Consider the following 57,671-nt stretch of genomic DNA (forward strand, 5'->3'; position numbering starts at 1 on the left):
CCAAGGGTTCGGCTGTTCGCCGATTAAAGTGGTACGTGAGCTGGGTTTAAAACGTCGTGAGACAGTTTGGTCCCTATCTTTCGTGGGCGTAGGATATTTGAGAGGATCTGTCCCTAGTACGAGAGGACCGGGATGGACGAACCAATGGTGTTCCAGTTGTTGCGCCAGCGGCATTGCTGGGTAGCTAAGTTCGGAATGGATAACCGCTGAAAGCATCTAAGCGGGAAACCAACCTCAAGATTAGATATCCCTTAAATATGGAAACATATTTAACTAAAGACTCCTTGAAGACTACAAGGTTGATAGGCCAGGTGTGTAAGTGTGGTAACATATTGAGCTTACTGGTACTAATAGGTCGTGAGGCTTGGCCATAAAATAATTTTTATAATTAGAATAAATATTTGATCTTTTTTAGATAAAGTGCAGATAACCAAGTTGTAATATAATTTAATGATTTACAATTTTTCGGTGGTTATAGCGAAGATGATACACCCGTTCCCATCCCGAACACGGAAGTTAAGCTCTTCAGCGCCGATGGTACTGCTCGGGAAACTGGGTGGGAGAGTAGGACACCGCCGAAAATTTATTTTTAACCCGGAATCTTTTTAAAGATTCCGGGTTTTTTATTTTATTTTCTGGCTTCAAAACATGGATTGTGCTAAATTCAAGATATGGATAATATAATAGAAATATATAAAAGTGATATATATCAAAGACTCAAATGGCTCATGTTATTTAGAGTCCTTTTTATTTCGCTTCTTCTTGGGTCAACTATAATTCTTCAGTTTAATTCGACACATTCCCTGCTTGATATGTCTCTTTTTGTGCTTTATGCCCTTATATCAGGAGTTTTGATACTTTCAATAATTTATAATGTTTTGCTTAATCGTGTGAAAAAAATTAAACGTTTTGCTTCAATACAGATAGCTATTGATACTTTCATTATAAGCTGCATAATCTTTGTTACAGGGGGTTTTTCAAGTATCTTTTCATTTTTATATCTTTTGGTTATAATATACTCATCTATGCTTCTTTTTAAAAAAGGAAGTATGATTATTGCTGGGCTTTGCGCTATTCAGTATGGCATAATCGTTAATCTGGAATATTTAGCTATAATAAATCCGTTTCCATTTGAAGACAGTCTTGTAGCTGCAAATTATCCGTGGAGTCAGATACAATATAAGGTATTAATTATAACAATAGCGTGTTTTGCCGTTGCTTTTTTGAGTAATTTTCTTGCGGAACAGGTAAGAAAAACTAAAAATGAATTAATCGCAATGAAAGAGCGTATCAAGCGTTTTGAAAAGATGGCCGCAATGGGAGAGATGGCTGCCAGAATGGCTCACGAGATAAAAAATCCAATTGCTTCAATATCCGGTTCTATTCAGCTTTTAAGAGAAGATATGTACGACAATCCGCAAAATGATAAGCTTATGCAGATAATACATAGGGAGGCAGATCGGTTGGGCTCCCTTGTTAATAATTATTTGTTGTTTGCACGACCGCCTGCTGGAAAGATAGAAAAAATCGAATTGGGAAAAACCATAATAGAAACTATTGAGCTTTTTGAAAAAGATATTAAATGTTCAGGAAAAATTTTATTGATAAAAGATATTGCACCAAATATCTGGGTAGAAATGTATCCTGTGCATATATATCAAATTCTATGGAATCTACTTTTGAATGCTTCTGAGGCTATTGAAAACACAGGTAATATTAAAGTGAAATTATATTCTTTAAAGAATAAATATGCGATAGCTGAAGTAGCTGATGATGGTTATGGTATACCGGGTGATAATATCAAATCAATTTTTGACCCCTTTTTTACTACCAAACAAAAGGGTACAGGCCTTGGATTATCTATAGTTTACAACATCTTAAAACCTTATGACAGCTGGCTTGATGTTGAAAGTAAAGTTAATAAAGGATCCGTTTTTACATTCAAAATAAAGCAAATTGATCCACCCTAATTTGATAACTTAATCTTGACACTATTACTTAAATAGGTTACCAAATTTATTTCTAATAATTATTATCTTTGCCCCCGTTTGATAATAGAAAAGTATATTAATATCTTTAATGTTATAGTAGGCTTTCAAAGATTTAATAGTATATAATGAACCATTTATATTAAAGATTAGATCCCAAAATTATATAGAAAGTTAATTTAGCTATGGATGTGGAAAAAACGAGTGAGTTGCTTGAGAGAAGAAGAAACAAATTATCTGAATTAAGAAGCAATAATATAAATCTTTTTCCAAATGATTATGTTGTTTTGCATTCTATCGAAGATATTAGAGATGTAATAAGTGGTTTTGATGAATCAAAAAATGAAGATGAGGCTGTATTTTCAGTTGCCGGTCGTATTATGGCTATGAATAATTTCGGCAAATCTTCATTTATAAGATTTAAGGACAGAACAGGCCAATTCCAGGCATATATACGAAAAGATAAAATCGGGGATGATTCGTATCAACTTTTTAAACAGCTTGATATTGGTGATTTTGTAGGAATAAAAGGTTCAATATTTAAAACAAAAACAGGTGAATGGACTATAGTTGCTTTCGAATTGAGACTTGTATGTAAGGCTATTAGACCTCTTCCTGAAAAATTTCATGGGCTTAAAGATACTGAAAAGCGATATCGCCAACGATATCTTGACTTGATAATAAATCCTGATGCCAGGGATATATTTGTAAAACGAAGCAGAGTAATCCAGGAAATACGAAATTTTTTTTTGGAAAGAGGTTATATTGAAGTAGAAACGCCGATGATGCAGCCTATCCCAGGTGGTGCTGAAGCGGCTCCCTTTAAAACGCACCATAATGCTCTTGGGATGGATCTGTTTTTACGAATAGCTCCGGAGTTATATTTAAAACGGTTAGTAGTGGGTGGATTTGAAAGAGTATTTGAAATTAACAGAAATTTCAGGAACGAGGGGGTATCAACCCAGCATAATCCGGAGTTTACCATGTTAGAGTTTTACGAAGCCTATGCTACCTATCAGGATCTCATGAATCTGACCGAGAACTTGTTTTCCAGATTATCATTGGAAATAACCGGTTCAACATCAATTATTTATCAGGGAAATACTATTGATTTTAGCGGGAAGTGGCGAAGAATAAGTCTTCTAAATGCATTGGACGAATTTGGTGGAGTAAGCCCATCTATAATTCAAGATAAAGAAAAACTCCTCGAATTTGCACATTCTAGTGGTGTAAAGATTACAAAAACAGAACGGATAGGCAAAATAATAACAAAAATATTTGATGCGCTTGTACAACATAAGCTGATTCAGCCAACTTTTATAACCGAATATCCTGTTGAGGTTTCACCTCTATCCAGAAGGAGTGAAAAAGATCCGACGATGACAGACCGTTTTGAGCTTTTCATAGCAGGTAATGAAATAGCAAATGGTTTTTCGGAACTAAATGATCCTGAAGATCAACATAGCCGATTTATGCAGCAGATATCAAACAGGCAGGATGGCGATGACGAAGCACACCATATGGATGAAGATTATATAGAAGCATTAGAGTATGGAATGCCTCCTACTGCAGGTGAGGGTATTGGTATTGACAGGCTTACAATGCTCTTTACTGATGCTGCTTCAATCAGGGAAGTAATCCTTTTTCCACATATGAAGCCTGCTGGGCAAAAGCCTAATTGATGATATATCAAATATCTTATTTCCTTGTTATTCAAATATGGCATTATTTTTAAAATTGAATTTTCCGTATAAAGATCTAATGTCTGTGTTAATTCCCAAGCATATAAAAGTAAAGAAGATATATTATGTCTTTTGAATTATTTATTGGTGGGCGATATCTAAGAGCCAGACAAAAACAATCCTTCATATCACTTATAACCATTTTATCGATTGTAGGTGTTATGGTTGGAGTAATGGCTCTTATAGTTGTTATTGCTGTTATGGCAGGTTTTGAAACTGATCTTAAATCCCGCATACTTGGAGTTGAATCGCATGTTGTTGTAATGCGGCGCGGAGGAGAATTTTCCGATTATCCGGCAGTTCTTGAGCACATAAAAAAAATTAATGGTGTTAAAGCCGCAGCCCCTTTCATTTATACACAGGTTATGCTTAAATCTTCTTCAGGAGTTTCCGGCGCTGTTTTAAAAGGCGTTGATCCAAGTGCTGAGGGCCGGATAGTAAAAAACCTTGATACTCTTTTATTGCGAAATGGCCTGCCGGATGATAAAAACAGCGGATATTTTAATGCTGCCCCCGGTATAATATTGGGAAAGGAACTTGCAAATAAGTTAAGAGTATTTAAAGGTGATAAACTATATCTTATATCTCCTGCAGGTATGATATCTCCTGTAGGATATTTGCCCACAATGAAACAATATGTAGTTAAGGGCATTTTTGAATCCGGGATACATGATTATGACGGATCACTAGCATATATTAATATTAAAGATGCTCAAAAAATATTGAGGATGAACGATTCAATAACAGGTATTGAGTTGAATGTAACAGATATTTATGATGCCAGAAATATAGCTAAAAAAATTATCGATGAACTTGGATTTCCATACTGGGCAAGAGACTGGATGCAAATGAATAAAAATCTTTTTTCAGCTTTAAAGCTGGAAAAAGCAGTCATGTTTATTATTTTAATACTTATTGTTCTTGTTGCAGCACTGAATATAGCAAGTTCTCTTATTATGATGGTAATGGAGAAGACAAAAGATATTGCTATTCTTAAAGCTATGGGCGCAACTGATATGAGTATCAGAAAAATATTTGTTTTCAAAGGAATGTTAATAGGTATGGTCGGAACCATCCTGGGTGTCTGTTCCGGTTATACTCTTTGTAAACTTTTGGAAAAATATAAGTTTATTGATCTGCCAGGGGATGTATATTACATAACTACTCTTCCTGTACGGCTTGTTGCTTCTGATATAATAACCATTGCAGCAGCAGCATTGGTTATCTGCTTTTTGGCAACCTTATATCCGGCCCACCAGGCATCCAAACTGAATCCTGTTGAGGCTATACGCCATGGATAATACGCCGGATTACAACCAAATTATCTCTATTGAATCCCCTCAGATTTTTTTAAGAGTAAGGGGGCTTTCTAAAAATTTTAACAGCAGCGGTGTTCATCTTGAAATTTTAAAAGATGTCGATTTTGATTTGTGTAAAGGCGAGACTATGGCAATTGTTGGTGCATCAGGTATTGGCAAGTCTACTCTATTGCATATACTAGGGACACTGGATTATCCTGATAGTGGTACCATCTCTTTTGTTGATGAAGATATTTTAAGTTGTGGTTCGGATAGATTGGCAAAATTTCGAAACGAATCAATCGGGTTTGTATTTCAGTTTCACCATCTACTGCCAGAGTTTTCTGCTATAGAAAATACGATGATACCAGGTCTTATAAAAGGTGTAAGTAAAAAACAAGCAAGAGAAGCAGCGGAAGAAATTTTGATAAGAGTTGGGCTTAAAGATAGAATAAATGGCAAGGTCAGTGTACTTTCCGGTGGAGAGCAGCAGCGGGTTGCTATAGCAAGGGCGCTTGTATTAAAACCACTTATTCTTCTTGCGGATGAACCTACAGGCAATCTTGATAAAAGAAACAGTGAGCAGGTTCATGAGTTGCTTATGGAACTTAACAAAGAGCTTGACATGTCAATGATAGTAGTGACGCATAACATGGAGTTAGCGTCATTTATGGCTATGTGTGTTACAATAATTGATGGGCGTCTTGTAGAAGCGAGTTAAGGAAGTATAATGAAAAAATATTTATGCCTGATTGCCGTTGCATTGTTGTTGGTGTTTCCGTTTAGAACTTACTCTTTTGAAACAGCGAATGTTTTGGTTTTGCCTTTTGAAGTAAATGCCAAGAATGAACTTTCATATCTGAAAACCCAAATCCCTCAGATCATAAAGAACCATTTGAAAGAAGATGGTGCTGTTATTATAGAACCTGATCCTGATATAATCTTATCTATCACACAGCAAGCTGAAAACACAGAACAAATAAGAACAATCGGTATTGATGCAGATGCTAAATATGTTGTTTGGGGAAGTATAACTTTAGTGGACCAGCATTTTGAAATTAATGCAAAAATGATCGAATCTGTGAAAGATGAGCCCCTAAAGAGTTTTTTCTATGAGGGAGAGGGAATAGAAAATCTTTCCGGCAGCTTGAAAAATCTTTCACGCGATCTGGGGATGAAAATATTTAAACGTGAAAAAGTTGTAAAAATACTTGTGGAGGGTAATAGGCGAATTGAAGCTGATGCAATTAAAAGGATAATTAAAACAAAAGAAGGAGATATATATCATCCTCAGACCTTGTCTGAAGATTTAAAGACCGTATATGCTATGGGATATTTTGATGATGTGAGAATTGAAGATGAAGACGCACCCGAAGGTAAGTTGGTTAAACTGAAAGTTAAAGAAAAACCGACTTTAAAAACAATAATTTTTAAAGGCAATCAAACAATCCAAAACGACAAGATCAAGGAAATTTTAGATATCAAGACCGGTTCGATTCTGAATTTTGTAGCGATTCAGAAAAATATCGAAAGAATTGAAAGTCTTTATAAAAGTAGAAATTATCACAATGTAAAAGTAGAATATAAGACTTATGATCATGATAATAACCAGGCTGACCTTGAGTTTATAATTTCGGAAGGATCAAAAGCATATATTAAAAATATCATATTGGAAGGCAATAAAGTATATTCGGACAAAGAGCTTAAAAAGCTTATGTCTTTATCAGAGAAAAACATGTTTTCATGGATCACTTCGGCAGGAGATCTAAACAGGGAAGATTTGATTCAGGATACAGTAAAGCTTTCAGCATTTTATCATAACAATGGTTTTGTTCAGGCCAAAATAGGGGAGCCTCAGGTAAATATTAAAGAATCGGGAATTGATATTAAAATAAAAATCGATGAAGGTCCCCAGTTTAAAGTTGGAAAAATAAAAATTAAAGGTGACTTAATTTTACCTGAAGAAAAGCTTATTGAAAATATAAAAATTAATAAGGAAAAATATTATAACAGACAGGTTTTGCAAAGTGATATCCTTGTTTTGACGGATTTGTATACAAATGAAGGTTATGCTTATGCGGAGGTTGTTCCTGATATAGATCCTGATAAAGACAAGCTACAGGTAAATATTAACTATATAATCAACAAAGGAAAGCAGATTTATTTTGAAGAGATTACAATAGAGGGAAATACAAAAACAAGGGATAAGGTTATAAGAAGAGAGTTGAAAGTATATGAACAGGAATTGTACAGCGGAGCCAAACTTAAAAAAAGCATGCGTAACCTGAAGCGGCTGGATTTCTTTAAAGACGTAAAAATAAATAACCTAAAAGGAAGCACGGATGATAAAATGCTGCTTAAGGTTGATGTTGAGGAAAAACCGACCGGGTCATTTACCTTCGGTGCAGGTTACGGCACTACGGAAAAAGTATTTTTTATGGGCTCCATTTCCCAGAAAAACCTGTTTGGGAAAGGTCAGGTGCTATCATTAAATGCACAGCTGGGAGCTGTTTCAACTAAATTCATCTTAAGTTTTACTGAGCCATGGTTATTTGATACACCTCTTTCAGCCGGCTTTAATTTATACGACTGGAATTATGGGTATGATACATATGATAAAAAAAGCAAGGGGGCAGGTATAACACTGGGGTATCCGGTTTACGAGTTTGCCAGAGTATATTTTTCATATGCATTTGATGAATCCAATATAACAAGCATTGATTATGATGCACCGGATGCTATTAAAGATATGGAAGGCAAAAATATTTCAAGCAGTGTGACAGCAGCTTTAAGGTATGATTCGCGTGATAAAGTTTTTAACCCCTCCGAGGGAGCGAACCATAGTGTTTCTATTCAATATGCAGGACTTGGCGGAGATATTGGATTTACTAAAATCAATCTTGAAACAGGCTGGTTTTATCCTTTGTTTAAAGGAACTGTAGGCTCGATACATGCAGCGACCGGATATGTAACCCAAAATTCGAGCAAAAAATTACCTATATATGAGCGTTTCAATCTTGGCGGAATAAATTCACTGCGAGGATTCGAATGGGAAGATTTAAGTCCTAAAAGAATAAATTCGCAAGGTTATTTGACTGAAATTGGCGGCAATAAATTTGTTCAGTTTAACCTTGAATTTGTTTTTCCTCTTATCAAGGGTGCCGGTGTTATGGGTGTTTTATTTTTTGATGCCGGGGATGTGTATGACAATAGTGAAGACTATCTCGGCAGCTCAAGGGAAAGTGTCGGTGGCGGTATCAGGTGGTACTCACCAATGGGGCCGATGCGTGTGGAATATGGCTATATTCTTGATCCGAAAAAAGATGCAGGTGAAGGTGGAAAGGTTGAATTTACGGTGGGTTCAGTATTTTAACTGTATTTGTCAAAAGTAAATATTTATAATTTAATAGGGGGTATAATGCGTTTATTTAACAAAACTGTTTTGGTGGGTGCAGCACTTTTTTTTATGCTCGGAATTTATGCCTATGCAGCAGATGCTGCTAAAATTGGAGTTGTAGATTTCAGGAAAATCCTTGAGGAATCAAATACAGGGATATCCGGCCGGGCGGAAATTAAAAAACAGGGAGAAATGATGGAGGTAGACCTTAAAAAAAAAGGAGCTGAACTCGAAGAACTTAAAAAGCAGTATGAAAAAAATGCAATGGTTACAAAGAAAGACGTAACGGAAGAAAAGCAGCTTGAATTAAAAGCAAAATATGAAAAATTTATGATTCTCCAGAAACAATATAATGCTGATATTCAAAACTTACAAAAAAGTTTTTTTGTAAGTTTGAAAAATGAGGTTGATCTTGTTGTAGATGCAATATGCAAAAAAGAAAAATATCAAATTATTATTGAAAAAAATGCAGTATTTTATTCGCCGCCGTCTATTGATATTACAGATAAAGTTATACAGCAATTAAACGCAAAATCGGCTTTACAACCAGGAAAATAATAAGAAAACCGGACATTCTGGTATAGAATATCTGTAGGGGCGTATAGCAATACGCCCCTACTATTTACGCGTTAATCATGTATTTAGATTTTATATAAGGCTTGCCATGATGAAAATATCACTTGCCGAACTTGCTGAAATGATTGAAGGTAAAGTTGTTGGTGACGCAAAGAAAATAATATATAAAGCGGCTCCTTTTGAAGATGCAAAAGAAAATGATATAACTTTTGCAGGAGCTGCCAGGTTTTTAAATGTTATAAAGGAAAGTAGTGCCGGAGCAGTTATTGTACCGCATGGATATATAGAACCTTCGAAAAACCTAATACAGGTTGCGCAGCCGCATATTGCATTTATAAAAGTATTAAATATATTTTACCCCCCTTCCATGCCGGAATATGGGATCAGTTCATCTGCCCATGTTGGAGAAGGTTTTAAATGCGGCAATGATGTTTCAATAGCTCCGAATGCGGTGATTGGTAATAATGTGGTTTTAGGTGACCGGGTCTCAATTTATCCCTGTACTTATATTGGCGATGGTGTTGTTATCGGAGATGATGTTAAAATTTATTCCAATGTATCTGTTCTCGAACGGAATAAAATTGGAAACAGAGTAATAATTCATGCAGGTTCTGTTATCGGAAGTGACGGATTTGGCTATTCCTCGGACGGCAAAATACATTATAAAATTCCTCATACGGGTATTGTGCAGATAGATGATGATGTTGAGATTGGGGCAGGCAATACTATAGATCGAGCTACTTTTGGCAAAACATGGATATGCCGCGGGGTAAAAACGGATAATCTGGTCCATATTGCACATAATGTTACAATTGGAGAAGATACTTTACTTATAGCTCAAGCAGTTATTGGCGGAAGTACATCAATAGGAAAGCATTCAATCATAGCCGGTCAGGCGGTGATTTCCGATCATCTGGTTATAGGGGATAATGTAACTGTTGCTCCTAAGTCCGGTGTTATTAAATCCGTTAAAAACGGAGAAATTGTGACGGGCGCGCCTGCAATGCCTCATAAATTATGGCGAAAAGTACAAACTGTTATTCCCAGACTTCCGGAGATGAGAAATAAGCTTATTGATATTGAAAAGCGATTGAATAAAATAGAAAAAAAAGAAGATGAATAAGTAAGCAGGAAATCAAGTGCTGTAAATTATGGAGAAGCAAATGGAGAAAATTCTTGATGTGACGGAAATAATGAAAATATTGCCTCACAGATACCCGTTTATTTTGATTGACAGAGTCGTTGAGCTTGTTGCCGGAGAGAAGATAGTTGCTTTGAAAAATGTTACGATTAATGAACATTTTTTCTCCGGGCATTTCCCGGGAATGCCCATTATGCCAGGAGTCCTTATAATAGAAGCAATGGCGCAAGCCGGTGGAGTTTTATTTGTTGCCTCTAAGCCCGAAAAAAAATATGGGGAGCCTATTTATTTTATGGGAATGGACAAAGTCAGATTCAGAAAACCGGTTGTTCCGGGTGATCAAATTATTTTTGATATAAAGATTTTAAATATGAGAACTAAAGTTGCAAAAATAGCCGGTGTAGCAAAAGTAGATGGTAAGTGTGTAGCTGAAGCCGAGTTGATGGCCGCTTTTGGAGGAAAAATATGATTCATGAAACTGCTATTGTCAATCCGGGCGCTGAAATAGATTCAAATGTTAATATAGGCCCGTATTCAATTATTGGAGATAATGTATTTATAGGTTCCGGTACAGTGATAGGCCCACATGTTGTAATAGAGCCTTTTGTGGAGATTGGCCGTAACTGTCAAATATATCAGTATGCAGCAATTGGAGCTGTGCCGCAATCACTGAAATTTAAAGATGAAAAAACATATGTGAAAATAGGTCAGGGCTCGATAATCAGAGAGTTTGTTACAATTCATAGAGGGACCGAATTCGGTGGCGGCATTACGGAAGTAGGAGAAGAAAACTTTTTAATGGCTTACACCCATATAGCGCATGACTGTAAGACAGGACGCAGGGTTATAATGGCAAATAACGCAACTCTTGCAGGGCATATAACCATTGGAGATAATGCTACAATTGGCGGTCTATCTGCGATACATCAATTTGTTAGAGTTGGAGAATACGCTTTTATCAGCGGATTATCGGCAGTAGTGAAGGATGTACCTCCATATGTTATTGCCGCTGGTCAGAGAGTTGAATTACATGGTTTAAACACTGTTGGCTTAAAACGTCATGGGTTTTCACCCAAAACAATATCTTTGTTGAAAAAAACGTATAGAATAATTTTTCGAATCGGTCTTACGGTTAATCAGGCTGTTGAAAGAGTCAAAGCTGAAGTTGAGCAGGTCCCTGAGGTTGTTAATTTCATAAATTTTGTAATGGCTTCCCAGCGGGGAGTTTCAAGATAATATAATTATCAGAGCCACTTTCAAAACGTTTCAGTTTGGTCAAGCTCAAGGCGGGGGAAAATTTCAACCACAGGAATACATTTAGTATTTCGAGGATTGAAATTTGAGCCCAACGCAGAGATCGGCCAAAATGGGACGTTTTGAAACTGGCTCATCAGGATTGATCGTGGATAGATTGATTGAAAAAAAAATTGGACTTATTGCGGGGAGCGGCCAGTTTCCCATAATTTTTTCAAAAATAGCCAGGGCAAAAGGCTTTTTAGTATATGCAGCAGCTTTTATAAATGAGGCGGATGAAGTACTTAAAGAACATGTTGAAAAAATCGAGTGGTTGCATCTTGGCCAGGTGAAGCGACTGATCAATTTCTTTAAAAAGAATGAAGTAAAAGAAGCAGTAATGCTTGGTGCAATAAAAAAAACAAGAATGTTTTCCGATGTAAGGCCGGATATTAAGGCTATAGCATTTATGGCCCGAATGAAAAGCACGCATGATGACGGGTTGTTAAGCGCTTTTGCCGGGATGCTTGAAAAAGAAGGCATCATCATTAAATCGTCCACATTTTTACTTCCTGATCTTCTGGCGCAGGAAGGTTGTTGGACAAAGCGAAAGCCGACAAAAACCGAAAAAGCAGATATTGAAATAGGATTTCATATCGCAAAAGAAATAGGTCGTCTTGATATCGGCCAATGTGTTATTGTTTGCGGAGGGTCGGTTCTTGCTGTTGAGGCTATTGACGGCACGGATGCCACAATAAAAAGAGGCGGAAAACTTGGAAATGGTGATGCTGTTATTGTAAAAGTATGCAAACCGGGTCAAGATACAAGATTTGATATGCCTGCTGTTGGTGTTCAGACTATAAAAACAATGCATGAATCAGGTGTTAAATCTCTTGCCATGGAAGCACAAAAAGCTGTTGTGTTTGATAGACAAGAAATGATCATGCTTGCCGACAAGTATGGGATAAGTATAGTAGCCGTTTTGGTATAAGAAATTATCCTTGATTTTGTGTATGGAAGGTTAAATGAAAAAAGTGCGGGTAGGTGTTGTAGGCACCGGTTATCTTGGAAAATTTCATACGGAAAAATATTTTCAGATGAGCGATGTCGAGCTTGTGGGAGTAGTTGATATTGATGAACGGCAGGCCGAAAAAATTGCTAATGGCGTAAGTGCAAAAGCTTATAAAAATTATCGTGATCTAATCGGTAAAGTGGATGCTGTGAGTATTGTAGTTCCCACGCATGCGCATTTTTCAATAAGCAAAGATTTTTTGGAAAATGATGTTGATGTACTTATTGAAAAACCCATCACAACAACTATAAAAGAAGCAGATGAGCTGATAAGTATTTCTGAAAACAAAGGACTTATTATACAGGTTGGACATTTGGAGCGTTTTAATCCGGCCGTTCTTGCGCTCAAGGATATAGTCAACAACCCCAGATTTATTGAATCACATCGTCTTAGTACTTTCAAGGGCCGTGGAACCGATGTAAGTGTTGTGCTTGATCTTATGATTCATGATATAGATATTATAACAAGCCTTGTAAAATCGGAAATAAAAAATCTTCATGCCGCCGGAACACCCATTATAACAAATCAGGTTGACATTGCAAACACCAGGATAGAATTTGAAAACGGGTGTGTAGCAAATGTTACAGCAAGCAGAATTTCTGCCAAGGACGAACGGAAAACAAGATTATTTCAGCGTGATGCATATATATCGGTTGATTTTGCAAACCATGAAATAAATATCGTTCGTAAAAACAATGATGAAGTAAACAGCATTATTCCGGGAATGGAGATAAAAAATCTTTGTTTTACAAAAGGCGATGCATTAAAAGACGAGCTGGCAGCTTTTGTTAAGTCTGTGAGCAGTAGACAGGAGCCTGAGGTTACAGGACAGATCGGACGCAATGCCTTAAAGGTTGCGCTAAGTATAATGGAGCAAATCGATCATTTAAAAAATCAATTAATAGATCAATAATTCTATGAGTCAATCCTTTTACGAGAAAAGTGTTATGATAATTGCAGGAGAAGCATCCGGTGATATTCACGGTTCCCGACTCGTAAAAGCAATGAAGGAAAACAATCCGGGGTTGTTTTTTTTTGGTATCGGAGGGAATTTACTAAAAGAAAATGGGGTGAAAATTATCAGGGATGCCTCAACCCTGTCTGTAGTTGGAATAACCGAAGTTATATCCAAGATATTTTCTCTTATTAAAGCCATAGCCGATGCCAAAAAAGCTCTTAAAGAATTAAAACCCGATCTTCTCATATTAATTGATTTCCCGGATTTTAATCTTAAAATTGCTGCTGCTGCGAAAAAACTTGGCATACCTGTTTTGTATTATATCAGCCCACAGGTTTGGGCATGGAGACAGGGCCGGGTGAAGAAATTGAAGAAGCTTGTAAATCATCTGGCTGTAATACTTCCTTTCGAGAAAGACTTTTTCAGAAAACACGCTATTCCGGTAACATATGTAGGCCACCCATTGCTAGATGGAGAAGTATTTACTTCTGAATACAATGACAATACAGATATTAAATCAATAGGCCTTCTGCCAGGATCACGTGACAAGGAGATTGCAAAACACTTGCCAGTAATGCTTGAGGCTGCTTCATTGATTAAGCAAAGAATGGAAAATATTGAAATAACCGTTTCTCTTGCTTCCACGGTTGAAAGGCAATATGTTGAAAAAATAATAAAGGAGCAAGGGTTTTTTGACAAAAATATTATTGTACAAGGAACCGAAAAAATTTTTAAAAACTGCTCACTTATTATTGCAGCTTCCGGAACAGTCACACTTGAGGCAGCTCTTGCAGCTGTTCCCATGATAATAATTTACAAGGTTTCTCCTGTTAGCTATCTGTTTGGAAAAGCGCTTATTAAGGTTTCAAATATTTGTCTTGTTAATCTTATTGCAGAAAAAGAGCTGGTTCCTGAATTGATACAAAATGATGCAACTGCCGAAAACATTGCGAAAGAAGCATTAAACATGCTTAATAATCCTGATGAACTTAAAAAAATGAGAAACGAACTTATCGGCATCAGAGATATACTTGGAGGCGCCGGAGCTTCAGGGCGAGTGGCTGATATAGCTTTAGCAATGCTGCAATTATCAAAACAAGGGTCAATATAAATGAGCAATAAAAAAATATTTAAAATAAATATCAAATCAAGACATATTGAAATATTAAAACTTGTGAAAGAAAGCTGGTTTACGCTTTTACTGGCATCACTCTGTCTTTTAGTAGTGGCAGGCAGTACTGCAGCTTCGGCATATTTAATAAAGCCGGCATTGGATGATGTCTTTATCAATAAAGATTTACGTATGCTTAAACTAATTCCTATTGCAGTTATTTTAGTATATTTTGCACGTGGTCTTGGTATGTACGGGCAGGAATATCTTATGAGCAGGGTAGGCAAGGGCATCATTATGCGTTTGCGTAACCGGTTGTATGATCATATACAGGATCTTTCTCTTGCTTTTTTCCATAAAGAAACAACCGGAACATTAATGTCCCGCGTTTTAAATGATGTGGCTACGATAAGATCTATGGTTTCTTCTCTTGTTACAACTTCGTTTAAGGATTGTTTTACAATTGCAGGTCTTGTTTTTGTAATATTTTACCAGATCTGGGATCTTGCATTATTTGCTTTTATCATATTGCCGCTCGCATTTTATCCTGTCGTATATATAGGTAAAAAAGTCAGAAAGGTCAGCTCGAAACGCTATATATCAATAGCGGATATCAGCTCTTTCCTTCATGAAACATTTTCCGGAAATAAAATAGTAAAAGCATTCGGAATGGAAAATTATGAAAAAAAACGTTTCGCTGATAAAACGCTTAAACTGTTTAAACTGGAAATGAAAGAAACAAGAGCAGAAGCGCTTTCTTCTCCCATAATGGAGTTTCTTGGAGGAATGGGAATAGCTTTTGTTATATGGTATGGCGGATCAAGGGTTATTTCCGGAGTGTATACAACAGGTACTTTTGTTTCTTTTCTTGCAGCTGTTGTTATGTTGTATGATCCGGTAAAAAAAATAAGCAAGCTTAACAATCAATTGCAACAGGGTTTGGCTGCTGCAGACAGAATATTTGATATCATTGAAATAGAAACTGAAATCAAAGAAATTGACAATCCGGTTAAACTGGAGCGTAAACCCCATAATGTAGTATTTGATAATGTATCTTTCAAATATGATGACCTGTTGGTATTAAAAAATATCAATCTGAATGTTAAGCCCGGAGAAATAATTGCGCTTGTAGGTATGAGCGGGGGGGGCAAAACCTCTCTGGTAAACCTTATCCCAAGATTTTACGATGTTGCCGAAGGATCAATATCTATAAATGGTATTGATATCCGAAAAATTTCAATGCCATCTCTTCGTGACCAGATCGCGATAGTAACACAGGAGCCGATACTTTTTAATGACACCGTTAGAAACAATATTGCCTATGGCAGCTGGGATGCATCCGATACGGAAATAGAATCGGCCTCTAAAGCCGCATATGCATATGATTTTATCCAGGGTTTCCCCAAACAATTTGATACTTCGCTTGGTGAACTTGGTTCACGACTTTCAGGCGGCGAGAAACAGAGAATGTGCATAGCAAGGGCTTTAATAAAAGATGCGCCCATTTTAATTTTAGATGAAGCAACTTCTTCGCTTGATACAGAATCTGAAAGATTGGTTCAAAAAGCGCTTGAAAATCTGATGAAAGGCCGAACCACATTTATTATTGCGCACAGGTTGTCTACAATAGGATATGCAAACAGAATCGTTGTGATCATTGGCGGTCGTATTGTGGAGGAAGGCAAACACGAAGAACTCATGGCTAAAGAAGGTGAGTATTACAAACTATATCAGACGCAGTTCGGTGTCGGCGAAACAGCATGAAGATTAATTCTATTGTAAGCAGATATCTATTTAAAGAAATGGTATCGCCTTTTGCTATCAATACGTTATTTTTTACTTTCCTGTTTTTGATGGCAAAAATACTGTTCATAACCAATCTTGTTGTAAATTATAACATGAGTCTGCCTAAAATCGGGCTTATGCTTATTTATATTATCCCTAATTTTCTAATCTTTGTAATTCCGATGTCTGTTATGATGGCAGTTCTTCTGACTTTTTTACGGTTTTCAAGTGATAATGAAATAATTGCTTTAAAAACAGGTGGAATAAGTATTTACGGCTTGCTTCCCCCGGTGCTTACCTTTTGTCTTATTGGTTGTATATTAACTGCGTTGATTACTTTTTATGCAATGCCCTGGGGAAGATTATCAATCGAAAAACTTACAATGGAAATCGCACAGACAAATTTTGAAATAGGACTTAAAGAGAGAACTTTTAACGATAATTTTAAAAATGTTATGCTTTATGTTAATAGAATTGATCTGAAAAATAATGAGCTGATAGATATTTTTATAGAAGATGGCCGTTCTGAAGATATGGGAAGCACAATTATTGCTCCAAGAGGAGTTATGCTTTTTGAAAAAGAGACATTATCTTTCAGAATAAGACTTTTCGATGGATTTATAAATCAGGTTGGTCCAAAAAATAAATCGGTCAATTCCATTGGTTTTAACACATATGATATTAATCTTGATCTAAAGAACGCTTTTTCAGAAATAGAGAAAAAAGGTCAAAGAAAAGACGAAAAAAAGATGTATTTTAATGAACTATTAGATTACATTGATAATTTCAAAAATAAAAACTCAAAAGATTATGATGCACTTTTTGAACTTCATAAGAAATTTTCTATCCCTTTTGCATGTTTTGTTTTGGGGATTCTTTCAGTAGCACTTGGCACTCAGTTAAAGTCGGCAACACGATCATTTGGCCTTGGGCTTGGCATTATTTTTTTCTTGCTTTATTATCTTATTCTTTCGCTTGGGTATGCATTAGGAGAAAGCAGATTCTATCCCCCCCTTATAGGGATGTGGGTTCCAAATATATTTATAGGCAGTATAGGCATATACCTTTTTATAAGAACAGCAAAAGAACGGCCTGTCAATTTTTTTGCTGTTGTTGATTTATTAGAAAGAATAAAATTACACTTTATTAAAGAAAGATGAGCTAAAGAGAAGATCAATTTATGTCCATAATAGATAGATATTTAACAAAGGAGACTATTAAATACTTTTGTATCATTATAGCTGCAATTATAGGGATATATATTGTAGTGGATTTTTTTGATGAAACAGATATCTTTTTTGAATCCGGTCTTTCCCTTCCAAAGGCATTTTTTTGTTTTATTTCGAAAATGCCGGTTGCACAATTTATTCCTCTTAGTTTTTTACTGGCTATTCTTGTAACATTTGGCCTGATGAGTAAAAATAACGAAGTCGTGGCACTAAAAAGTGGTGGAATCAGTATATATTATCTTTTAAGATCTATACTTTTATTAGGTGTGATTTCCTTTTTTATTACTATTTTCCTGTCAGAGGTGGTTGTTCCCATAACGCAAAATAAGGTGGAAAAAATATGGGCTCAGGCAAACCGGAAAAAACACGCTGTGACCCTGAAAGAAAAAGACATATGGATAAAGGGGTATCACTTAATATCGCACATAGAATATTTTGATTCATCAACAAAGACTATCCATGGCATTACTCTCTATTTCTTTGATGATAATTTTAGGATGGTGAGAAGAATTGACTGTGAAAAGGGAGTTTTTTTATATAAAGGAAACTGGACATTATATGGTATTATTGAGCAGAAGCTTGATAAGAATAACAGCAAAATATCATTTCATAAACAACTTGTTGAACATCTCGATATTTCACCGGAAGACATAGGAATAGTAGCTGTTAAATCAGAAGCCATGAGTGCTGCCGAGCTTTTTAAATATGTAAAAAAAATCGAGTCCGAAGGGTATGATGCAACAGGTTACCGGACAGATTTTTATGCAAAACTTTCTTTTCCCTTTATTTGTATAATCATGTGTTTTGTGGGTACGGGAATAGCTTTCAGGCTACAGGTTAAAGAAAGCCTGCCTGTAAATATTGTATATGGAATATGCGCAGCTTTTGCTTATTGGGTTTTTTTTGGTTTCTGTATTTCACTTGGCGAGGGAGGCTTCCTTAATCCCTTGGTTGCCGCCCTGATTCCGAATCTTGTATTTTTAGCGTTTGGTGTGTTTACGCTTCTTAATGCCGAGTAAAATATTCGAATTCCAGAGTTTTTCCCATGAATATGTTTAAAAAGAAAATTGAAGAAATTATGTATTCCGAAGGGAAACCCCGGTTTTTCTCCATAGAACCTTTGCTGTATATTTTCTCAGTTATATACGGTCTCCTGATCAAAGTAAGAATTGCTTTATACAAAAAAAGTATATTTAAGCAAAAAAAACTTTCCTGCAAGATTATCTCTGTTGGCAATATAACAGTTGGCGGAACAGGAAAAACGCCTATGACAATATATCTTGCCCAAATGCTGGCCGGTCTCGGATATAAAGTTGCAGTTGTTAGCAGAGGATACAGGGGGAAATATGAAAAAAAAGGGGGAATTGTAAGCAACGGTACAAAAGTGTTTATTGGGCCTGAACTATCCGGTGATGAACCTTTTATGATAGCAGCGAAACTGGAAAATATCCCTGTTTTAGTAGGCCAAAACAGATATGAATCAGGTTTAATAGCCATAAAAGATTTTAATGTTGATATTATTTTATTAGATGACGGGTTTCAGCATATTAAACTTTTTCGTGATATTAATATTCTTCTTTTAGACCACAGGCGACCTTTCGGTAATTTTCATCTTGTTCCAAGAGGAATTTTGAGAGAACCGGTTAAATCAGTTAAAAGAGCCGATACATTTATTCTTACAGGAGAATCTTCAGATAATACCAAAACATTAGATTTGCTTGAAAGTATTTCAAAAAGCTGTGTTGTTTTTGAAACATACAATTCTTCTTATTATTTTAATGCAGGCAAAGAAAGTAAAGACGATTGTATAACTCTTTTTAGAAATAAAGTATCAAATGATTATTATTGGCTGGCTGGGAAAAAAGTTGTGGCTTTTTCCGGAATAGCTGGAAATGAGCGCTTTAAAAAAACTATTAAAGATTTTAAATGTGAAATTCTGGATTTCTTTGGATTTGAAGATCATTACTACTATAGTGATTATGATATTAATAGAATTGCGCAATCGGCAAAATATCTAAGTGCAGAACTTGTTATGACAACTGAAAAAGATTTTGCCAGAATGGAAGGCAGGTTTAATTTTCCTGTTGATCTGATTGTTGTCGGAGTAGCAGTTAATTTTAAGGATGCCAATTCTTTTAAGTCGTTTATAATAAATAAGCTGGAAAAAACATAAACAAAACAAAAGCGCTGAACAACTCAACTCCGCTATAAACTGACGTGACTATAGATCTTCTATTGGCAAACACATATCGATTTACTTTAGATCTCCGGCGCCATTTCCCACCCATATGATTATGCAGTTTTTTGGATATGTAAGAGGTTCTTCCTTCAGCATTACGGAGCCGGGAATCATTTTAATCAATTCGGCCGACTTGTAAGAATTAAACTCCTTATGTGTGATTTTGTTATAAGTTATATAACCTCTTTTTGCCCTTAGAATCACTTTGTTCAAGTAGATATCTTGACCAAAGTGAAACGTTTTGAAAGTGGCTCAGTAGTAAATTTAGTTATGAACTGCGGTGAAAGAATATAAGAAAAATCAGTCTCAATCTCATTTAATAACAATAAATTTAAAATACTAAGTCAGTATTCACTATCCAGGATGTGACCCCTGTTTCCTGTCATAAAATAAAAACAATGAAACCCTGGAATCTTCTCGCTCGCTGATTTCAGTGCCAAGAGAAATAAACATTTTATAGAAACTTATCTTGAATTCTATCCGATATTGCGAAAGGCTGCCGTCATGTTTTTTCGTATGTTTTTATGAAATCGTCTCGTGATAGGCTATCTTGTGTGCAGATTGTCCTTAAAGTAGAAGCCTTTATTTTAGTATGATTTGGCATAGTCAAAGGGGTTTTACTGCCGTCCGGATTTTCTCGTACCATAGAAATATGTTCCCTTTCGCGAACTATACGAAAACCCAATATCTCCAAAGTTCTTACAACATTTCGTTTTGGTGCGTCTGTGGGAAATTTAGACATTAACGTTAAATCCCGGCTTCGGCAACAAATGCCTCAAGAATAGGCGGCTCAATATCAAGGTCTTTGTCTCCAAAGGTTTCGATATGGAAACGGATTGCAGACTTTACGTCTGACAAAGCTTCTTCATAGGTATCCCCTTGTCCAACTACAATCCCCTTGATTCCCAAGGGATAGGCAACATATCCATCAGAATGCTTTTCGACAACCACTTTATATTGTTTCATTATTACCCCCTTTTCGACTTTTTGAAAAGCATACCATAAAATACCATTTAAGAAAAGCTGGCATTTAATTAAATGCCTTATATTCGCCTTCCTCTTCCCCATCCACTCACAGGGCCATAAGGTACTCGACTCATAATTAATTATGTAATTCGATCTCTTTTTAATGAACTCTTAGTAAGTTACAAAGGGATATCTGCTATTAGTTTACATGAAAAAAACTTTGGTATATAAAAATATCTCCAATTGAGAACAGAAAAGAAGCCATTTTAATAAACTTTTTTCCCTTGAAAACAATAATTCACCTACCAAACAAATACTACCGGATTCTTTGAAAAATGTTTATTACGGATGGAAAGAGAGTAACGGTGAAACTGTGCCACCCGGCTTTTTGGGTCGGCACCAGTGACTGGATCTGCCGTCATTGTCAATCTATTAATTGCTCGACACTAATTCCCATTGCTTCTGATAGTTTTGACAATGTGGTTTTTCTTGGGCTGGCATTACCACTTTCTATCCTTGCTAAGGCTGATTGCTTCATTCCTGCTTTGGTGGCCAATTCTGCCTGGGTAAGTTTAAAATATTCCCGCCATGCCTTGATTAAACCTTCACCTCGAACATTGGCCTTTACAACCTCATTTGGAAACCAGACATCGGATTCATCAGGCTCGACCTGTTTATGAATTAGAGCCTGGTATTCACTCCAAGGAATAACTGCAAAAGCGGGTTTGCCGTTTTGTGAAATGATTTGAGGATCAGTACGTACGCTCATCTCGTTTTTTAACCTCTTGTATTTCTATAATTTTAACGATGTTGGCATAATTAAAGAGCACTCGATATCGGCCCACTCTCAGGCGATAATCATAACGGTGATCCTTCAGTTCAGAAATATCAAGCTGTTTGCATTTTGGAAAATTCGCCAACTGATCCACGCTGTTATGGATTGCCTCCCGGTAATGAATGGGAATCTTTTTCATTTGTTTGCGCGCTTGGTTATGCTAAATGATCTCATTCATGAAAAATATATAACATATTATATCATAAAGTCAATGTATAAAATAACATATAATAACAATAGCCGGGGCAAGTTTAGTACCCTTGTAGTAATGGGACGCTGTTAGTATTTAACTATAAATCAGAAAGTTAGAATGGCAATGAGAGCTATATGAACTTAAAAACGTAAAAGCGTCCCATTACTTTCTCTCTATTATCAACAAAACTCAACAACCTAATGTCCCTATGTTCCTCTGTACTCAAAATTAATCCTCAGTCGATCTCCGTTAATATACTATTATAAATGAAACTTAATAATCTAATAACGTCCCTGTTTTCACGTCATTTAAAAAAGAGACCATCTTTTTTAATAGGGGTGTGTTTTTTCTCTTGACGAACCCTTTAATGGGTGACCCCTATCTTCCTTATTCCATAATTTCTTCTACTGGCAATATCTGCTTGCCATGTCTAATTGTGAGAATAGATATTTGGTTCTTTTCAATACGATAAATGATGCGGTAATTTCCGTAAATTAGCTCTCTGAATTGATCGTTTGAAATTTCAGGCACAATCCTACCTAGCGCAGGGGAAGATTTTAGCTGCGCAACTTTTGAAAATATTGTATCAACCCATTTTTCTGCTGCTGAAGGCTTGTCCTGAGCGATGTATGCTGCGATTTCAGTGACCCTATCTATAGCCAGCGGTGACCAGATTATCTTCATTTTTGGATTCGCCTCAAGACATTTTCTTTTGCATCATCATGATTTATTCCGTGTCCGGTCTCAATTTGGTTTAAGGCTATTTGAACATCTGTAAGAAGGTCAAGTCTCTCCTGTATTGCCTCATACTCTTGGGCATCTATAAGTACGGCAACACCTTTTCCGTGTTGGGTGATGATCAATGGTCTTTTTGTGTCGTGGACTTGCTTGATGAAATTCGCAATACCTGTTCTTACCTCAGATAACGGTTTGATATCCTGGTCAATTTTTAGTCGTTGCATATTGCACCTCCATTATATTCAAGATTTAGTACAATATAGCGTACTTTATTTGTACTGGCAAGATTTTGTTGAGGGGGAATAAAATCACCCGGAGCGTAGCAATTGGGTGCATTGCTTTTGTGTATGCCCGGCATGGGCGTTTCAGTGAGGAAAGGTCTGAAGGAAGCCGGATTGCAAAGCTATGAGCCGACGAACAGAAACAGCAAGGCCCAGTCTCCGGGTGAGTTAGCACAACATAACGAAGCCCATGGGTGATAACGTCTATGCTTTTATGCGTTCCCATTATTAGTTAGCTCAAATCGATTTTCTCTTGCGATTTTTTCACCCCTTCTCGAAGAACGACTAATCGCAGGCTGGCTCATGTTTAATATACCTGCAATTTCAACTGTGCTCATCCCAAGTTTTCGATGTGCCCAAAAGCACAGCAGGGACCTGGCTCGAACTGTTTGGGGGGATTTGTCGCATGCAGTGACCTCTTCAGGCTTTATCCCCAGAAGTTTAGCCACGCGCTCTTTTACAACATCAAAATCAATGCCCCTGGCTTTTAATTCATATTTCTGTTTAAAAGATTCTTCAGATGATTTGAGAACATTTTCAACAAAATCGCTATTGCCCAAAATACGCTCATCACCTTTAAGGCGAATTCCAGCTTTGCGAGATTCTTTGAGAGCGGTCCACCCGCCCGAACTCCTTAATAGTCCGCCTCCTGTCAAATCAGGGCGGTTCCCCAAAGAAATGCCCTTGCCAACAAAATCCCGGTACATCTTCCGGGCTTCTCTTTTTTTCTCAGAGAAAAAACCGTAAATATAATTGATATTCTGCCATGTTTCCTTCGGAGATCTCATTAATACATGATGACCGCACCATAGATATTTGTCCAGCTCACCAAGGCTTGAGACAAGTCCCGCCCTTAGAGGGTTCAAGTGAATATACCGCACCAGCTCTTTTAAATACACGTCTTCTTGACACAAGATAGATTTATAACGGTTTTGAAATAGCTGGCCATGCCGACGATACTTTTTATTAAACCAACCGGCATATCCGGTTAGCAATCGGCTCATGAATACTGAAATAGGAACCAACCCGGTTCTTAGTAACAGATGCACATGATTAGTCATTAAAGCCCATGCAAAACAATCCGTTCTTGTCTCAGGGATCAGCTCAGAAAGCCGGTTCAAAAAATTTGTCCGGTCAAAATCAGACCTGAAAATTTTTCGTCGTTCGATTCCCCGAATGATTACGTGATGCAATGCACCAGTACAGTCTATTCTTGCTTTCCTTGGCATACGGGGTAACTATCATAGGTTTTGCTATATGTAAAGCATAAAAGCATAGACGTCCCCATTACTACCACCCGGGAACCCAAACCGGTAGTGTTCTATCCATGTTTTACTCAAACCGAGTCTATTTGAGAAAAAAGGCGCGGGTTCTCGATCGGGTGTGAAACGAAAGATTATAAGCAAATGATTTAGATCAAAGACTTCTATTTTCATATAAAAGTAAACGGTAAAGGTCAAATATAGACCTGACCCCTATTCTCAAATCATTTTATACAGTTATATCCAAATAGTGTGTGTCTGTAAAAATATCAGAGATTGTATGAAAAATTGCAGGAGACCTTGAAAAAAAGCAGTTTGATGGTGAAAAGTAATCCTGTTTTTATACTTCTTGACTAAAAGTTCTTGACTAAAAGCAAGTCCCTATTTATAACCAGCCAAAATTGTGCCTAATGAGCTGTTATTTTTACGAAGTGGACTTATTGGAAGTAAATGGACTTAAATATAGAGGAGGTGGGGGCGATGATTTCTAAAAGATTAGCTTTTGTTATTGTGTTTTTTACTTTGGTCTTCGTGTGTGCTGCATCCCAGGCGTTTTCGGCATCTTATTGGAGTTACGATGGTCAGGCGTATTCAAAGGTCATCTGGTCTGTTGATGGCACATCAACGCAAGATCAGCAATTCTACGGTCCATTGACCGGCAGTGTAGATGCGGTAGTAAGCTTTGCTGACGGACATGCCCAGTCAGGCGATACTTCTGCTTCAGTGAACTCAATTGCAGTCGGTTTGATCGGATATCACAGCACCATATCCAGCGGAACGGCCGCTGCCACAATCTATGGTCTTGCGGAAGGTGCGTACACGATCAGTTTCGACTATGTTACGACCCCAAACAAAGTAGAGGGGCTGCTGTTCAGCACAGCCTATGCCGGATATGAGATGTCAGGAAGTTCGAATGAACTGTCGGGCTCCGATCATTTTTCAACGATAGTCAATCCCGATGAGTGGGTATCATTTTTTACCCGCTGTCAGACCAACGCCCTGGATGGTTCGATCACTGCAAGCGCAAGCATATTCAATATCACAGTGGAGCCTTATTCAGCTATCCCTACCCCCATTCCTGGCGCTGCCTGGCTTCTGGGGTCTGGTCTTATAGGACTGGCAGGTTTTAGCAGAAGAAAAAAATAGTATGAAAATATGAACAGGCATTAAAGGCAGGACTATTGACTTAGTTCCTGCCTTTTTATTTATTTGCTTCCTTTACGCTGTCCAGTAATGGCTATGTTCAGTTCGGAATCATGGATACCGTTTTCCAAGATAATTCCGGCAGTCTGAAACTCACCGTAACTGGATCGTCAGTACCTCTCCCGTCAGCTTTCTGGCTCTTAGGTTCAGGCCTTCTGGGCATAATAAGGCTGAAACGCAAAATTTCATAAAAATAGTCTTGATAGACATTTAAAAGAGGAAAAATATAAAAATGAAAAGACAAATTTCAACAGGGATTGCATTGTTGTTTTTATTATTCGGAATGGCTGGCGTATCTCAGGCAGACTTAGTAAAAATTGGTCAGTAAAAAATATGGGGGTCCGCTTTTGGCCCTTATTTACCATATCAATATCAATAAGTTCATCTTTACATTTTTGAAATTTATGGACTGGCGTCATTCAAAATGGAACTGAATTTATTATCAAACCCTTTGAATTTCGAAATTCAATATCATGATTTGCGTTAGAAATCTACTAGTTCCATGAAAATGTTAGATCTATTTCTTACAGGAAGCTATACGTACTAAAATCTGATTTTCTTATTGAAGTTAATGGGTTAGATGTTGTTTAACAATCTCATGGTTTTATGTTTTAGTCAAGGATTATTTTGGGTGCCAACCGTTTGTTGCATGATCACCTCCATAGCTTTGAAGTAGTCTCTCTGCACTTTCATGTTTGAGATCCAGCAGTACCGCTGAGTGGTTTTCACATGGCTATGCCCCAAGAGATCCTGAATGGTGCAGAGATCGGCATCGGCATTGAGCAGTTGGGTGGCCATAGTGTGCCGGAGATGGTGACAGGACACCTTGAGTTTTGCTTGGCGAGCATACAATTCCATGCGCCGCTGTATGCCGCGGATGGAGATAGGCTGTCCCTGGCAGGGTTTCTTTTCCGATAGAAAGATCTTCCCGGTCCTGGAGGGAGGCCGTACCCTCAGATAGGCCGCCAGGGCCTGAAGGACATCATGGCTCATATAGACAACCCGATCTTTTCCACCCTTGCCATCCTCGACCAGTATGGTCTTGCGTTTGACATCTATGACGCCTATGGTTAGATTGGCTACCTCTTCCACTCGTAACCCGCATCGGAGCATAAGCATGAACATGGCCCGGTCACGTGCACCTTTTATGACCTTGAAGAGGCTGACCACCTGTTCGTCTCTCAGATATCGAGGTAGAGGTCTGGACATCTTCTGGAAGTGATTCTTCCTGATGGGGTTGGCAATGGTTACCCCTTCATCTTCCCGCAGGTAATGGTAGAACTGACGGATAGCATTCAAGTGGCAGTTTACCGTCTTTGGCACCAGCCTCTTCCTCATCATATGCTCAATGTAGCGTGATACTGTGGCGGATGTCACCTCCTCCACCGGCACATCCAGCCAGATGATAAAGTGTTTAATGAGATTCAGATAGTTCTTCACGGCATGGGGTGAAAAGTTCCTGCGCTTCATAAATCGCCGCCAATTCAGGATCACATCGATCATGACTATCCCTCCTTTCGATCTTCGACATGGCTCTAAAATATTCTTCCTCCCGGGTCTTATCGGTCAGTCGGGCATAACGCCTCGTCTGCTCAATGCTCCGGTGACCCAGCAAAACCTGGAGACACTCCAGACGCATGCCGGCGTTAAGAAACTCCGTGGCAAAAGTGTGCCGAAGCGCATGCAGGGAATATCCTTTGTCTGCTAATCCCGCCTTGACCAGATAGCGCTGAAAGATCATCCGAGCGGTGCTGTAAGACATAGTGCCGGTCCGAGTGTAGATCAGGTACTCCTCGCCAGGATACCTTTGCTTTAACCATTTCCGCAGAGCCCTGACCGCATCATCACTGAGATAGACCACCCTGCCCAACCGATTCTTCTCTCCTTCGTAAACCTCTATTTTCCGCTCCTTGAGATAGACGTCGGCCATCTTGGTATTGAGTAGTTCACCGATCCGCATACCTGTTCTCAACAAGACCAGGATCATGGCTCGGTTACGGACATTTTGAATAACCAAAAGCAGCTGCCGCAGATCATCCGGGTCCATCGCCCGTGGCAGCCGCTCCGGTAACTGCAACCGTATCCTCCGGCCAAATATTTCTGCAGAGACTATTCCTTCCTCCAGCAAATAGCGGAGGAAGGCTTGCACATTTACCAGCTTTGTCCTGATTGTCGTAATCATATTCCCCCGGTCCTGCTCGTGCTCGATAAACGCCTCCACATCCCTTCGGGTAATGGCTTCCAGAGATGTCAGGCCGCTATCCCTTAAGAGGGTAAGAAAAAGAACAATAGTTCCAAAGCGACTATACAGGGTCCTCGGTCTGCGGTTGCCAAGTGTCAGGTAACGAAGATAGGCTTCCACCTGATCCTTCCCCGGCAGGTCCATCCGGCCCAGCCGCTTCAAAATCTTGCCCAGCACTTCTAAACAGCCTTCAGGATGTTTGTTAAATCGTAATCGCATTTGATAATAACGGTGAGCCATAATGGCGGGAGTCTTAAAATCAGAAAATATTTCCGTCTGCTGAAGATCACTATATCCAATCGTCATCTCTGCCTCCTTTTCTTATATCAAGAAAAAAATCAGATAGATGATGACTTATAATCCCTTATCTGTCAAACATCAGGTTGGTACGTATAGCAGGAAGCAAAAGTTTACAGCAGAAAGTGGATATATATCAAAAAAGACTGTTTACTCATTTATCTCCCGCAATATTTTATTCCAAGATGCTATCAAACATAAAATAATGTTGTTTCGAGGCAATAGCCGAGAAATTTTTAGACTCTGAAAGAAATAAAAATAAAAGATTTCTCGCTTCGCTTTGAAATGACACAAAAATGAATTGCTGCACAGTTTCTCGCTCGAAATGATAAAAGAGTCGATATTTCTATTATGACACAGTCTCTGTAGCAAGAAACCTTATATAGTAAGGGTTCAGAATCCTCATAAAGAAAACTCATAAAGAAAACAGTTGATTAATTCCATAAAATCATGAGAAAATCCAGTTAATTTTATAAATCCGTTCAAATAATTTATGTATACTTAAAAACTTAAAGGATACCGCCATGGATAACTTCGAAGCAATTTTTTCGCCAAAATCCGTAGCCGTAATTGGAGCTTCGACCACGCCGGGAAAAGTCGGGCATGATATTTTTGCCAATATTTTAAAAGGCGGTTTCAAGGGCGTTCTTTATCCGGTTAATCCGGGCGCCAAATCCGTTTTGTGTGTGAGGGCTTATCCCACCTTAACAGACATACCCGATGAGGTTGATCTTGCTATGATTATCCTGCCTCCTGCTGCAGCCTTAAAAGCCGCCCATGAAGCAATAGAAAAAAATGTAAAGGGGCTTGTGATAGTGTCAGCAGGCTTTCGGGAGGTCGGAGGCAAAGGGCTTGAAATAGAAAATGAAATAGTATCTGTCTGTAGAAAGGCAAATGTCAGGGTGGTAGGTCCCAATTGCCTTGGTGTAATAAACCCCAATCCTTTGGTAAAACTTAATGCAAGTTTTTCAACCCGCATGCCTAAATTCGGAAATGTATCCTTTATTTCACAAAGTGGTGCTCTTTGTACGGCCGTACTTGATTTTGCCGCAGATATGGATTTTGGTTTTTCAAAATTTATTTCTATAGGAAACAAGGCCGATGTGGATGAGCTTGATCTTCTCAAATATCTTCATAAGGATTTAGATACGGAAGTAATAATGATCTATCTTGAAGAATTGCGGCGCGGACCGGAATTTGTTGAAGCAGTAAAAAAAATCACATTGGGCGATATGAGACCGACACCGATTATAGCCATAAAGTCAGGGCGCACAGGAGCCGGGGCTTTGGCGGCAGCATCTCATACCGGGGCTTTGGCGGGAACAGAAGCTGTTTATGATGCAATCTTTGAGCAATCCGGTATTATCCGGGTTGATTCAATTCATGAGCTTTTTGATTATTCAAGTGCATTCGCGTCTAAAAATGAAAATGAGCAGGGAAAGCTTAGAGGAAAAGTTCCGGCCGGTAACAGAGTTGCTATTGTAACAAATGCCGGCGGGCCCGGAATTGTCGCTACCGATATGACGGTTTCTTCCGGCTTAAGACTTGCAAAATTTTCCGAAGAAACGATTGAAGCACTTGCAAGTCATCTTCCTACAACTGCCAATATCCATAACCCGGTTGATGTAATAGGTGATGCAGCACAAGACAGATATGAAAATGCGCTTTCTGCTGTGACAAGAGACGAGGGTGTTGACGGAGCACTTGTAATTTTAACTCCACAGTCAATGACTAACGCCCTTGGTACTGCGGAAGCAATAGCAAAAATCGCCAGGCGATCAGACAAACCTATACTTTGCTGTTTCATGGGTATTTTTGATGTTTCCGCAGGTGTTAAATATTTGCAGGAGCATGGTATTCCTGTTTTTAAATTTCCAGAAAACGCCGCTAAAGCGCTTGGGGCGCTTTATAAATATTCCACTTTGATAAACCGGCAGGAATTAGCGCCATATAGTTTGAAACATGATAAAAAACGTGCAGAAGAAATCATTGCCCTCTGCATAGAAGAAGGAAAGTATAAATTAGGTGAACTTGAAAGCAGTGAATTGCTGGAATGCTATGGTTTTAAAACTCTGATTTCCAAACTTGCCACGACAAAAGATGAGGCAGCACAAATTGCAGACAATATCACTTTTCCTGTGGCTATGAAAATTGTTTCACCGGATATTTTGCATAAAACGGATGCAGGTGGTGTGGTACTTGGAATTAATAATAGAAATGAAGTATTGGAAACATTTGATGATATAATTAAAAAAGCTTTGGAATTTGACAGCAAGGCAAAGATCACAGGCATACTGATTCAGCAGATGGCAAAAAAAGGTGCAGAGGTGATTCTTGGCATGAACCGTTATCCTGTTTTTGGACCATTAATGATGGTAGGGCTTGGAGGAATCTTTGTTGAGCTTTTCCAGGATGTTGTGTTCAGGCTTGCTCCGGTGGAAAGAAACGAAGCAAAAAGGGCGATTCGCCAGATAAAAGGATTCAAATTGTTTAAAGGTTTCAGGGGAAGACCCATTTGCGATCTTGAATCACTCAACAAGGCATTCGTCAGTCTGTCTGAAATGGCGATTAACCATGAAGAAATTATGGAAATGGATATAAATCCAATTCTTGTCCATGAAGAAGGCTTTGGCGCAACAGTAGCTGATTGCCGCATAATTCTAAGAAAAGAAGATGCCAAATAATAAGCCGATATATCCTGTTATTTTAGCTGTTCCGGAACAAGAAAAAAATCTTAAAGGAAGAAATAAGGTTAAAGCATTAAGTACCCTTGCAAGATTAGCGCTTAAACTTTCATGCGAAAAAAGCGGAATAATTCCCGGAGTTCTTATTAAAGATCAAAATGATGCTCCTGTTCCTTTTGATGGGAATTTCTGGTCTATTACTCATAAAAGCGAATATGTGGGGGGCGTTGTTTCTAAAAAAGCGACAGGATTGGATATCGAGAAAATCAAGCCTGTTTCAAAAGCTCTTATGGATAAAGTTGCCGGCCCTAAGGAATGGGGGCTTTCGGATTTTGATAAAGAAATCTTGTTTTTCCGTTTCTGGACATCCAAGGAAGCTGTATTGAAAGCATCGGGCAAAGGGATAGTCGCTCTTTCGGATTGCCGCATTGAAAAGATATTAAATGACAAATCTATTATTGTGAGTTACAAAAACAAAGCATTAAATGTTGTGCATTATTATTTTGACGGGCATATCGCATCTGTTGTCGATAACGGTTTTGATGTGGAATGGACTCTTGTATAGAAGTTGGCACCATGGTATCGGGGGATGAGCGGTGGCGGCATATAAAATGCCGCCCTACGGAAAATAATGTAGGGCGGGGTTTTATACCCCGCCAAGATAATAGGGTTTTAATACCCCGCTGCTTTGGTTGGCAATACCGGGAATCAAAAAAAATATATAATGGAAAGGAATAAAATATGGAAGTCACATTTTACGGAGCAGTTAGAGAAGTTACCGGTTCAATGCATGTTATAACAGCTAATTCCGATAAGATCATGCTTGATTGTGGAATGTTTCAGGGCCGCAGAAAGGACACTGTACAAAAAAATAAGGAATTCTCTTTTGACCCAAAATCTATAGTCAATCTTGTTCTTTCTCATGCTCATGTTGATCATTGCGGCAGAATACCGCTTTTGGTTAAAAACGGTTTTACCGGCCGAATCCTTTGTACAAGGCCAACTGCCGATGTCTGTGCCTTTCTTTTAGCCGATTCAGCCCACATCCAGGAATCTGATGCTAACTACTTAAACTATAAAACTCTTAGAAATACTTTACTGTCAAAAAATAATGGAAAAAATAAAAATCACAGAAAGTCCGAAATTGCTTCAATGCTTAAAACTGAAGGGCACAAGCTTAATGTCGAAAAGATACATGATCTTATAAAAGAACATGATCTTGAATATATTTCTCCTCTTTATACCATTGAAGATGCGCAAAATTCACTGGAGCACTTTGATAGTTATCCTTACCGTACTGCATTTGAGATCGGACGGGGAATAACAGGTGTATTGTATGAAGCCGGTCACATTCTGGGCTCAGCTATTCCTTTAATCAAGATAAATGAAAACGGGCGAATATTCAGGATTTGTTATACCGGTGATATTGGAAGATATGACAAGCCGATAATAAGAAACCCATGTGCCGCTTTTCCTGATGAAGATAAAGATATCGATCTTCTTATTATGGAAAGTACTTATGGTGACAGAGAACATGAGGATATGGAGGATGTAAGACCTCAACTGAAAAAAATAATAAATGATACGGTAGAGCGAGGCGGATCAATAGTTATCCCTGCTTTTGCGTTCGGAAGAACACAGGAGCTTCTTTATATAATTCATGAACTCTATCATGGTGGGGAAGTCCCCAGGATTCCGGTATATGTGGACAGCCCTCTTGCTACAAATATAACCAGGGTTTTCGGTGAACATCCTGAGGTTTACAACCAGGAGACAGTTGATACATTTCTTTCAAATGGTGATAATCCGTTTTCATTTAAAGAGTTAAAATTTGTATCTTCGGTTGATGAATCAATGGTTCTTATGAAAGATGAAACACCTCATATAGTACTTTCTGCTTCAGGCATGTGTGAAGCTGGAAGAGTGCTTCATCATCTCCGTTACAAAATTCATAACCCGAAAAACACAATTCTTTTAGTGGGCTTTATGGCCCAAAATACACTTGGGCGCCGAATCCATGATCAGGGGCTTGAATACGAAAAATCAGGAAGAAAAGGCGATCCCCCTATACTTAAATTCTTAAACAAAGAGTATCCTTTAAAAGCGCATGTTGTAAAATTAGGCGCATTCAGTGCTCATGGGGATAAAAATGAAATGCTGCGGTTCCTGGAAGATTCGAAACTTAAAATTAAAAACATTGCTGTTGTTCATGGTGAAGAAGATCAATCCATAGCTTTTGCCGATTTTTTAAAAGATAACGGATATTCCGCTTTTGTTCCCGAGAAAGATTATACACTGAAATTGACTTAGTATGAAACCTAACTGTAGCGAATTAACATTTTCAGCTGCAATGTTTGCAGTTCTTCTTTGTATTATTTTTGGCGGAAATTTTGTTGCGATAAAAGTCGGCCTTACAGGAATAGGGACCTTTACTTTAGCTGCATTGCGCTTTACTATTGCATCGATTTGTATAGCATTGTGGGCTAAAATAACAGGGCAATCGTTTTCATTAAAAAAAGGCCAGCTCCTTTATATAGTTATTTTAACAGCTACTTTTTTCGTGCAGCTTTCACTTTTTTATATCGGAATGAGCAAAACAAATGCGACCCACGCAACGCTTGTATCAAACTTTGTACCGTTTTTCATACTGATTCTTTCACATTTTTTTATTCCGGATGACAAAATAACAATAAAGAAATTTCTTGGGATACTGCTTGGGTTTCTGGCTATTGTTTTGCTTTTTTTTGAGAAGGAGACAGGAGCATCCAGCCTTAAAGCAGGCGATCTTATTATTCTTACGGTAACTTTTATATGGGCTTGTAACACAGTTTTTATTAAAAGAATCATAAACGACTTTAATCCGTTTCAGCTTGTTTTATATCCGATGCTTTTTTCTCTGCCTTTATTTTTTACCGAAGCATTTTTGTTGGATGAAAGGATGCTTTTTGATTTAAATCCAAAGGTGATTGGGGCCTTATTGTATCAGGCTATTATGACCGCCTCATTTGGATTTGTTGCATGGAATTATCTTCTTAAAAATCATGGAGCATCTTCTTTGCATTCATTTATATTTATAGTTCCGATTGCCGGAGTTGTTTTTGGCGGATTTCTGCTTTATGAACCAATTACATACCATATAATATTTGCTCTTGTCCTGATTGCTTCGGGAATTCTGGCGGTGAACTATAAATCTGTTAAAATACCGGTATTTCCATTTAACAAGAGCATGTAAATTGTTACATAAACAAAGGCAAAACAGAATTTTTTTTACTTCACATCATAAAGACTAATCAGCTGAGCCAGTTTCATCGGGTTGCCCGGCATCGGGAACTTGGGCATCTGTTGCCCCGGAGTCAGCAGTGGTAGTAAACTGGACCGTCCTTGCCACATTACCCGCAGAATCCAGCACATCCACATGCCAGGACCCAATTTCTTGTGGTTGAATGATTTTTGAACTATAAGTTCGCCATTCTGTTGACTTTACGGTTAAATCTACCCTGGCCCGCTCTGTTTCTCCGTAGTACCAAACATGGGTTATAGTGGTGGGCACCTGGTTACCTACTATCCGGGTAAAACAAAACAGCTTGCCCACGGAAGCCGGAAAACTTTCATCGAAGCCTACTGGCTCCAAGGCAGAAACGCTCGTGCAGATAGCGGCAACATCCACACTTAGTTCAACGGCCTCCTGTGCAAGCGATGCAGCGGGAACAGAAAGAAAAACAATAGCCAAGCAAAGAACAATCATACGTGAAAATAAATGTACCATAACAATATCCTCCTTTTTTGATTTGTGTTGGAAAAGGTTGAAGAAGCGATTTTCTTCTTATACGCGTTGGGACCAGACTTTTGTTTGTGCAAAAGTTAAAGTTTTTTCTTTAACTTTCAATTCTTCCATTTTTGCGTAAGGCTCCCAATCCTTTTTGCACATCATTTCATACAAATGAGAAAACATGACATATAGCAATTCATGCGCCGAAATATTGGGTTTTATATCCAGCAACTTCTTTTGGATATTTTTATTTCTTGATTTGGCAGCTGCATTTTTAAACATTTGTTCTGCGTTAGTGCAAATTTCCAAGTTAACTGATTTTAACAGCTTTTGCTTAGACTGCATTTTTAAAACAAACTCATTGGAAGCATCTTTCCAGAACCTTGCGCTTGCACTCATTGAAAATTCAACCAATTTGGGAATGTCGCCAAAATAACAGGGCATTTCTTTTGTAATTGCGCCAATGGTTCCGGCTGCCCGGTAAAACAGGTGTTCGCCAGTAACAGATTTGTAAATCATCCCCACAATAGCCTGCCAGTCCTGCAATTGCAGAATATGAATTGGATCCGCATATAAAACCCCTAAAATTTCATTAATCAGCATATGGGAGGGTGTAGCATAGATGGGTGTCAGGCCTAATTTGGGCTGTTCTATTTGCCCCTCTTTGGGGTTGATAGAAGCTGCTGTTTCAACATCTATAAGTCCAATGTGGAATTCGTCTGATGATTTCAAAAACTGGGGATATTTTGAGGGGTCGCCTACAACAATCAGGTTATCCGGTTTAAGGTCGCGCATGGCTACTTTTTTAATGTGTAACCAGGACAACAATTCAATAAGATTCGTACATATACATTGTATCTGAGTTCTATTATGCTGGAATGATTTTTCCTGTACATAATTTTTAATAACCGTTTCATATTCGGCAAACGTGTCTTTATGTTCTTTTTTTACCTGCTTCAGAATTTCTGCTGCTTCGTTGGGAATATTCTTTTGTTTGGAATCGGTTTCCCCTATGCAAAGACAACCTGAAAACCAATCTTTCTTTTGATAGGATTGGATATCGGTATTTATAAATATATTTTCAAACCGTTGAAAGGCGTGTTGAAGATTGATGCAGAGGTTTGAGGCTTTTTTACCATACCTTTCTTCAAATAAGTCGGAATCCCAAATAATGCCCTGATGTTCTTTTATCTCTTTGGAGGTTTTATTATACACATCATGTAATTCATCTAAAACAAGCCCCAGAAAATAATACTTTGAAAGATCCATAAAAAAGGCAAAATTTTCACCAATTTTGAGAAATTGTTGAAAATTGGGAAACTTGTTGAGCCCGTCAATACATACTTGTTCGTTTTCTTTAGCATATCTTCCAATGGAATCTGCAAATGAAGGAATTCTTTTAAGAACAGTAGACACCTTTGGAATCAGGCACTCACGCGGGGCGAGCAGGTCGGCGATTCGCTTATCTGCTTTAATGCAGTTAATGTATTGATCAAAATCATTTATCGGCTCCGGTGGAATTTTTATCACAATATGGTCATCATAAATAACATAGAAACATTTGCTCCTGGCGCCGCTATCTTCTCCAATGCGCCCTAATGACATTCGTCTGAATATCCACTTGTCATCATGAAATATTCTAAGATCATACACTACTGTTTTCCCATGCCCTGTGATATTTAAACGCTTATATTGGAATCTATCATCTTTATTCGCTCCAAGATGCAACATGTAAAGATTTAGAAAATAAAGAATGATCTTTCTCATATCAGTATCATGTAGCCCAGGGGTAATTATAATCAGCTCGTCTTCATCCTTTGTTTTAACTTTTTTTCTTTTCCTAATTCGAGTTATGAGTTTATCGACAAAGACACCCGCACAATAGAAACAAAAAGCCAGCAAGCACCCAATCCATAAATTCTTGTCCAATAGTATTTCAAAAATTCCCCTTTTTAATTCTATCTCACGGGTAAGAACTATTTTCCAGCCTTTGAGACTGTTTAAAGAAGTACTTACGATTTTGTCAACCTCGCCCTCTTTTAATGTACCGAGCGTTCCGTTTTCCTGCTCATAGTAGATGTCACCCAAGCCTTCCCAGGTTTTGGTAACCTCTATTATTTCACCATTAGATAAATACAGGATATGTTTGTTCCGGTTGGTTATAATAATGACTGAAAGTATCACAATGGAAAAGATAACGATTGCGGTTGCAATAATTTTAATTTTCATGTGCCCTCAATATGTGCGTAACTGCTGTCAGTCTTTTAAATCATCAAAAATCCCAATAAGCCAACAGCCGAAAAGAAGTAAAGCAAAATATAGACTGCACAGCACAGCACAAAAAGAGCATAGTTTGTTTGTTACTTCTTCTATTGGGGATAACCCACCAACTGAGCGAGGGTATTTCTTTGATCCGGTCTTAGCTTCATTACTTATGCAAGGTTTTGCTTATCAATTGAACCCAATCTCATACATATATAAGGGTTGGCACCAATTACTTATCTTATTTGCCAAGCATACTGTCGAGAAGTTCTTTTTGTTTGGATTCATAAACGGCATCGGTTATGAGACCTTTATTATAAAGGGAGTTAAGTTTTATTAGGCTTTCTTCAAGATCAGGAACTGCTTTTGTATCTGCAGCATTTTGAATTACTCCCGTCCCCTCTTCGGATGGCCCCGTTTTCCCAGCGGAGGCAACTTCCCGGCTTAAAGGCAGTCCTGTGAGGGTTGTTGCGGCCAGGGCCAGATCTGCCAGGGTATATGTATTTGGGCCAAACTCCAAAGATCGTTCAGATTTACGTCCAAAAAATGAGCTCTCATAAGTAAGTTTGATGGAGTCTTTCAGAAGTTGAATGTATTTTACATCTGCCCATTTGAACTTTGTGGTCGTTCTGATTCCTGAAGGATGGGCATAAGTTTGTTTAGGCACACTCATGAAAAATTTATCTTCTTCTACAATGGATTGGGCCTTATAGGTTTCGCCGGCACATTTTTCGATTATTTCAGCAGCCTGGGCCTTAGTCATTTGTCCATAATATTTACTGCCGGAGACGATTTCCATAGGATCTGGCAATACGGTATCTCCATATGCAAAAGTCCCTATAAAAGATATGAGAATAAACACGGTTAAGCATTTGATAGAATGTAACTGTTTCATAAATTGGTTTTCTCCTTCATAGATTTAAAATCGTTTATCTCCGTTTTATAGCGTTTGTCAAAATATTCCGATTCAATTTATAATTGTTTGGTAATGGCTTGGAGTGACATGTTTTTTACTTATTACTATCTTGAATAAAAGTCAAGAGCCAAGAACGGGCGTAAACATTTATTTACTTTTAAATCAAAATCTTGCATTCAAGAAAGACGAGAAGCAAGTAAAAGATAATTCTTAAATTAACAAGCACGAGTCAGCTATTGAAATGATGTGTTTTTCGACAGCTTATAATCCTTGAAAAATTGCCATATGATCTCATTTCCATTCCATTCTGATTAGGTTCCGACACCCAAGATTTTTGCATTTTTGGGTAAATTAAAATATAGAATTACCTCGTTTGCATCTTTGGCTATAAAGCCAAATTGTTTTCCTATAACTTCTTTTGCTTGATTAACATCCATTTTATTCTCCCTAAAATATTTATATAATTATGATATATTGGCATGTTATAATTATATCATAAGGTTTTTTTATATTCTTAATTCAATGACATTGATTAGCAATTAGTAAATCACTTTCATCCAAATAGAATGGCGCAATATCCTATGGTTTCAAACAAAAACTCCCGCTATATTTATTTTTTATAAGAAGCGCCTATAGTATTGCATATTTTCTATATCGTGATAATATATTAATATATTTAAAATAAATTTGATCAATATATTAATAAAATCTAAATAATATCATAATTATTATTAACAAATTTAATTTGGGGCCCGATATTTATGAAATAAATTCTTGACAATTCTTGTTATTTCAATTACTAAATAACATAAAGTCAAATAAGCATATTATATAATATAAAATCTTTATTAATTAGGATGTTATGTATATAGTTTATTTGATTTGCAATGGAAATATTAAGATATTGCATAGAGATAAGAAACGGTTTCATCTTATGCTTTGTTCTTATTAAAATTTATTTAATTGAATTTAAGAATTTATTATCTTCTAACCTTTAATCCTTAAAATATAAGGAGAATCATTTAATGTCAGTTGAAGACAAAGTAAAAAAAATTATTGCAGAAAAATTGGGTGTTGAAATTGAAAAAGTTGTCCCTGAAGCTTCATTTGTTGATGATCTTGGTGCCGATTCGCTTGACCTGGTTGAATTAATTATGTCTATGGAAGAAGAGTTTGAAACGGATATCTCAGATGAAGTCGCTGAAAAGCTTGTAAGAGTTAAAGATGTAATCGACTATATAAATTCACATTAATAAAAATAGTATCTTGTTTTCAAATAAATATTAATACAATAGTTTATAACCATCTTAAAATACTTGGATTATATTTTGTGACCGTATATTCTAATTGTTTTATTAGGTTTTAGGGAGGTTTTTTTGAGCAGGCGTGTTGTTATAACAGGAATTGGATTGGTTACACCTCTTGGGATCGGAGTTAACGAAACATGGTCCGCGTTGTGTGCCGGGAAGTCGGGAATCTCTGAGATAACAAGGTTCGATACAACGGGATTTAACACAAAAATAGCAGCAGAAGTCAAAGGGTTTGCAGCAGAAGATTTCATGTCAAAAAAGGACGCCCAGCGTTCCGAACCTTTTATCGCCTATGCCGTAGCAGCATCACGTATGGCTATTGAAGATTCCGGCCTTGTAATAAATGACTCTAATTCAGGCAGGGTTGGTACCATAACAGGGTGCGGGCTCGGAGGACTCGGCATAATGGAAAAGACGATCCTCGATTTGAATAAAAAAGGCCCGGGGCGTGTTAGTCCGTTTTTTATTCCTCTTATGATAGGTAATATGGCTCCTGGAATGATTTCGATTATATTCGGTGTAAAAGGCCCAAACGCATCTATTGCAACTGCTTGTGCTGCGGGAACGCATGCAGTGGGAGAATCATTCAGACTTATCCAAAACGGACATGCAGATGCTATGATAACCGGTGGAGTTGAATCAGTAATTACAATGACCTGTGTAGCCGGTTTCGGTGCAATGAAAGCTCTTTCAACCCGAAATAATGAGCCTCAGCTTGCCTCTCGTCCATTTGACCGGGATCGTGATGGTTTTGTTGTCGGAGAAGGAAGCGGAATCGTTGTTCTTGAGTCTCTTTCGAGTGCTCTTGAAAGAGGAGCACATATATATGCCGAAATATCCGGATTTGGAATGACCGGAGACGGATATCACATGACATCACCGCCTCCGGATGGAGAAGGCGCAGTAAGATGCATGAAAGCAGCTATAAGCGATGCGGGAATTACACCGGATAAAGTTGATTATATAAACGCACATGGCACATCAACTCAGCTAAACGATGTATATGAAACAAGAGCGATAAAAACCGTTTTTGGAGATCATGCCTATAAAATACCGGTAAGTTCAACAAAGTCGATGACCGGTCATCTTCTGGGAGCTGCAGGAGGTATAGAAACTGTTTTTTCGGCGCTCACAATAAAAAACAGTATAATACCACCTACTATAAATCTCGATAATCCGGACGAAGAATGCGATCTTGATTATGTCCCCAATGTTGCGCGTAAGGCAAATATAGATGTTGTAATGACAAATTCTTTCGGCTTCGGAGGCACTAATGCTGTCCTTGTTCTGAAAAAATACCATTCCTGATTCCATAAATTCTTATCGCCAGTTAATCAATTACGATGGACTCATAAAGAGTCCATCATTAAGTCGAGCGTAAAGATCTCCTTTCCGGAATATAGAATAAAATAGGGAATGTATTTTTGAAGACCTCTTAATTGTATGTCAGGCTATTTTTGGGATGAATATTATAAATTTCACACAAATCCTTAAATCGGAAAGTCGCTATCTCAGTGCAGATAAACATCTTTTGCCGATAAAAAATATCCCAGGCTTGCCTTCATTTATCTATTATTCACTGCTTCTATCTGTTATTATTAGAGATAGCTTTATAGCCCGAATCGGAAAATATAACACAAAAAGATGGGCACAATCTTCTTATCAGACAATTAAAATAATCGAAGCTGCCGGAGGGAAGTTGGATATATCCGGCCTCAACTATATATATGAACATAACGAGCCTGTTGTGTTTGTGTCAAACCACATGAGTATGATAGACACTTTGATTATGCCCACTATTATACTGGCATTTAAACAGGTTGCCTTTGTGATAAAAGAAGAACTGATTAAATATCCGTTTTGGGGCCATATAATGAAGGCAGTAAATTCGATAGCAGTATCAAGACAAAATCCAAAGGAAGACCTATATAAAGTATTTTCGGAAGGAGAAGCATGCTTAAAAAGCGGAAAATCCGTATTTATATTTCCTCAGGCAACAAGAAACACAGTTTTCGATCCAGGCTCTTTTAATTCACTTGGAGTAAAACTTGCTAAAAGAGCGGGCGTACATGTAATTCCTGTTGCCCTTAAGACTGATTTTCAGGTAAACGGCAGGCTGCTCAAAGACATGGGAGCGGTTGATCCGCATAAAACAATTTATGTAAAGTTCGGGAAACCCCTCAATGTGGAAGGTAATGGCAGTAAAACTCACAAAATAGTAGTAGATTTTATTTCAACTAATCTCAAAGAATGGGGCGGTACGGTAAAAGAAGCACATACATCAGATTCCGGCAAATTCTAATCCATTTCTTCCCATGCAAAAATCTTCTCATCAATTAGCAAATTACAAGCTCTTACGGTCTTTATGCTATCATTATGGAATACATTCATCATAATCATTGAAAGACCTGCAGATGCAAGCATTGAGATGTAAACTTTCTCCATGATAAGTTTTCGGGCTTTATGCCCTCTTCCTGTTGTAAGATTTGATAGTCCTGCAATTGTTCTTACAGGAAAACCGAATATATCAGGCAGATGCTTTATTACATATAGAATTTCTTTGGCCTGAAATTTGCCGCTTTGCCAGGACAGAGGAGCAATTATAGGATCTATAATCAGCCGCTTTTCGTCAATGCCGTGTTTTTTGAATTGCTCAAAAAGCTCAATAGCTATTTCCAGACGTTTATCCCCATCCGGCGGTACATGGCCGTTTGGATATAAAAGATAACCTATGATATCTGTCTGGTATTTTTTGGCAAGAGGAAGTATTTTATCAAGCTTTGCCGGTTCTAAGGAAAAACCGTTTACTATCGCTTTGTTTTTGCATGCGCGAATACCGGTTTCCATAGCTTTTGGGTTTGCAGTATCTACAATCAAAGGGAGTTTGGAAACTTCCTGGATGGCATCAATCAGAAAAACCATATGTTTTTCAGGCGCTCGTGACAATGGACCTGAATTTACATCTATAACCTGTGCACCTGCTTTCTCGCATTCCATAACAATCTTTTGTATAGGAACCGGATTCATTTGAGAAATTGCATCTGCAATTATTTGATCTGTAATCCTGATATTGTCTGCAACAATAATCATTTAACACAACTTTCAATGCAAACCTTAGAAATAGCTTTTTCCATCCCAGCAGTGTGTACACAGTTTTTCTTTAGGAAGACCTATAGCATCAACAAGATCATCAAGTTTTTGATAACGCAATGTAGTTAATTTCAAATGCTGCCGGATTCTGTCAATCATCATAAGGTTTTTATCAGAACCTGAAAGAGCATATTCCTCAAGATTAACATCTTCACGTCCTTCTAATTCCCGGATTACTTTTCTTCCGGCAAGATCAAGAGTTGATCTTGAAGCCGAAAAATTTAAAAAATCGCAAGGATAAATCAGTGTGGGACAAGCCGGCCGCATGTGCGCTTCAAGGGCACCATAATCGAATAAAACTTGTATATTCTCTTTAAGTTGGGTACCTCTTACTATTGAATCTTCACAAAAAAGGATTTTCTTTCCTTCAATAAGTTTTTTTACAGGAATAAGTTTCATTCTTGCAACAAGGTCTCTTGTTTTCTGGTTCTGAGGCATAAAACTTCTAGGCCATGTTGGAGTGTATTTTACAAATGGACGGACATAAGGAACTTTCTTTTCATTTGCATAGCCAACGGCGTGCCCTATTCCCGAATCGGGTATGCCGGCAACACAGTCTATTGCAACATTATCGTTTTTTGCAAGAGCGCTACCACACCTGTTTCTAACGTATTCTACATTGATTCCTTCATATTCTGATGCAGGATAGCCATAATATACCCAAAGAAACGAACATACCTGCAACTTATCTCCCGGAGGTTTTTTTTCAATATATCCTTCTGCATCTATAAATACTATTTCGCCAGGGCCAATAAAAGCCTCGGTTGTATACCCAAGATTCGGAAATGAACAATTTTCGGAAGCAACTGCAAAAGCGCCGTCCTTTTTCCCAATAACAAGTGGAGTTCTGCCCAGCCTGTCTCTTGCAGCAAATATGCCTTTGTTTGTCAGCACAAGAATTGAACATGAGCCTTTGATTAATTCCTGGGCCCTTTCTATTCCATCTTCAAAGGTATTTTCAGAACAAACAAGCATCGCCACAAGCTCTGTAGGATTGGTTTTGCCACCGGCGGTTTCGGAAAAATGCATTTTTTTCTTAAATGCATTTTTTGACAGCTCATCTATATTATTAATTTTCCCAACTGTCGCTACGGCAAAGGTGCCCAAGTGCGATCCTATTATAAGCGGCTGTGAATCATTATCACTGATAACTCCTATTCCAAGTTTTCCTTTAAACTTTGGAAGATCCGGTTCAAATTTTGACCTGAAATAATTATTTTCTATGCTGTGGATAGATCTTTCAAAACCTTTACGATTATAAACAGCCATGCCACCACGTTTTGTGCCAAGATGCGAATGATAATCCGTACCATAGTAAAGATCGTTTACACAGTCATGTTTTGATACTACCCCGAAGAATCCGCCCATATTAATTTCCTTGGTTACTTTAAAAATTATAGTTATAGAACTATTTGACTCTATTTGTTTTTTTATATTACCTCTAAAAAACATGGAATTTTTTTTATAACACGCAATTTAAATTAAACAAGTATAAAAATTGTTATTATTTGATCTTGATTTTAAGTTAAGCTCAAACTAACATGCATTTTCCAGTATTGCTAATATTTCAAGAGGCTCGGAATTGATAAAATTGACTTATATATTTTCTAAGGAGTAACCATGCCAAGACGTAACGATATTAATAAAGTTCTTATAATAGGCTCAGGCCCGATTATCATCGGCCAGGCGTGCGAATTTGACTATTCAGGCACTCAGGCTTGCAAAGCACTGCGTTCAATGGGGTATAAAGTAGTTCTTGTAAATTCAAACCCTGCTACTATCATGACAGATCCGGGAACGGCGGATATTACATATATAGAACCACTTAATCTTAAAACACTCACAGAAATTATTGCCAAAGAAAGGCCTGATGCCCTTTTGCCTAATTTAGGCGGACAAACCGGATTAAATCTATCTTCAGAGCTTTACAGTGCAGGCGTTTTAGAAAAATATTCTGTAAAAATTATTGGTGTAAATGTTGATGCAATAGAACGCGGTGAAGATCGCCAGGCTTTCAAGGATACTATGAATCGTCTGGGAATCGATATGCCGAAAAGCAAGATCGTAAACAATGTTGAAGACGCAGAACAAATTGCAAATGAACTTGGCTATCCGGTTGTTATACGTCCGGCCTATACTATGGGCGGAACGGGTGGCGGACTTGTATATAATATTGAAGAACTAAGAACCGTTGCCAGTCGTGGACTGTCGGCAAGCCGTGTACGTCAGATTCTTGTGGAAGAATCCGTTCTCGGCTGGGAAGAACTTGAACTTGAGGTAGTGCGCGATTCTAAAAACCAGATGATCACAGTCTGTTTTATTGAAAATATTGATGCCATGGGTATTCATACCGGCGACAGTTTTTGCTCGGCTCCAATGCTTACAATTGACCCAAAACTTCAAAAGCGCTTACAAGATTATTCTTATGCAATAGTGAAAGCCATAGAAGTCATAGGAGGCACAAACATTCAGTTTGCCCATGACCCAGAAACCGGAAGGGTTGTAGTAATTGAAATTAATCCCCGCACTTCCCGTTCATCAGCTCTGGCGTCAAAAGCAACCGGATTTCCTATCGCAAGAGTATCAACGCTTCTTGCAGGTGGTATGACCTTAGATGAAATTCCTTACTGGCGGGATGGAACTCTTGAAAAGTACACCCCTTCTGGTGATTATGTCGTTATAAAGTTTGCCAGGTGGGCATTCGAAAAATTTGAAGGAGTAGAAGACAAGTTAGGCACTCAGATGAAGGCTGTCGGCGAAGTCATGAGTATAGGCAAAAACTATAAGGAAGCATTTCAAAAAGCAATAAGAAGCCTTGAGATAAACCGCTATGGGTTAGGTTTTGCCAAAGATTTTAATGAACAGCCTTTAGAGAATCTGATTAATATGCTTAGGATTCCAACCAGTGAGCGTCATTTTATCTTGTATGAAGCTTTACGCAAAGGTGCAGATATTGAAGAGTTATATGAAATTACCCATATCAAACCTTGGTTTATTCAACAGATGAAAGAACTGGTTGATATAGAAGAAAGCCTGTTGGAATGCAAGGGCAAACAACTTCCTGACAAGCTTCTTGTACAGGCAAAAAAAGACGGCTTTTCCGACCGTTATATTGCGGGATTGCTTGATGTTTCCGAAAAAAAGATCAGGGAACTAAGAATAAAACTTGGAGTTATCGAAGCATGGGAACCTGTGCCTGTGAGCGGAGTTGAAAATTCGGCTTATTATTATTCTACTTACAATGCTTCTGATAAAGTAGCTGTGAGCGATAGAAAAAAGATAATGGTGCTTGGCGGAGGCCCTAACCGGATAGGCCAGGGTATAGAATTTGATTATTGTTGTGTTCATGCAGCGTTTGCTATCAGAGATGCCGGATTCGAATCCATAATGATAAACTGTAACCCTGAAACAGTATCAACCGACTATGATACTTCCGATAAATTGTATTTCGAACCACTTACCGTAGAAGATGTTTTGAGCATATATGAGAAGGAAAAGCCTGAAGGGGTGATTGTTCAATTTGGTGGCCAGACACCACTTAATATTGCAAAAGAGCTTGAAGATGCCGGAGTCAAAATACTTGGTACTTCTCCTGAAACTATTGATTTTGCAGAAGACCGCGACCAGTTTAGAAGAGTTATGCGAGAGCTTGGCATACCACAGCCGGAATCCGGTATGGCTATCAACATGGAAGAAGCAAAAGAAATAGCAGACAAAATCGGATATCCTCTTATGGTTCGTCCTTCATATGTTTTAGGCGGACGCGGAATGGAAATTATCCGCAACGAAGATATGTTAAAACATTATCTTAAAGCCGCAGTAAATGTTTCTACTGAACGGCCTGTTTTAATAGATAAATTTCTTGATAATGCCATAGAAGCTGAAGCCGATGCAATTGCAGACGGGATAAATGCTTTTGTTCCTGCCGTAATGGAGCATATTGAACTTGCCGGCATTCATTCCGGAGATTCGGCATGTGTAATTCCTCCAGTAAGCATCCCGCCAAAGCATATAGAAACGATAAATGAATATACAAAAAAAATTGCGACGGCCCTTCATGTTGTTGGCCTGATGAATATACAATATGCAATTCATGACAATACGGTTTATGTTCTTGAGGCCAATCCCAGAGGCTCACGCACAGTTCCTATTGTATCAAAGGTTTGCAATATTTCAATGGCACGACTTGCAACACAGATTGTTTTAGGAAAAACTCTTTCAGAACTTAATCTTACACACCACATAATTCCTTACTATGGCATAAAGGAATCGGTATTTCCTTTCAACATGTTTCCTGAAGTCGATCCTGTATTGGGACCGGAAATGCGCTCAACAGGAGAAGTACTCGGCCTTTCAACATCATACGGAAGGGCTTTTTATAAAGCACAAGAAGCTGCTCAACTTACACTCCCTCTTGAAGGATGCGTTTTATTTACAATTGCAGACAGGGATAAGACCGCTGCTCTTGAACCGATCAGATTGTTCAGGGATCTCGGGTTTACAATTATGGCGACAAAAGGTACCTGCGAATTTTTGAAAGAAAAAGGAATAGAAGCCACACCTGTATCAAAGCTTGGTTTAGGAAGACCCGATTTAATGGATGCTATCAAGATAGGCAAAATAAATCTTTTAATTAATACTCCCAGTGGCAGAAAAAGTGCACAAGACAGTTCCGATATCAGAAAAACAGCAATAAAATACAAAGTGCCTTATATATCAACAACTGCAGCTGCAATCGCAGCAGCCAAAGGAATCGCTGCCCGCCGCGAAGAAGAACCCAAAGTGTGCCCTTTACAGGAATATCACAGTAGAATAAAACAGCTCAAAGAATAAGCATCAATTCCCGGTGAATGTAATTTTAGGTCATCAGATTTAGGGGAATATAAAGAAAACCTCCTATCCGTGAACTGCTCATAGTTTACGGATAGGAGGTTTCAATAATATCCTATGCCCGGATTAAAGATTATTCAGGTGAAAAACTGCTTTTATCCGCTCCGCATACAGGACATACCCAATCATCGGGCAAATCTTCGAATGTTGTTCCCGGCTTTACACCATTATCCGGATCTCCGGTTTCAGGATCATAAATATATCCGCAAACCGAACAGGTATATTTTTTTTGCCCGGTATCCTGTTTTTTTGTTTTCGGCTCTTCAGCCTGATATGTAGGTGCGGTTTTCGGTGCCTTGCCTCTTTTGACAGTATGATAATAGGCATATGTCATAGGCTCTTCATCGCTTAGGATGTCACAGTTTTTAATTTCAGCCAGAAAAATCCGGTGGGTACCGCAATCCAGCTCTCCAACAACTTCAGCCTCAATAAAAGCCACACTGTGATCAGTTACAACAGGGACTCCGGTTTCTCCCATACGGTAATTTATGTTTTCAAATTTATCTATATCACGTCCGCATTTAAAACCGAAACATCCAATAAATTCCATAGGTGCTGATATTGATAATATGGATACGGAAAACTTACGGCTTTCTTTGATAAAATCATGTGTCAGATTTTGTTTGTTGATACTGACAGCAATTGTAGCAGGTTCCGATGTGATCTGAAAAACCGTGTTTGCTATCTGGCCGTTTAGTTTGCCGTTACGTTCAGAACTGATCACATATAATCCATAACTTAGCTTGTGAAGAGCCGAATTATTCATTGCTTATATCTCCTTATTATTAATTTAAGTATGCTGGTACTACTACAGATTTGATGATAAATTTTTATTGGCCAAAAAGCATTAACGCTTGAACCACCTATGACATTAATGTCATAATACATTGAAATTTCTACTAATTATCTATTTATTTCCTTGACAAGTATATCTGTTTTCAGTTTATATCTCACATAAATATTCAGCAATCTTTTTTTCAATGATTTTAAAAAAATGGAAGCATTTTAAGTTCAAAACCAATAACATATTGAATACTTAGTCAATGCTAAGCAAAGGAGGCAGATCGATATGGAAGGTTACATAGGTAAAATCTTAAGAGTTAATTTAACGGAAGGTGAGTGCGAGGTTGAGGATATAGATCCTGATTTGATGAGGAAGTATATAGGTGGAAGGGGCTTGGGAACAAAAATATTATATGATGAAATAGATCCGGCAATTGATCCATTAGACCCGGAAAATAAGTTAATATTTTTAAATGGCCCTTTAACCGGAACAGGCGCTCCTACCGCTTCCAGGTATATGGTGATAACCAAAGCACCTTTAACCAATACCATAGCATGCAGTAATTGCGGTGGCTTTTTTGGCCCTGAGCTGAAACAAGCCGGGTATGACGGAATAATTTTTGAGGGTTGTTCTGAAGAACCTGTTTATTTATGGATAGACAATGATAATGTTGAGCTCCGGTCGGCCATCGATCTTTGGGGCAAGACAACGCACGAGACAGATGATCTTATAAAAGCCGAAATCGAAGATAAATTTGTTGCCAGGGAAACCCAGATAGCCTGCATAGGACCTGCAGGGGAAAATATGTCAAAGCTCGCATGTATTATCAGCAACAGAAACAGAGCGGCAGGACGAACAGGCGTTGGGGCTGTTATGGGTTCAAAAAAGTTGAAAGCTATAGCCGTAAGAGGCACAAAGGGTATCAAAATAGCTGACAGGGAAGCTTTCAATACAGCAATTAAATCTGCTATGGGCAAATTAAATGCAGGCCCCGTCACTTCTGAGGCCTTACCTGCATTAGGTACCCCTGTCTTAGTAAATATTGTTAATGAATGCAAAATATTACCCACATACAACTGGCAGGTTTCTCATTACGAAAACGCTGGTAAAATCAGCGGTGAAACTATGGCTGAAACCATAGTAACAAAACACAAAGGATGCTTTGCCTGTTCTATAGCCTGTGCAAAATGCACTAAGATTGAAGATCCTGATTTCGAAGGTGAGGGTGAAGGGCCTGAGTTTGAGAATGTAATATTGATGGGCTCCAGCTGTGGAATCGACGATCTTGCTCCTATAGCCAAGGCAAGTTATTTGTGCGGCGAGCTGGGAATGGATACTATTTCGGTTGGCGGTACAATAGCCACCGCAATGGAACTTTTTGAAAAGGGTTATCTTACCGAAGAAGATGCTGGTATGAAGCTGAATTTTGGTAATAAGGAAGCCCTGGTAGCTATGACGGAAAAGATGGGTAGAGGAGAAGGCTTCGGCGCTGTTATGGCGGATGGCGGCGCCCGGTTAGCTGAAAAATTCGGTCATCCGGAACTCTTCATGGGCGTTAAGAAACTGGAAGCACCTGCTTATGATCCGCGAGGTGTTCAGGGCATGGGTCTTCAATATGCTACTTCCAACCGTGGGGCTTGTCATGTCAGAGGTTATACAATGGCAAACGAGATTCTTGGGGTGCATGGTACAGTAGATCCTCTGATAACCGAGGGGAAAGCCGAATTAGTTATAACTTTTCAAAACCTGACTTCTATTATTGATTCCGTAGGCTTATGTCTGTTTGTAGCATTGTCGCCCGGCTTTTTGTATGAGGAGGTTCAAGGTCTGTTAAACGGTGCAACAGGTTTTAACTATACAGTAGAGGAGTTGGTGCAAGCCGGAGAAAGAATTTGGAATCTGGAGCGTCAGTTCAATCAGAAAGCAGGTTTTACAAAAGAGGATGATACACTTCCTAAAAGACTGCTGGAAGAGCCCGCAGGACCCAATAATGATGTATGCAGGCTGGATGAGATGTTGCCGGAGTATTATAAGTTGAGAGGATGGGATGATGGTTTTCCTACTCAGGAGAAATTGTCGGAACTTGGACTTGAATAAGCTGTTGCATATCTAAAAGTATATAATATAAATGAATAATATTAACATTGAACTTAGAATGTTCATGACTTTCAAGCAATATCTGCCGGAAGGATCATCTGAAGGCAAGGCAAAGATATCTTTGGGTCAAGGTGCAACAATTGGAGATATTTCAAAAATTTTGAATATTCCTGCAAATTTGCCTAAGCTTGTGATACTCAACGGAGTATCACAAGGCATTTCCGATGAGAATGAAGCCCTTGCTTTAAAAGAAGGTGATATAGTCAGTATATTTCCTCCAGCTGGCGGAGGGTGATTTATTTATGCTTGCTTGATTTAACGGCAACTGGTTTCCAGCTTAATTGCTGTAAAATTTAGTTAATAAGGATAGAAAAGAGTTTTTTGCTTAAATCCGCGATAAGTCCGATTTTATAAGGATTTTGCAATTCAACTGAATAAAGGAGAACCAAATGGACAAGATCAGGATAAAAATTGATCATAGCAAATGTACAGGATGTCGGCACTGTGAGACGGCATGTTCTTCCAATCACTATGAAAACTTGGTTAACCCTGCATTATCAAGAATAAGGGTGTATATAGATGAAGCGGCCAACCAATTCTTCCCTGTAATAGCCGGGCCTTTTACAGAGGCGGAATGCACCTGCAAGTATGACGTAATTATTGACGGAAAAGAATTTGATGAATGTGCAGTCTGCAGAGCTTCTTGTCCCCGAAGGACATGGTTCAGAGAACCTGATACGGGTGTGGCTTTAAAATGCGACCTGTGCGGAGAGCCCGCAGATCCTCATTGTGTTCAAATATGCAATCATGGCGCTTTATCTATAGTAGAGGCTTGATTTTGTTAATATAGCGTTTGTCATAAATTTGTTCCGTTTGATACTTCATTATTTATTCAGGGCAAGCTTGTTTAGTTGCTGCAAGCGGAACTTTGTTTTGACAAGCGCTATAAATTTATATTAATCTTACACCTTTTCTCGTGTGTTGGTGTTGTAGCTTGGAAGATGATAGGCAGAGAGTTTAATTAGTATATGGCAAAGCTTGCCGATCAAGTGCTTATTTTATATACTCCCCTGCCCAACTGGAAAATCTGATATGGATAATGTTGAATTGAAAGAAGAGAATCACAAAGTAGGATCGGTTCTGGTTGTTGGAGGCGGAGTGGGCGGCATTCAGGCTTCCCTTGATCTGGCGGAATCAGGTTATTTTGTCTATCTGGCGGAAGAGACTCCCGCAATCGGGGGAGTAATGGCGCGATTGGATAAAACTTTTCCAACCAATGATTGCTCCATGTGCATTCTCTCCCCTAAGTTGGTTGAAAGTGGCAGACACCTAAATATCGACATATTAACCTGTTCGGAAATTCAAAGTGTAGAGGGTGATCCTGGAAATTTTAAGGTAAAAATCAAAAGGCGCCCTGTATTTATTGATCCTGACAAATGTACTGGCTGCGGAGAGTGTGCGCAAGTATGTCCTGTATCAGTTCCCAGTGAGTTTGATGAAGGTATGGTGTCAAGAAAGGCTGTCAGCAGACCTTATCCCCAGGCTGTTCCGAATGTTTTCACAATTGAAAAAATTGCTAAGGCGCCCTGTAGAGACGCATGCCCGGCCGGAATTAATGTTCAGGGATATGTTGCTTTACTCTCCCAGGGAAAATACAAAGAAGCACTTGATCTGATCAAAGAAAATCTGCCCCTTCCCGGAGTAATAGGAAGAATATGTCCTCATCCCTGTGAATCGGCCTGCAAAAGAGGAATGATAGATGAACCTGTTGCAATATGCAATTTAAAGAGGTTTCTTGCCGATAAACTTGGCGAAGACATAGATATCCCTGTTGTTTCTGAAAAAAAAGAAGAAAAAGTGGCAATTATAGGATCAGGGCCTTCCGGCCTGACCTGTGCATACTTTCTTGCTCTAAAAGGTTATCAGGTTACAATTTTTGAAGCGCTGCCCGTAGCCGGCGGAATGCTAAGAGTTGGTATTCCTGATTATCGTCTGCCTCCTGATGTCCTTGAAAAAGAGATAAAATATATAGAAAAGATGGGTGTTGAAATAAAAACAAATTCACCCATTGGCAAGGATCATTCCATCAGCGGGCTTTTGGAAAAAGGATATAAGGCAGTATTTATTGCAACCGGTTGTCATAAAAATGTTTCACTGGGAATTGCCGGAGAAGATTGTGAAGGTGTAATTTCCGGAGTAGACTTTTTAAGAAACGTCAACCTGAAAAATAAAGTTGATACAGGCAAAAGGGTAGCAGTTATCGGAGGAGGCGATGTTGCAATTGATGCTGCGCGCTCGGCCATAAGAATAGGTGCAACAGAAGTATCTATAATATATCGTCGTTCCAGAAAAGAAATGCCCGCAAATCCTGAAGAAATCAAAAGTGCCATTTCGGAAGGAATCAATATTCAGTTCCTTACAGCACCTCTTGAAATACTTTCCGATAATAACAGGGCAACAACCCTTCGTTGCCAGAAAATGAAATTGGGCAGTCCGGATGCCAGCGGCAGAAGACGGCCTGTGATAATTGAAGGCTCTGAATTTGACATCGACATCGATATGGTTATTCCGGCTATAGGCCAGGCTTCCGACCTTTCGATGATAGAAGAAAATAGTGGAGTACAAATATCCGGGAAAAAGGTTGCTGCTGATCCTGTAACGCTTGCCACCGATATGGATGGGGTTTTTGCAGGTGGTGATTGTGTGAGCGGACCCTGGATAGCTATTGAAGCTGTAGCTGCGGGCAAGAAAGCAGCCGTGTCAATTGACAGATATTTGCAAAAAGAAGATATGAAAACGGGCAGGGAAAAACAAATAAGCAAAGTCCAGGCCGAAGACAGTCCGCTTATGCCTAAACCCAAAGCTCCCCGCCAGACTATGGCCGCACTTCCATTAGAAAACAGGAAAGATGGTTTTAAGGAAGTAGAACTTGGATATGTTGAAGAAGAGGCATTAAATGAAGCAAACCGCTGCTTAAACTGCGGAATATGCTCTGAGTGCATGCAATGTGTTGCCGCCTGTAAAGCTGAAGCGGTAAATCACCAGATGACTGAAGAGATAATTGAAATAAATGTGGGTTCTATCATTTTAAGCCCCGGTTTTGATTGTTTTGATCCGTCTGCCGATAAGCTTGCCCAATTTGGCGGGTATACAAGTTTAATCTCTCAATATGGATACGGCAAATATCCCAATGTTGTTACAAGTATTGAATTTGAAAGAATTTTATCGGCTTCGGGACCCTATAAGGGGCATCTGTCAAGACCGTCTGACTTGAAAACACCTCATAAAATTGCGTGGATTCAATGTGTAGGCTCCAGAGATGTGACATGCAACAGCGGTTATTGCTCATCCGTCTGCTGTATGTATGCCATTAAAGAGGCTGTTATTGCTAAAGAGCACAGCCCTGAGCCTCTTGACATAAGCATCATGTATATGGACATGAGAAGTTATGGCAAGGGCTTTGACAAATACTATGAACGGGCCAAAAATGAACATGGTATCAATTTTATAAAATCAAAGGTCTATGGCATACAGGAGATAGGAGATACAGAAAATCTTGAGCTCAGGTATGTAACAGAAGAAGGTGATCTTAAATTTGAAGAATTTGATATGATAGTTCTTTCTGTTGGAATGAAACCAAAACCTGCTGTAATTGAAATGTCAAAAAGACTGGGTATAGATCTGGATCACTATGACTTCTGCAAAACAGATAATTTTACGCCGGTAAACACCTCAAAGCCCGGAATATATGTTTGCGGTGCATTTGAAGGCCCTAAAGATATTCCGGAAACAGTTATGCAGGCAAGCGGCGCTGCCGCTGCATCAGCAGCTTTTCTTTCCGAATCCCGCGGAGAACTCGTCAAAACAAAGGAATTTCCTCCTGAAATTAACATAACCGGCGAACCTCCCAGGATTGGCGTTTTTGTCTGCCATTGTGGCATAAATATTGGCGGCGTGGTTGATGTCCCTGGTGTTAAGGAATATGCGAGATCATTACCTAATGTAATTTATGTGGATGAGAACCTTTATACCTGTTCGCAAGATACCCAGGAACTTATAAAGGAAAAGATACAAGAGCACAGCCTTAACCGGATAATAGTTGCATCATGTACTCCAAGAACACATGAACCGCTTTTCCAGGAGACTTTACAGGAGCAGGGCTTAAATAAATACCTCTTTGAAATGGCCAATATACGTGACCAATGCAGCTGGGTCCATCAGCAACACCCGGAAGAAGCAACTAATAAGGCTAAAGATCTGGTCAGAATGGCTGTAGCCAAGGTAAGAGGCCTTGAACCGCTGAAGATGATTTCTCTTGAGACCGTTCCGACCGCGCTTGTTGTCGGTGGTGGAATTGCCGGAATGGTAAGCGCTCTTAATCTTGCAGAACAGGGATTTAGCGTCAGTCTGATTGAAAAGGGTATGAAACTTGGCGGTATGGCAAAAAAGATTCATTATACACTTGAAGGTGGCGATGTTCAGGCCTACCTGAATGAATTGATAGAAAAGGTTAACAATCATCCTCTGCTTAATGTTTATACCAAGGCTTCGATCTCGGAAAGCTCAGGATATATTGGAAACTTTGTTACAAAAATCCAGGTGGGGCCAAAAAAGGAAATTACGGAAATCAAGCATGGAGCTGTAATTATAGCCACTGGGGCAGAGGAGTATAAAAGCAAAGAATATTTTTATAAGAAAAACAGCCGCGTTCTTTCTTTACTGGATCTGGAATCCGAGATTGTAAAACGCTCTAAAAAAATTAAAGAATGCAAGAATCTGGTTATAATCCAGTGCGTGGGATCAAGAGATGAAGAAAGGCCTTATTGCAGCCGGGTATGTTGCTCCGAATCAATTAAAAACGCAATTTTATTGAAAGATATGAATCCGGAAGCAAATATTTATATTCTTTATCGGGATATCAGAACCTATGGATTAAAGGAAGATTATTATCGCGAAGCAAGAGAAAAAGGCATAATATTCATACATTATGAACCAGATGCCAAACCGGAAGTTGTACCATATAAAGAAAGCGGTAAAGAAGGGCTGAGAGTTTCGATAAAAGATCCACTTTTGGGAGAACAAGTAGTAATTGATGCCGACCTTCTTGCGCTTGCTATTGCAACTACTCCACCTTCAACAAATAAAGAGCTTTCGCAGTTTTTCAAAGTGCCTTTAAATGAAGACAAGTTCTTCCTTGAAGCACATATGAAACTCAGGCCGGTTGAATTTGCCACTGATGGCGTTTTTATGTGCGGTCTTGCTCACAATCCGAAGCTGATAGAAGAAAGCATTGCTCAGGCCCAGGCAGCCGCTTCACGTGCAGGTATGGTGCTATCCAGAAAAATAGTACAACTTCCGGGCGTTATTTCTTTTGTTAATAAAAATAAATGTATCGGTTGCGGAGAATGTACAAGTGTCTGTCCTTTCGGAGCTGTTGCTCTTGATGAAGCGCAGCATGTGGCGGTAGTTAATGATGCTTTATGCAAAGGATGCGGCATATGCTCGGCTTCCTGTAAATCCGGGGCAATAAACCTATACGGATTTAGCAACTCGCAAGTAGTAAGTATGATTGATTCTTTATAAGGAGAAAAGATGGAAGAAGTAAAAGAATCATCTGAATCAAGCTGGGAACCAAAAATAATAACATTTCTTTGCAACTGGTGCAGTTATGCCGGTGCAGATCTTGCCGGCGTTAGCCGTATTCAATACCCTGCTAACACTCGTACAATCCGGGTTCCCTGTTCAGGCAGAGTCAATATTCTTTATATATTAAGGGCATTGCAACATGGGGTTGACGGAGTTTTAGTTTCGGGCTGTCATCCCGGAGATTGTCATTATCTCAGCGGCAATTTTTCAGCCCGGAGGAAGTTTGCGGTTTTAAGCAGACTTCTCGAATATGCAGGGATTGAAAAAGGAAGAGTGCAATTCTCATGGGTTTCGGCAGCCGAAGCAGGCCGGTTTGCAGAAGTTATTACCGAGGTAACTGAAGATGTAAAGAAACTGGGTCCGGCAAAACGCCTGGTTAAAAACTTAGGTTAAACATAGTAGTTAAGAATCGGATTGAATAGATGGAACAACTATTAAAAGAGATAAAAGAAGCTGTTCGAAAGTTATTTGAGGAAGAAAAAGTTGACCTTGTAATAGGGTATGAAAAAGGAACTCTTCCTCTAAGGTCAACACCCTGTTTTGTGAAAAACGCCGAAGATGCTGAAAAACTAATCTGGAACAGCTGTTGTGAAAATAACCTTGCTACATATATTCCCGGCATGAAGGGAAAGATCGGAATTATTGCAAAAGGATGTGACAGTCGTTCTCTGGTCGGACATATCAAGGAAAACCAAATTGAGCGGGAAAACCTGATAATAATCGGCGTTCCCTGCCATGGAATGCTGGATCGAAAATCAGTGGACAACGTAATTGCCGGACGAGAAATCACAGCTATTGAAGAAAAACCGGATGAGATCATTTTCAAAGGCGATAATTTCGAGGAAACAGTAGCAAAGAAAGAACTTTTACCTGATAACTGTATTACCTGTTCCCACAGAAATCCGGTTTTATATGACGTTTTGATCGGAGAAGCTGTTGAAGAAAATAAAGATTCGGATGAATTTAAAAAAATAAGAGAATATGAAGCAGAGACATCTGATGAAAGATGGGACTATTTTTCCAAACAGATAGGCAAATGTATCAGGTGTTATGCCTGTCGTAATGCCTGTCCGCTTTGTTACTGTAAGGAATGCTGTGTAGACAGTTCACAACCTCAATGGTTCGGAAAATCCGTAGCTCTTTCTGATGCTCAGATTTTTCATATTATGCGGGCATTTCATGTAGCCGGCCGCTGTGTTGACTGCGGGGCATGTGTGCGGGCCTGCCCTATGGAAGTTGACTTGAGGTTTCTCAACAAAAAAGTTGAAAAGGATGTAAGAGAACTGTTTGACTTTGAGGCAGGTATTAATCTCGATGAACCTCCGCCGCTTTCAGTTTTCAGGCCTGATGATACTGATGATTTTATTAAACAATAGAGCCAATTATAAAACGTCCCAGTGTGGCCGATCTTTGTGTTGGGCTCAAATTTTAATCCTCGAAATACCCTATGTATTCCTGTGGTTAAGGTTTTCGCCTGCCTTAAGCTTGACCAAATTAAAACGTTTTGAGACTGGCTCAATAAATATGTAAAACGGGCAAGTTTTTAAATTGGCCCGCTTAAGAGAATTACCTGATCAATATTAAGAAAGGGGTAGATAAGTGGAAGCAATAGAGCTCAATAAACTTGACTCTCAGTTTAAGTTTGACGTAGCGGCCCATCCGGGTGGCAGCGGACTCACAGCATGTTTTGCCTGTGGAGCCTGCACCGGAGGCTGTCCGGTATCTGAGGTTGATCCGGCGTATGATCCCCGAAAGATCATTCGCATGGTGCTTCTGGGAATGAAGGAAAAAGTACTTTCCTCTGATCTTATATGGCTTTGCGCCATGTGTTATAACTGTTCTTTTCATTGCCCCCAGAACGTACAGTTTGTTAAAGTTATGGGGGTTTTAAGGGAAATGGCGGCACAAGAAGGATATGTCAAACCTTCTTTTTTAAATAATATGGATGAGATTGACAGGTTTTCTCAGGATCTTCGACATCAGCTGGTTATCTCTATTGTTAAAAGAAAATCAGAAGACTTTACTATTGATCCAAAAGAGTTAGTAAAACAGATTTCCGATAAATTTTAAGGAAAAATGATTATGAGTTCGAATATTGAAAAGATCGGCGCTGTAATGGTAGTGGGCGGAGGAATTACCGGTATCCAGGCTTCTCTTGATCTTGCTGAACAGGGCTATATGGTTTATTTGATTGAAAACAGCCCGGCCATCGGTGGAGCTATGGCTCAGCTTGACAAAACCTTTCCTACCCTTGACTGTGCTATGTGAATTTTATCTCCCAAACTCGTGGAGTCTGGAAGATATAGCAACATCAAGATTATAGCAAATGCCAAAGTTGAAGCTTTAACAGGACAGGCTGGAAATTTTAATGTAACCG

General features: G+C 38.6%; 49 protein-coding genes and 2 rRNA genes (1 of these 51 running past the window's edge). 36 read left to right on the plus strand and 15 right to left on the minus strand.

Going from position 1 to position 57,671, the window contains the following annotated elements; all coding sequences use genetic code 11:
- The 18 genes from KKC46_21080 to lpxK all read left to right on the plus strand — a co-directional run.
- A 23S ribosomal RNA gene (locus tag KKC46_21080) occupies positions 1-372 on the plus strand; the annotation flags it as partial.
- Positions 373-464: 92 nt separating this feature from the next.
- Positions 465-581: ribosomal RNA gene (rrf, locus tag KKC46_21085) — 5S ribosomal RNA — on the plus strand.
- A gap of 147 nt (positions 582-728) precedes the next feature.
- Positions 729-1,970, plus strand: a complete 1,242-nt coding sequence (locus KKC46_21090) for a two-component sensor histidine kinase (GenBank protein ID MBU1056296.1) — start codon at positions 729-731, stop codon at positions 1,968-1,970.
- Between the two features lie 209 nt (positions 1,971-2,179).
- Positions 2,180-3,670: a lysine--tRNA ligase gene (gene lysS, locus KKC46_21095; GenBank protein ID MBU1056297.1), complete on the plus strand. Its 1,491-nt coding sequence runs from the start codon at positions 2,180-2,182 to the stop codon at positions 3,668-3,670.
- Positions 3,671-3,795: 125 nt separating this feature from the next.
- Positions 3,796-5,031: a lipoprotein-releasing ABC transporter permease subunit gene (locus tag KKC46_21100; protein MBU1056298.1), complete on the plus strand. Its 1,236-nt coding sequence runs from the start codon at positions 3,796-3,798 to the stop codon at positions 5,029-5,031.
- Positions 5,024-5,749, plus strand: coding sequence for an ABC transporter ATP-binding protein (locus tag KKC46_21105; GenBank protein MBU1056299.1), 726 nt, complete (start codon positions 5,024-5,026; stop codon positions 5,747-5,749). The genes KKC46_21100 and KKC46_21105 overlap by 8 nt, the downstream gene beginning before the upstream one ends.
- A gap of 9 nt (positions 5,750-5,758) precedes the next feature.
- Positions 5,759-8,401 (plus strand): outer membrane protein assembly factor BamA, encoded by a 2,643-nt coding sequence (gene bamA, locus KKC46_21110; GenBank protein ID MBU1056300.1) that lies wholly within the window; start codon positions 5,759-5,761, stop codon positions 8,399-8,401.
- A gap of 45 nt (positions 8,402-8,446) precedes the next feature.
- The gene (locus KKC46_21115; GenBank protein ID MBU1056301.1) at positions 8,447-8,983 is read left to right on the plus strand and encodes an OmpH family outer membrane protein; all 537 of its coding nucleotides are present in this window, start codon (positions 8,447-8,449) and stop codon (positions 8,981-8,983) included.
- A 109-nt stretch (positions 8,984-9,092) separates the two neighbouring features.
- The gene (lpxD, locus tag KKC46_21120) at positions 9,093-10,124 is read left to right on the plus strand and encodes a UDP-3-O-(3-hydroxymyristoyl)glucosamine N-acyltransferase (GenBank protein MBU1056302.1); all 1,032 of its coding nucleotides are present in this window, start codon (positions 9,093-9,095) and stop codon (positions 10,122-10,124) included.
- 40 nt (positions 10,125-10,164) lie between these two features.
- Positions 10,165-10,611, plus strand: a complete 447-nt coding sequence (fabZ, locus tag KKC46_21125) for a 3-hydroxyacyl-ACP dehydratase FabZ (protein ID MBU1056303.1) — start codon at positions 10,165-10,167, stop codon at positions 10,609-10,611.
- Complete coding sequence (gene lpxA, locus KKC46_21130; protein MBU1056304.1) at positions 10,608-11,378, plus strand: acyl-ACP--UDP-N-acetylglucosamine O-acyltransferase; 771 nt, start codon at positions 10,608-10,610, stop codon at positions 11,376-11,378. Before fabZ ends, lpxA begins: the two co-directional genes overlap by 4 nt.
- Before the next feature lie 130 nt (positions 11,379-11,508).
- Positions 11,509-12,366 carry a UDP-2,3-diacylglucosamine diphosphatase LpxI gene (gene lpxI, locus KKC46_21135; GenBank protein MBU1056305.1) on the plus strand — a complete coding sequence of 286 codons (858 nt, stop codon included), beginning with the start codon at positions 11,509-11,511 and terminating at the stop codon, positions 12,364-12,366.
- A 34-nt stretch (positions 12,367-12,400) separates the two neighbouring features.
- Positions 12,401-13,360 (plus strand): Gfo/Idh/MocA family oxidoreductase, encoded by a 960-nt coding sequence (locus KKC46_21140; GenBank protein ID MBU1056306.1) that lies wholly within the window; start codon positions 12,401-12,403, stop codon positions 13,358-13,360.
- A 34-nt stretch (positions 13,361-13,394) separates the two neighbouring features.
- Positions 13,395-14,516, plus strand: a complete 1,122-nt coding sequence (lpxB, locus tag KKC46_21145; GenBank protein MBU1056307.1) for a lipid-A-disaccharide synthase — start codon at positions 13,395-13,397, stop codon at positions 14,514-14,516.
- The gene (locus KKC46_21150; GenBank protein MBU1056308.1) at positions 14,517-16,280 is read left to right on the plus strand and encodes an ABC transporter ATP-binding protein/permease; all 1,764 of its coding nucleotides are present in this window, start codon (positions 14,517-14,519) and stop codon (positions 16,278-16,280) included.
- Positions 16,277-17,461, plus strand: coding sequence for an LPS export ABC transporter permease LptF (gene lptF / locus KKC46_21155; GenBank protein MBU1056309.1), 1,185 nt, complete (start codon positions 16,277-16,279; stop codon positions 17,459-17,461). Before KKC46_21150 ends, lptF begins: the two co-directional genes overlap by 4 nt.
- Before the next feature lie 20 nt (positions 17,462-17,481).
- Positions 17,482-18,549, plus strand: a complete 1,068-nt coding sequence (gene lptG / locus KKC46_21160) for an LPS export ABC transporter permease LptG (GenBank protein MBU1056310.1) — start codon at positions 17,482-17,484, stop codon at positions 18,547-18,549.
- Between the two features lie 26 nt (positions 18,550-18,575).
- On the plus strand, positions 18,576-19,703 hold the full coding sequence (lpxK, locus tag KKC46_21165; GenBank protein ID MBU1056311.1) for a tetraacyldisaccharide 4'-kinase: 1,128 nt from the start codon (positions 18,576-18,578) through the stop codon (positions 19,701-19,703).
- 568 nt (positions 19,704-20,271) lie between these two features.
- On the opposite strand, the gene KKC46_21170 is transcribed toward lpxK, so the two are convergent.
- From KKC46_21170 to KKC46_21200, 7 genes are all read right to left on the minus strand, one after another.
- On the minus strand, positions 20,272-20,511 hold the full coding sequence (locus KKC46_21170; GenBank protein MBU1056312.1) for a type II toxin-antitoxin system HicA family toxin: 240 nt from the start codon (positions 20,509-20,511) through the stop codon (positions 20,272-20,274).
- Positions 20,512-20,516: 5 nt separating this feature from the next.
- Positions 20,517-20,735, minus strand: a complete 219-nt coding sequence (locus tag KKC46_21175; GenBank protein ID MBU1056313.1) for a type II toxin-antitoxin system HicB family antitoxin — start codon at positions 20,733-20,735, stop codon at positions 20,517-20,519.
- 424 nt (positions 20,736-21,159) lie between these two features.
- A complete protein-coding gene (locus KKC46_21180; protein MBU1056314.1) occupies positions 21,160-21,504 on the minus strand; it encodes a type II toxin-antitoxin system prevent-host-death family antitoxin in 345 nt (114 codons plus the stop codon).
- Complete coding sequence (locus KKC46_21185) at positions 21,488-21,709, minus strand: type II toxin-antitoxin system RelE/ParE family toxin (protein ID MBU1056315.1); 222 nt, start codon at positions 21,707-21,709, stop codon at positions 21,488-21,490. Before KKC46_21185 ends, KKC46_21180 begins: the two co-directional genes overlap by 17 nt.
- Before the next feature lie 441 nt (positions 21,710-22,150).
- On the minus strand, positions 22,151-22,447 hold the full coding sequence (locus KKC46_21190) for a type II toxin-antitoxin system RelE/ParE family toxin (protein MBU1056316.1): 297 nt from the start codon (positions 22,445-22,447) through the stop codon (positions 22,151-22,153).
- Positions 22,444-22,725 carry a type II toxin-antitoxin system Phd/YefM family antitoxin gene (locus tag KKC46_21195; GenBank protein ID MBU1056317.1) on the minus strand — a complete coding sequence of 94 codons (282 nt, stop codon included), beginning with the start codon at positions 22,723-22,725 and terminating at the stop codon, positions 22,444-22,446. Before KKC46_21195 ends, KKC46_21190 begins: the two co-directional genes overlap by 4 nt.
- Before the next feature lie 269 nt (positions 22,726-22,994).
- Positions 22,995-24,011 carry a transposase gene (locus KKC46_21200; GenBank protein ID MBU1056318.1) on the minus strand — a complete coding sequence of 339 codons (1,017 nt, stop codon included), beginning with the start codon at positions 24,009-24,011 and terminating at the stop codon, positions 22,995-22,997.
- Between the two features lie 555 nt (positions 24,012-24,566).
- Between KKC46_21200 and KKC46_21205 the strand changes: the two genes are divergently transcribed.
- Both KKC46_21205 and KKC46_21210 read left to right on the plus strand, forming a co-directional pair.
- A complete protein-coding gene (locus KKC46_21205) occupies positions 24,567-25,190 on the plus strand; it encodes a VPLPA-CTERM sorting domain-containing protein (GenBank protein MBU1056319.1) in 624 nt (207 codons plus the stop codon).
- Positions 25,191-25,300: 110 nt separating this feature from the next.
- Entirely contained in the window at positions 25,301-25,438 is a 138-nt protein-coding gene (locus KKC46_21210; protein ID MBU1056320.1) for a PEP-CTERM sorting domain-containing protein, read from the plus strand.
- 424 nt (positions 25,439-25,862) lie between these two features.
- Here KKC46_21210 and KKC46_21215 read toward each other — a convergent pair whose 3' ends face one another.
- Both KKC46_21215 and KKC46_21220 read right to left on the minus strand, forming a co-directional pair.
- A complete protein-coding gene (locus tag KKC46_21215; GenBank protein ID MBU1056321.1) occupies positions 25,863-26,750 on the minus strand; it encodes a tyrosine-type recombinase/integrase in 888 nt (295 codons plus the stop codon).
- The gene (locus KKC46_21220; protein ID MBU1056322.1) at positions 26,662-27,795 is read right to left on the minus strand and encodes a tyrosine-type recombinase/integrase; all 1,134 of its coding nucleotides are present in this window, start codon (positions 27,793-27,795) and stop codon (positions 26,662-26,664) included. The genes KKC46_21215 and KKC46_21220 overlap by 89 nt, the downstream gene beginning before the upstream one ends.
- A gap of 515 nt (positions 27,796-28,310) precedes the next feature.
- Between KKC46_21220 and KKC46_21225 the strand changes: the two genes are divergently transcribed.
- The 4 genes from KKC46_21225 (at position 28,311) to KKC46_21240 (ending at position 33,702) form a co-directional block, all read left to right on the plus strand.
- On the plus strand, positions 28,311-30,470 hold the full coding sequence (locus tag KKC46_21225) for an acetate--CoA ligase family protein (GenBank protein MBU1056323.1): 2,160 nt from the start codon (positions 28,311-28,313) through the stop codon (positions 30,468-30,470).
- A complete protein-coding gene (locus KKC46_21230) occupies positions 30,460-31,035 on the plus strand; it encodes a 4'-phosphopantetheinyl transferase superfamily protein (protein MBU1056324.1) in 576 nt (191 codons plus the stop codon). The genes KKC46_21225 and KKC46_21230 overlap by 11 nt, the downstream gene beginning before the upstream one ends.
- Positions 31,036-31,211: 176 nt before the next feature.
- Positions 31,212-32,780: an MBL fold metallo-hydrolase gene (locus KKC46_21235; protein MBU1056325.1), complete on the plus strand. Its 1,569-nt coding sequence runs from the start codon at positions 31,212-31,214 to the stop codon at positions 32,778-32,780.
- 1 nt (position 32,781) lies between these two features.
- The gene (locus tag KKC46_21240; GenBank protein MBU1056326.1) at positions 32,782-33,702 is read left to right on the plus strand and encodes a DMT family transporter; all 921 of its coding nucleotides are present in this window, start codon (positions 32,782-32,784) and stop codon (positions 33,700-33,702) included.
- Positions 33,703-33,756: 54 nt separating this feature from the next.
- Here the strand turns inward: KKC46_21240 and KKC46_21245 are convergent, their stop codons facing one another.
- The 3 genes from KKC46_21245 to KKC46_21255 all read right to left on the minus strand — a co-directional run bounded on the left by KKC46_21245 (position 33,757) and on the right by KKC46_21255 (position 37,396).
- Positions 33,757-34,215 (minus strand): DUF2914 domain-containing protein, encoded by a 459-nt coding sequence (locus tag KKC46_21245; protein MBU1056327.1) that lies wholly within the window; start codon positions 34,213-34,215, stop codon positions 33,757-33,759.
- Between the two features lie 78 nt (positions 34,216-34,293).
- The gene (locus KKC46_21250) at positions 34,294-36,468 is read right to left on the minus strand and encodes a hypothetical protein (GenBank protein ID MBU1056328.1); all 2,175 of its coding nucleotides are present in this window, start codon (positions 36,466-36,468) and stop codon (positions 34,294-34,296) included.
- Between the two features lie 274 nt (positions 36,469-36,742).
- Positions 36,743-37,396: a hypothetical protein gene (locus KKC46_21255; GenBank protein MBU1056329.1), complete on the minus strand. Its 654-nt coding sequence runs from the start codon at positions 37,394-37,396 to the stop codon at positions 36,743-36,745.
- Between the two features lie 1,046 nt (positions 37,397-38,442).
- Here KKC46_21255 and acpP point away from each other — a divergent pair.
- The 3 genes from acpP (at position 38,443) to KKC46_21270 (ending at position 41,029) form a co-directional block, all read left to right on the plus strand.
- On the plus strand, positions 38,443-38,670 hold the full coding sequence (gene acpP / locus KKC46_21260; protein ID MBU1056330.1) for an acyl carrier protein: 228 nt from the start codon (positions 38,443-38,445) through the stop codon (positions 38,668-38,670).
- Between the two features lie 123 nt (positions 38,671-38,793).
- Positions 38,794-40,035, plus strand: coding sequence for a beta-ketoacyl-ACP synthase II (gene fabF, locus KKC46_21265; protein ID MBU1056331.1), 1,242 nt, complete (start codon positions 38,794-38,796; stop codon positions 40,033-40,035).
- Positions 40,036-40,189: 154 nt separating this feature from the next.
- On the plus strand, positions 40,190-41,029 hold the full coding sequence (locus KKC46_21270) for a 1-acyl-sn-glycerol-3-phosphate acyltransferase (protein ID MBU1056332.1): 840 nt from the start codon (positions 40,190-40,192) through the stop codon (positions 41,027-41,029).
- On the opposite strand, the gene KKC46_21275 is transcribed toward KKC46_21270, so the two are convergent.
- Entirely contained in the window at positions 41,026-41,817 is a 792-nt protein-coding gene (locus KKC46_21275; GenBank protein ID MBU1056333.1) for a dihydropteroate synthase, read from the minus strand. The two genes, KKC46_21270 and KKC46_21275, sit on opposite strands and share 4 nt — an antisense overlap.
- 24 nt (positions 41,818-41,841) lie before the next feature.
- On the minus strand, positions 41,842-43,245 hold the full coding sequence (locus KKC46_21280) for an amidophosphoribosyltransferase (GenBank protein ID MBU1056334.1): 1,404 nt from the start codon (positions 43,243-43,245) through the stop codon (positions 41,842-41,844).
- 252 nt (positions 43,246-43,497) lie between these two features.
- Here KKC46_21280 and carB point away from each other — a divergent pair, with 252 nt between their 5' ends.
- A complete protein-coding gene (carB, locus tag KKC46_21285; protein ID MBU1056335.1) occupies positions 43,498-46,710 on the plus strand; it encodes a carbamoyl-phosphate synthase large subunit in 3,213 nt (1,070 codons plus the stop codon).
- A gap of 130 nt (positions 46,711-46,840) precedes the next feature.
- On the opposite strand, the gene KKC46_21290 is transcribed toward carB, so the two are convergent.
- Complete coding sequence (locus KKC46_21290; GenBank protein MBU1056336.1) at positions 46,841-47,533, minus strand: rubredoxin; 693 nt, start codon at positions 47,531-47,533, stop codon at positions 46,841-46,843.
- Positions 47,534-47,836: 303 nt separating this feature from the next.
- On the opposite strand from KKC46_21290, the gene KKC46_21295 reads away from it, so the two are divergent.
- The 8 genes from KKC46_21295 to KKC46_21330 all read left to right on the plus strand — a co-directional run.
- Positions 47,837-49,648, plus strand: a complete 1,812-nt coding sequence (locus KKC46_21295; protein ID MBU1056337.1) for an aldehyde ferredoxin oxidoreductase family protein — start codon at positions 47,837-47,839, stop codon at positions 49,646-49,648.
- A gap of 31 nt (positions 49,649-49,679) precedes the next feature.
- Entirely contained in the window at positions 49,680-49,943 is a 264-nt protein-coding gene (locus KKC46_21300; protein MBU1056338.1) for a MoaD/ThiS family protein, read from the plus strand.
- Between the two features lie 154 nt (positions 49,944-50,097).
- Positions 50,098-50,484: a hypothetical protein gene (locus tag KKC46_21305; protein ID MBU1056339.1), complete on the plus strand. Its 387-nt coding sequence runs from the start codon at positions 50,098-50,100 to the stop codon at positions 50,482-50,484.
- Between the two features lie 256 nt (positions 50,485-50,740).
- Positions 50,741-55,231, plus strand: coding sequence for an FAD-dependent oxidoreductase (locus KKC46_21310; protein ID MBU1056340.1), 4,491 nt, complete (start codon positions 50,741-50,743; stop codon positions 55,229-55,231).
- 9 nt (positions 55,232-55,240) lie between these two features.
- Positions 55,241-55,687: a hydrogenase iron-sulfur subunit gene (locus KKC46_21315; GenBank protein ID MBU1056341.1), complete on the plus strand. Its 447-nt coding sequence runs from the start codon at positions 55,241-55,243 to the stop codon at positions 55,685-55,687.
- A gap of 29 nt (positions 55,688-55,716) precedes the next feature.
- Entirely contained in the window at positions 55,717-56,670 is a 954-nt protein-coding gene (locus KKC46_21320; GenBank protein MBU1056342.1) for a 4Fe-4S dicluster domain-containing protein, read from the plus strand.
- A gap of 223 nt (positions 56,671-56,893) precedes the next feature.
- Positions 56,894-57,364, plus strand: a complete 471-nt coding sequence (locus tag KKC46_21325; GenBank protein MBU1056343.1) for a 4Fe-4S dicluster domain-containing protein — start codon at positions 56,894-56,896, stop codon at positions 57,362-57,364.
- A 12-nt stretch (positions 57,365-57,376) separates the two neighbouring features.
- Positions 57,377-57,671: the 5' end (the start) of a CoB--CoM heterodisulfide reductase iron-sulfur subunit A family protein gene (locus tag KKC46_21330; GenBank protein ID MBU1056344.1), read on the plus strand. Its footprint extends 2,753 nt past the window's final position; 295 of the gene's 3,048 nt are visible here — the first part of the coding sequence; its start codon is at positions 57,377-57,379; the stop codon falls past the right edge of the window.

This window comes from Pseudomonadota bacterium (assembly GCA_018817425.1).
Taxonomy (GTDB): domain Bacteria; phylum Desulfobacterota; class Desulfobacteria; order Desulfobacterales; family RPRI01; genus RPRI01.

What these genes read in the sequence shown, in the direction of transcription:
- KKC46_21090 (MBU1056296.1), top strand. Translation starts at nt 729, where the DNA reads ATGTTATTTAGAGTCCTTTTTATTTCGCTTCTTCTTGGGTCAACTATA.
- KKC46_21100 (MBU1056298.1), top strand. Translation starts at nt 3,796, where the DNA reads ATGTCTTTTGAATTATTTATTGGTGGGCGATATCTAAGAGCCAGACAA.
- KKC46_21105 (MBU1056299.1), top strand. Translation starts at nt 5,024, where the DNA reads ATGGATAATACGCCGGATTACAACCAAATTATCTCTATTGAATCCCCT.
- bamA (MBU1056300.1), top strand. Translation starts at nt 5,759, where the DNA reads ATGAAAAAATATTTATGCCTGATTGCCGTTGCATTGTTGTTGGTGTTT.
- KKC46_21115 (MBU1056301.1), top strand. Translation starts at nt 8,447, where the DNA reads ATGCGTTTATTTAACAAAACTGTTTTGGTGGGTGCAGCACTTTTTTTT.
- lpxD (MBU1056302.1), top strand. Translation starts at nt 9,093, where the DNA reads ATGAAAATATCACTTGCCGAACTTGCTGAAATGATTGAAGGTAAAGTT.
- fabZ (MBU1056303.1), top strand. Translation starts at nt 10,165, where the DNA reads ATGGAGAAAATTCTTGATGTGACGGAAATAATGAAAATATTGCCTCAC.
- lpxA (MBU1056304.1), top strand. Translation starts at nt 10,608, where the DNA reads ATGATTCATGAAACTGCTATTGTCAATCCGGGCGCTGAAATAGATTCA.
- lpxI (MBU1056305.1), top strand. Translation starts at nt 11,509, where the DNA reads ATGGGACGTTTTGAAACTGGCTCATCAGGATTGATCGTGGATAGATTG.
- KKC46_21140 (MBU1056306.1), top strand. Translation starts at nt 12,401, where the DNA reads ATGAAAAAAGTGCGGGTAGGTGTTGTAGGCACCGGTTATCTTGGAAAA.
- lpxB (MBU1056307.1), top strand. Translation starts at nt 13,395, where the DNA reads ATGATAATTGCAGGAGAAGCATCCGGTGATATTCACGGTTCCCGACTC.
- KKC46_21150 (MBU1056308.1), top strand. Translation starts at nt 14,517, where the DNA reads ATGAGCAATAAAAAAATATTTAAAATAAATATCAAATCAAGACATATT.
- lptF (MBU1056309.1), top strand. Translation starts at nt 16,277, where the DNA reads ATGAAGATTAATTCTATTGTAAGCAGATATCTATTTAAAGAAATGGTA.
- lptG (MBU1056310.1), top strand. Translation starts at nt 17,482, where the DNA reads ATGTCCATAATAGATAGATATTTAACAAAGGAGACTATTAAATACTTT.
- lpxK (MBU1056311.1), top strand. Translation starts at nt 18,576, where the DNA reads ATGAATATGTTTAAAAAGAAAATTGAAGAAATTATGTATTCCGAAGGG.
- KKC46_21170 (MBU1056312.1), bottom strand. Translation starts at nt 20,511, where the DNA reads ATGTCTAAATTTCCCACAGACGCACCAAAACGAAATGTTGTAAGAACT.
- KKC46_21175 (MBU1056313.1), bottom strand. Translation starts at nt 20,735, where the DNA reads ATGAAACAATATAAAGTGGTTGTCGAAAAGCATTCTGATGGATATGTT.
- KKC46_21180 (MBU1056314.1), bottom strand. Translation starts at nt 21,504, where the DNA reads ATGAGCGTACGTACTGATCCTCAAATCATTTCACAAAACGGCAAACCC.
- KKC46_21185 (MBU1056315.1), bottom strand. Translation starts at nt 21,709, where the DNA reads ATGAAAAAGATTCCCATTCATTACCGGGAGGCAATCCATAACAGCGTG.
- KKC46_21190 (MBU1056316.1), bottom strand. Translation starts at nt 22,447, where the DNA reads ATGAAGATAATCTGGTCACCGCTGGCTATAGATAGGGTCACTGAAATC.
- KKC46_21195 (MBU1056317.1), bottom strand. Translation starts at nt 22,725, where the DNA reads ATGCAACGACTAAAAATTGACCAGGATATCAAACCGTTATCTGAGGTA.
- KKC46_21200 (MBU1056318.1), bottom strand. Translation starts at nt 24,011, where the DNA reads ATGCCAAGGAAAGCAAGAATAGACTGTACTGGTGCATTGCATCACGTA.
- KKC46_21210 (MBU1056320.1), top strand. Translation starts at nt 25,301, where the DNA reads ATGGATACCGTTTTCCAAGATAATTCCGGCAGTCTGAAACTCACCGTA.
- KKC46_21215 (MBU1056321.1), bottom strand. Translation starts at nt 26,750, where the DNA reads ATGATCGATGTGATCCTGAATTGGCGGCGATTTATGAAGCGCAGGAAC.
- KKC46_21220 (MBU1056322.1), bottom strand. Translation starts at nt 27,795, where the DNA reads ATGACGATTGGATATAGTGATCTTCAGCAGACGGAAATATTTTCTGAT.
- KKC46_21225 (MBU1056323.1), top strand. Translation starts at nt 28,311, where the DNA reads ATGGATAACTTCGAAGCAATTTTTTCGCCAAAATCCGTAGCCGTAATT.
- KKC46_21230 (MBU1056324.1), top strand. Translation starts at nt 30,460, where the DNA reads ATGCCAAATAATAAGCCGATATATCCTGTTATTTTAGCTGTTCCGGAA.
- KKC46_21235 (MBU1056325.1), top strand. Translation starts at nt 31,212, where the DNA reads ATGGAAGTCACATTTTACGGAGCAGTTAGAGAAGTTACCGGTTCAATG.
- KKC46_21240 (MBU1056326.1), top strand. Translation starts at nt 32,782, where the DNA reads ATGAAACCTAACTGTAGCGAATTAACATTTTCAGCTGCAATGTTTGCA.
- KKC46_21245 (MBU1056327.1), bottom strand. Translation starts at nt 34,215, where the DNA reads ATGATTGTTCTTTGCTTGGCTATTGTTTTTCTTTCTGTTCCCGCTGCA.
- KKC46_21250 (MBU1056328.1), bottom strand. Translation starts at nt 36,468, where the DNA reads ATGAAAATTAAAATTATTGCAACCGCAATCGTTATCTTTTCCATTGTG.
- KKC46_21255 (MBU1056329.1), bottom strand. Translation starts at nt 37,396, where the DNA reads ATGAAACAGTTACATTCTATCAAATGCTTAACCGTGTTTATTCTCATA.
- acpP (MBU1056330.1), top strand. Translation starts at nt 38,443, where the DNA reads ATGTCAGTTGAAGACAAAGTAAAAAAAATTATTGCAGAAAAATTGGGT.
- KKC46_21270 (MBU1056332.1), top strand. Translation starts at nt 40,190, where the DNA reads ATGAATATTATAAATTTCACACAAATCCTTAAATCGGAAAGTCGCTAT.
- KKC46_21275 (MBU1056333.1), bottom strand. Translation starts at nt 41,817, where the DNA reads ATGATTATTGTTGCAGACAATATCAGGATTACAGATCAAATAATTGCA.
- KKC46_21280 (MBU1056334.1), bottom strand. Translation starts at nt 43,245, where the DNA reads ATGGGCGGATTCTTCGGGGTAGTATCAAAACATGACTGTGTAAACGAT.
- carB (MBU1056335.1), top strand. Translation starts at nt 43,498, where the DNA reads ATGCCAAGACGTAACGATATTAATAAAGTTCTTATAATAGGCTCAGGC.
- KKC46_21290 (MBU1056336.1), bottom strand. Translation starts at nt 47,533, where the DNA reads ATGAATAATTCGGCTCTTCACAAGCTAAGTTATGGATTATATGTGATC.
- KKC46_21295 (MBU1056337.1), top strand. Translation starts at nt 47,837, where the DNA reads ATGGAAGGTTACATAGGTAAAATCTTAAGAGTTAATTTAACGGAAGGT.
- KKC46_21300 (MBU1056338.1), top strand. Translation starts at nt 49,680, where the DNA reads ATGAATAATATTAACATTGAACTTAGAATGTTCATGACTTTCAAGCAA.
- KKC46_21305 (MBU1056339.1), top strand. Translation starts at nt 50,098, where the DNA reads ATGGACAAGATCAGGATAAAAATTGATCATAGCAAATGTACAGGATGT.
- KKC46_21310 (MBU1056340.1), top strand. Translation starts at nt 50,741, where the DNA reads ATGGATAATGTTGAATTGAAAGAAGAGAATCACAAAGTAGGATCGGTT.
- KKC46_21315 (MBU1056341.1), top strand. Translation starts at nt 55,241, where the DNA reads ATGGAAGAAGTAAAAGAATCATCTGAATCAAGCTGGGAACCAAAAATA.
- KKC46_21320 (MBU1056342.1), top strand. Translation starts at nt 55,717, where the DNA reads ATGGAACAACTATTAAAAGAGATAAAAGAAGCTGTTCGAAAGTTATTT.